We start from the raw sequence: 56279 nt of genomic DNA, 5'->3' as shown, positions 1-56279 counted from the left end.
GATCTTCGCCCTCGCCTATTCGGTGGCCGTGGTGGCGTCATTCTCGAACCTGTACTCGTGGGTAGGTGCCGCCGTCATCTGGCCGTCGGTCGGCATCGCGGTGTGGTGGGCGGGGGCCTGTCGGAACTGGAGCGCATACGCCGTCATGTGCGCCGTCGTCCCCCTTGTGCCAACTCTCCACTGGGCTGCCTTCGAGGACGTCTCGGTTCCCTTCGTGGTCCTCGTCGGGCTCTCCCATCTTCTGGAGGCTCCACTCATCGCGTTGGCCATGGGATTCTTCGAACGGACTCGACTCACGGCGTCCATGCATGGCGGTGCGACCGGAAGGCCCGGGCCTGGGTTCGCGATCCGAACCGCTCGGAACGTCTACCAGCTCCTCATCGCAGGGATTCCTGCAGTGGCACTGTCGAAGGGGATCTTCCTTCTCGCGCTGATCCAGCTCGGTGAGTCCGTGACGCTGTCCTTCTACGTAAGCCTGATGCTGCGGGACCTCGCGAGCGTCATCACCATTGGCGGCTGTGCCCTGACGATCTCTGCCGCCGTCGTGCGGACCATGGAGAATAGGGCTCTGCGTGAATTCGCCGGAGTGCTCGCACTCACTGCGGTGGTGTTGGCAGTGGTGTTCGGCGTGGGACCGCCTCTTCCGATCGTCTATCTGATCATGCTCCCGTTGTATTGGAGTGCCACGAAGCTCCCCGTCATACTCGCGACGGTGCATGTGCTGGTGTCGCTCGCGGCAACTGTCGTGCTCACCTTCGTCGTCGGTGCAGCACCGTTCGCCGTGAGCGCTGATGATTCGGTGGCGCTGGCCACAGCAGTCCAGCTGCTCATCATCCTCTGCGTCCTGTTGACACTGGTCGTCTCCACCGCAGTTCAGCAGCAGACGGGTTTGGTCGCGAAGTTGCAGGTCCTGGCTCGCACGATCCCGGACGCGCTCCTGATCGTCGATCAGCGCGGCTCTGCCAACCCGGTGACCGACGCTGCGTGGGATTTCGTTGTCCCTTCTGGTGATGATGAGGGTTACGTCCAGCGAGAGCTCCTCGATCTCGACGGCGAACCCTTCGACGAGGAGATCGGCCCCAGCGCCCGGGCTCTGCGAGGGGAGAGCGTCGAGGCGACGATCGTCCGACTCGGTGATTCTGCAGACGGCAAGGCCGCGCGGCCTAGTCGAGTCTTCACGCTGAGTGCGGCCCCGTTGCATCTGGACAGCTCGGCGTCCCCGGGGCAGGCGCTGCTGCTCTTCCGTGACACCACTGACGAGTACCGCATGGTCCAGGAGCTGACCCGCGCGCATGACGAGGCGCAGCTGCTCTTCGAGAGTAGTCCGCAGGGAGTGGCGGCACTCGACCAATCGGGAGTGATCATCGCAGCGAACCATGCCTTCGGAGAGCTCGTCGGTACGCCAGCCGAGCTGCTGCCCGGCCGTCGTCTGGACGACTTCGGCGCTGAGCCGGGTCTGTTGGACGAGGTGAGGCGGGACCTGTCTGATTCTGACATGATCGTGCACACTGACCGGACATTCACGACGGAGGGAGGGCGCCAAATAGATGTGGCGCTGTCGTTCCGTGAGGTCAGAACTGGAGTTGCCGGGCAGTGGTCACTGCTCGTCACTGCCGGTGATATCACAGAGCGACAGAGGCTCCAGGACCTAGTGACGCACTTGGCTGAACACGATTCGCTCACGGGAGTGGCGAACCGCCGCCGGCTCGAGGCGGAGGTCGAGCGGGTCATGGCGTCGGGCGATGGTGCGCTTGTGATGATCGACCTCGACAACTTCAAACAGGTCAACGATGTGTTGGGCCACCATGCCGGCGATCAGCTGCTGGTCGAATTCGCACGTCTCCTGACCGAGCAGGTGCGGGCGGAGGATCTGGTGGCACGGCTGGGCGGCGACGAGTTCGTCATCGTGCTGCCAGCTGCGAGCAGACGAGATGCGGAGTCGGTCAGTCGGAGGATCGTCGAAGCCGTCGAAGAACGGTTCGGGGGACGCTCAGATGAAACGAGCAGCATCAGTGCGAGCATCGGCTTCAGCATGTTCGCTGATGCACGCGAGCAGGATATCGACCCAGTCCAGCTTGCCGATCGCATGATGTATCACGCCAAGACGGATGGGAGGAGTCGCTCATCGGAATCGACGACAGCCGACGGGCATGTTCGTACTGATGAGTCGAGGGTCTCGGTGGCGGACGTGCGGGCAGTGTTGGAATCCGACGACATGAGGATCGACCTCCAGCCGATACTCGATCTCAGGACCGGCAGAATCAATCTGGCCGAAGTGCTGCTACGGCCCGGACACGGCGCATCGCCGCTATCGACAGGCGACTTCGTCGGTACTGCAGAGCAAGCTGGACTGTGCCCGGACCTCGACGTCAGAGTGCTGCGCATGGGACTCGATGTGCTCCACCGACTGCAGGATCATCGGCCGGATTTCCGGCTGTCGCTGAACGTCTCGGCGCAATCGCTGGGGTCGGCGGAGACGCGTGCACGCTTCGCAGAGGAGCTGGAGAACCAGTCATTCCCGCGGGGCTCGCTGATTCTTGAGGTCACGGAGACCGCACCGCTGGTCGAATTGGACGCTGCGCGGAAGTTCCAGCAGGTGATGAGCGAGCTTGGCGTGGTGTTTGCGATCGATGACTTCGGTGTGGGGAACGCTCCCTTCCGGTATCTCAGTCGCCTCGATTTCCAGTATCTGAAGATCGCGGGCGAATTCGTGAAGAGCATGGTCGGCAATGAGACCGACACCCGGATCGTCCGAGCGGTGAGCCGCCTCGCACAGGACCAGGGAATACTGACGATCGCCGAGCATGTGTCGAGCGCTGCCATACTCGAGCGGGTCCGCGATTGCGGGATCACCTACGCACAGGGGTTCCACATCGGTGCGGCCGTGCCGCTGAATGCGTTCATCAGCACGCATCTCGGCTCAGAGGAGTCCCCGCCAGATCAAGTGATGGAGAAACGTGTCTAAGAAGAGGCCCGCAGTCGCACGCGTGATCGGAATCGGTGTCGTGGGCATCGCCGCAATGGCTGGTTTGCTGATGTGGCTGGCGGTCGTGTTCTCCGGCCCTGTGCCCCCAAGCGCGCAGGAGGTGCGGCTGTTCGACAGGTGGACGGTGCTGTACGACGACTACATACCACCGGTTCGCGTGCTGGTGACGGCGATCCTTGTGGCCGTAGTCTTCGTCGTCATCGCCGTGGCGGTGGAGCAGATCGTCACGACTCGGTCCCGACGGACCGATGACACGGAGAGGTTTCCGCTGGCGCCGAAGAACGTGATGGCCGCGACGCGAGGTGTGTTCCATGGTCCCGTCACCGTGACGGTCCTGGTGCCGGCGCACAATGAGGCGGAGCGGATCTCTTCGACGCTGGCAGGGTTGAAAGCGCAGCAGGATGCGCCGGACCGCATCATCGTAGTGGCGGACAACTGCACGGACGAGACACCGGCGCTCGCCCGAAGTGCGGGAGTTGAGGTGTTCGAGACCCGGAACAACTCGGACAAGAAAGCCGGTGGTCTCAATCAGGCCCTTCGCGGTCTGCTGCCACAGCTGGGAGAGAACGACGTCGTCATGATCGTCGACGCGGACACCGTCCTCGACCAGGGCTTTCTGACTGAGGCCCGGCGACGCTTCACCGATGACCGCGCGCTCATGGCGGTGGGAGGACTCTTCTACGGAGAGGACGGCGCTGGCCTGATCGGACAGTGCCAGCGCAACGAGTACACCAGGTACGGTCGTGACATCCGGCGCAGACGCGGCCGGGTGTTCGTCCTGACCGGCACTGCATCCGCGTTCCGTGCCCGAGGGCTCCGCACCGTTGCAGAATTACGCGGTTCCCTGATCCCGGGTCGCAGAGGAGACGTCTACGACACCGCGGCGCTCACCGAAGACAATGAACTCACGCTGGCTCTGAAGTCCCTGGGTGGCCTGATGGTCTCTCCGGACGAATGTACGGTGGTCACCGAGGTCATGCCGACGTGGAAGCAGCTCTGGCATCAGCGTCTGCGCTGGCAGCGAGGCGCACTCGAGAACCTCGGAGCTTACGGTGTGACCCCGCACACGCTGCGCTACTGGTTCCAGCAGCTGGGCATTGGCTACGGCGCGGTCGCGCTGGGATCCTATTTGCTCGTCATCATCCTGACCATCCTGGCGCGAGACGAATGGATCTGGTATCCGTTCTGGGTGCTGCTGGGCGGCCTCTTCATGATCGAACGCGTCGTCACCGTGTGGACGTCGACGTGGGGCGCTCGGATTCTCGCGGCACTCCTCATCCCAGAGCTGATCTTCGCGGCGTTCCTCAACGTCGTGTTCCTCACGGGTGCACTTGAGATCCTACTGGGCCGGCAGGCGACGTGGGGACGCAGGGACGCCGCCCTGGTTTATTCGAGCGAGAAGGAAGAGTGAGGTCGCACCATGATCCTGCCGGAGACAATACTGACATCCGAGTGGTTCGCCGCTTTGGCGGCGTTCGTCGCGATCAACACAGCGATCTACGTCGTGCTCGCCGTGGTCAAGACCCTGCCGCGGATCTATGTGAGCGACTACATCCAGCGCAGCTATGAGCGCTCGGAGACTCGCAGCATCTACCCCGATGCAGAGGAGCGGGGCCGGCCGAGCGATCCGGAGTAGTCCCCGCCCTCCGCGACGCGTGTGCGGAACAGGAGGCTGCGATTCAGCGAGGGAGCAGCGCGCTGTGGAGCCCGGATTCGACGTGCTTCGCACGGGACTGATGCGCGGGTAGGGGGACTGATGCGCGATCGGGTGTCACATGATCTGTGGCGCTGGAGAGCGTTGCAGGGAAGGATGTGCACCATGCCTGCCCCGTACCCCCAGGAGTTTCGTGACGACGTCGTGCGCGTCGCGAGGAACCGTGAACCTGGCCAGAAGCTCTCGGTGATCGCGAAGGACTTCGGGATCTCTGAGTCGTGCCTGACGAACTGGATGCGTCAGGCTGATGTCGAAGACGGTGCCCGTCCCGGAAAGACCCGGGAAGAATCGACTGAGCTGCGCGATCTGCGTCGCCGGAACCGGCTGCTTGAGCAGGAGAACGAGGTCCTGCGCCGCGCTGCCGCCTACCTGTCCCAGGCGAACCTGCCGGGAAAAGGTTCTACCCGCTCGTGAGCGAGCTCGCCGCGGGCGCGATCCCTGTCGCGGTGTCCCTGCGGGTCTTGAAGCTCTCCCGCCAGCCCTACTACCGCTGGCGGAAACAGCAGGTCACCGAGTCCGAGCTGATCGAGGCCTATCGGGCGAACGCGCTGTTCGACGCTTACCGTGACGACCCCGAGTTCGGGTATCGCTTCCTGGCCAGCGAAGCCGCGGAAGGCGGCGAGGAGATGTGCGAGCGGACCGCGTGGCGGATCTGCCGAGACAACCAGTGGTGGTCCGTGTTCGGGAAGAAGCGCGGGAAGAACGGGAAACGCCCCGGTCCTCCGGTCCACGAAGACCTCGTGGAGCGGGACTTCTCCGCCGACGACGTGAACGAGCTCTGGCTGACCGACATCACCGAGCATCCCACCGACGAGGGCAAGCTCTACCTCTGCGCGATCAAGGACGTGTTCTCCGGCCGGATCGTGGGCTACTCCATCAGCGACCGGATGAAGGCCCACCTCTCAGTGAACGCCCTGAACAACGCGATTTCTCGTCGTCCAGGCGCTGCCGGATGCATCGTGCACTCCGACCGCGGGAGCCAGTTCCGGTCACGGAGCTTTGTGCACGCTCTGAACCGGCATCACCTCATCGGATCGATAGGGAAAGTGGGTGCTGCCGGGGACAACGCCGCGATGGAGTCCTTCTTTGCGCTGCTGCAGAAGAACGTACTGAACCGCAAGAGGTGGCGGACCCGAGAAGAGCTCCGCATCGCGATCATTACCTGGATCGAGCGGACCTACCACCGCCGTCGCCGGCAGGCCCGCCTGGGCCGATTGACCCCCATCGAGTACGAGACCATCATGAACCAGACCGTCGCCCTGGCGGCCTAACCCCAGCTGACACCTGATCGCGCATCAGTCCCACCTCGAGGGCGAGCAGATCGCGTCGACCACGCCACTGCAAGCGGCATGACGTTCGGAGGCATGGACGCCGACGAGGTCGTCCGCGTCATCGACTGGCTTGACGAGTGGGATGTCGTCTACCAGGTGAACGGCGGCTGGGCTGTCGATGCTCTCCTCGGATTCCAGTCCAGAGCGCACGGTGATCTGGACATCTTCGCCGACTCGACGAAGGTCGATCCCCTCATCGAGTGGCTGTCCGGTCGTGGGTACGAGATCGTCGAGGACTGGCGGCCGATCCGTGTGCAGTTGCGATCGGATGAACGCGCCGTCGACATCCATCCGATGGAGCTGGATGCAGCCGGTGACGGTGTCCAGAGAGGCTTCGGGGGTGAGACCTTCGCTCATCGCGCGTGCGATCGTGCCGTGGGGATGATTCGAGGTCGTCCCGTGGTCGTCGCGTCTGCAGCGAGGCTCATGGAGCTGAGGTCGGGATACGAGCTCCGACCTGAGGACCATCACGATCTCAACCTGCTCCGGGACCTGGGCGACGGCGGAGGATGAGCGACCGTCGACGCGCCTGGACCGCAGATGGCTCTCCGTGCCGGAACTCTGTGGAATTCAGGTTCAACGTGTGAACCCGAACTGACCGTGTCAGGCCTCGTTGATCTCTCCGATCGGCGGGGCTGTGTCGCCCCTTCAGGGCACCTTCGTGCGTCGACGTGCGACAGCTACCACCTGCGGTGACAGGGGAGGTGATGCGCTGTGCCATCCAATATCGTTCGCGGACGGGATGAATCCGTGAAGCAGCAGCGTGCCACGCGGGCCGAGGAACATGGTCGTTACATGGAGGCCGAGGTTTGTGACGTTCTTGCGAGGGCCACTTGGCGGCCGCATATCGGGCTGGCGTTGATGGCAGCGGCGCAGGACGTCGGCGGAGTCGACGAATTGGCGATCCCGGAGCGTGGTGACTTCTTCCCCACGACGCCTCCACGTGCACGAGCCTAGGACAGGCTACGGACGAACGCTTGCGCGGCCGGCGACGGGTTGAAGCCACTCCAGGCCAGGTACTCCACGCGCGTCGGACCCTGGGTGACGGGAATGGCGCGAAGGTCGTCGCTGTCGGGGGTCACGGCCGGTGAGAGCAGTGCGACCACGAGGTCGTGACGGACGAGCCCGAGGATGAGGTCGATGCTCGTGGCCTCGAACGCGACGTCGCGGCGCAATCCTGCAGCCCGGAACGCGAGATCGGAGGGCACCCGTCCCGGGGTGTCCGCGGGGAAATCGACGAAGGTCTCGTCGGCCAGGTCCTCGAGTCGCAGCCGACGGCGTGACGCGAGTGGATGGTCGGCCGAGACGACGGCCGCGAGTCGTTCACGGGCCAGGACCTTCGACTCGACTCCCTGCGGCGGCATCGAGTCGGGGAGCCCGAGCACCGCCGCGTCCATGCTCCCGTCCTTGAGGGCCGCGATGAACTCATCGCTCCCGCCGTCGCGCAGACTGATCCGCACCGCCGGATGCGCGCGGTGGAAGGCGCCGAGGGCGGCGGGTACGTCGATCGCGGTCACGGTGGGGATCACACCGATCGTGAGGGTACCGATGATCTGTCCTGCCGCCGCGGCGACGTCGGAGACCGCGCGTTCGGCTGCGCCGAGGCTCTCCCGCGCCCGGGCGACGAACGCCTCGCCGGCGGCGGTGACCTCGACCCGGCGGCTCGTACGCGCGAACAGATTCGCGCCGAGCTCGCGCTCCAGTGCCTTGATCTGGTGGCTGAGCGCGGACTGTACGACGTGGCAGCGCTCGGCGGCTCGGGTGAAACTGCGTTCCTCGGCGACCGCGACCGCGTACCGCATCTGCTGAAGCTCCATCCGGTCATGATCACAACTCATCGTTCAGATGACAACAATGTGTTGGACTCATGATCTTGTCGCGGTCGAAGATTGATGCATGAGGACGGCAACGATCCAGACTCCTTCCCTTCCGAGCAGGACGTCCACGCGCGTCGGGTGGACGGCGCTGACTGCGGTCGCCCCGGCCGTGTGGGGCACGACCTACATCGTCACCACGCATGTGCTGCCCGAGGGGCATGCGTTCTTCGCGGCCATGATGCGCTCGCTGCCGGCCGGTCTGATCGCTCTCGTCATCGCCCGGCAGGTGCCGCGGGGGTCGTGGTGGTGGAAGAGCCTGGTGCTCGGCACGCTGAACATGGGTGCGTTCTTCCCGTTGTTGTTCCTCGCCGCACAGACCCTGCCCGGCGGGGTGGCGGCCACGCTCGGAGCGGCACAGCCGATCGTGATCGCGTTCCTCGCCGTGGCCGTCCTGCGCGAGCAGTTGTCCGTCTGGCGGATCAGCTGGGGCGTCTTCGGGATGACCGGCGTCGCACTCGTCGTCCTCGGTCCCGAGGCGGCCCTGTCACCCATCGGGATCCTCGCCGGTCTCGGCGGCGCGGCCTCGATGGGAACCGGCGTGGTGCTCACCAAGAAGTGGGGCCGCCCCGAAGGCGTGTCCGGGATCGGGCTCGCCGGGTGGCAGCTCACCGCCGCTGGTCTCGTCCTCCTCCTGCCGGCGCTGCTGATCGACGGCATTCCTGCAGGGATCGACGCCACGGCGTGGGTCGGGTACGCGTGGCTCGGCCTCGTCGGGGCGCTGTTGACCTACACGATCTGGTTCTCCGGGATCCGTCGTCTGCCCGTCACGGCCACCGCCCTGCTCGGGTTGCTCTCACCGCTGGTCGCCGCCTTCCTCGGCGCGGTCATCGCCGGTGAAGCGCTCACCCACCTCCAGCTGCTCGGCTTCGCGATGGCGCTCGGCGCGATGGTCGCCGGACAGCTCCCGTCTCCGAGGACGCGCGCACGGATCACCTGATGAGAATCACCATCCGTGGCGCGACCGGTAGGGTTCCATTCACCATGGACCAGTCCGAGCACCGAACCGGGGAACGGCGGACGTGTTCGCGCATTCCACGGAGTTCTTCGGTCGACTCGCAGGAGCGTTTCTCGTCCTGTCGTGGATCTGCGGGGTGTTCACCGTGGTCCATGGCTTCTTCGTGGCCTTCGAGATCCGACGGCAAAAAAGTGGACGCCCCGGTACGCGGTGACCAGGCGCTGACGACCGCTACTCCCGTAGACTCCACACATGTCCGACGAACCCGGTACCCCGGGCGGTACAGCAGATCGTCCGGCGATCTTCTTCCGGGACGCCACCGAGTTCCGCGCCTGGCTCGAACTCCACCACGACACCGCCACGGACCTGTGGATGGGCCTCAACCGTGCGCACGTCGAAGTCCGCGGTCTCACCTGGGCCGACGCGGTCCCCGAAGCCCTGTGTTTCGGATGGATCGACTCCGTCTCCCAGCCGATCGACGACGACTCCCGCCGACAGCGCTGGTCCCCGCGCACACCCCGGAGCACCTGGTCGACGGTGAACATCGCCCACGTCGAGCGGCTCATGGCCGAAGGACGGATGCATCCGGCCGGAATCGCGGCCTTCGAACGACGGAGCGCCGAACGGTCGGGCACCTACTCCTACGAGAACACCCCGGCGGAGGTTCCCGCCGACCTGCAGGCGATCATCGACGCCTCCGCCGGGACCCGGGCCTTCCTCGCCGCGGCGACTCCGGGGTACCGCAAGGCGGTCCGGCACTGGCTCACGACCGCGAAACGGCAGGACACGCGGGAGCGTCGGGCGCACCAGCTCGTCAGCTTCTGCGAGGCCGGTGAACTCATCCCGACCCAGCGCCCCGGCCGGACTCCTGCCTGGCTCGCCCGCGCCTCGGCTGCGGCCGCGGCGGCCACAGAGGCGGGGTCCGTCACACCGGTCGACTAACCTCGACCTCATGCGGCTCGGTATCGACCTCGGCACCACCCGGACGATCGTGGCCCACGTGGACCGCGGCAACTATCCCCTCCACACCTTCGACGACCTCGACGGCGATCCCCACGGTCACCTCCCCTCGGTGACGGCACTGAGTGCAGGGCGCCTCGTGCACGGGTTCGAGGCGGTGCAGGCCGCCCGCGCGGGGGCACCCGTCCTGCGGTCGGTCAAACGCCTGCTCGGCGACCCCGGCACCCACCCGGGCACGACGGTGACCCTGGGCGACGCCGAGGTGCCCCTCCTCGACGTCCTCGTCGGGTACCTGGGTGCCGTGCGGGCGCAGTTGCCGGCCGGTGACCACCAGGTGGCCGTCGCCGTTCCCGCGCATGCGCACAGTGTGCAGCGGTTCATGACCCTGGAGGCGTTCCGGCGGGCCGGTTTCGAGGTCCTCGCGATGGTCAACGAGCCCTCGGCCGCCGGCTTCGAGTACTCGCACCGGCAGGGCCGGACGCTCAATTCGCGACGGACCCGCATCGTCGTCTACGACCTCGGCGGCGGGACCTTCGACGTGTCCCTCGTCGAGTCCGACGGCACGCGGCACACCGTGCTCGACTCCGTGGGTGTCAACCGGCTGGGTGGCGACGACCTCGACCAGCTGCTCACGGACCTCGCCCTGGAGGCGGCCGGCCGGACGAGTGACGACCTCGGCCCGCAGCACCTCGACGCGGTCCGGGAACAGTGTCGGGAGGCGAAGGAGGCGCTGACCCCGCAGACCCGGAAGATCGTCGTCGACGTCCCGACCGGCGGCCCCGGGACCGACGGTGCCGAGAGTGACGACTCCACGACCGTCGTCCTTCCCGTCGCCGACTTCTACGCGGCCGCCCGGCCCCTGCTCGAGCGCACGATCGAGACGATGGCCCCGCTCGTCGGGGACCTCGACGAGGACTCGCGGATCGCCGGGATCTACCTGGTCGGCGGCGGCTGTGGCCTCCCGGCGGTGCCCCGGATGGTGCGCGAGAGGTTCGGCCGGCGCGTCCATCGTTCGCCCTATCCGGCGGGGTCGACGGCGATCGGCTTGGCGATCGCGGCAGACCCGGACTCCTCCTACACGCTCACCGACCGGCTCTCCCGCGGATTCGGGGTGTTCCGCGAACGGGACCACGGGCGCGGCGTCGCCCTCGACCCCGTCTTCACGCCCGAGGTGCGCCTGCCCGGCCACGGCACCGTCACCGCGACCCGCCGGTACCGCGCGGCCCACGACCTCGGGTGGTTCCGGTTCGTCGAGTACACGGCGACCGACGACGACGGCGCACCACACGGCGACCTCGCACCGTCCGGTCAGGTGCTCTTCCCGTTCGATCCGGCACTCCAGGCCGCGGGAGCCCTCGACGGGGTCGATCCGGCGACGGTCACCGTCCGCCGGACCGAGGACGGCCCACTGGTCGAGGAGACCTACACCCTCGACGCCGAGGGCATCGTCTCCGTGCGCATCACCGACCTCGACACCGGGCACTCCCGGCAGTACGGTCCTCGTGCCCGAGGATGAACGCGAGGTTCCGAGGATGAACGCGAGGGCGACGAGATGACACGGTGGGTCGCGCTGTTGCGCGGGGTGAACGTCGGCGGTGTGACGGTGAAGAGCGCCGATCTGGCCGCGCTCTTCCGGGAGACAGGATTCGCGCAGGTGAAGACCGTCCTCGCGACGGGCAATGTCGTGTTCGACTCCGATCGTCCGGCCACGGACCTGAAGCCGCGGATCGAACAGGCACTGGCGGACCGGTTCGGCTACGAGGCGTGGATCGTGCTACTCACCCAGGAGGACCTCACGCGGCGGGCGGCGGCCTATCCCTTCCCTCTCGACGACGCGACACAGCCCTACGTCCTGTTCGGGTCGGACGCGGATGTCCTCGACGAGCTGTTCACGGCCGCGACCGCACTCGAATCCGAGGTCGACTTGATCGCCCGTGGTGGCGGCGTCGTCTACTGGCGGGTACCGAAGGGTCGGAGCACCGACACCCCTGTGGCCAAACTCGTCGCCCGCGCGCGGTACCGTTCCACGACGACCAACCGGAACCTGCGGACGGTCGAGAAGATCGCCCATGTCTGAGCAGGCGCACGACGCCGACGACCGTGGTGCACGGCTCCCCGGCGAGGAACACCTGCTGGGCGAGGCGACCCGACTCTGGCACCGGATGATCCCGGCGGACGAGCCCCTGGCCCACCGGGTGGTGCCCCGGATAGGAGGGGTGGCCGTGTCCCACATGGTCCGCGGCGGCGGCACCATCTACGTGGGCCCCGACCTGGGTGCGCTGTTCGCAGCGTCCGGTACCCCGGAGGAGCGAGCGGCCGAGGTGTACCTCTCCGGTCGCCGTACCCCGATCGAACACTTCCGGTCGGCACGGACCGCCTCGGTCGCCTCCGACGACGAGGCGTGGCAGATGGAGTACGACCTCCGCCTCGGATCGATGGAGGAGGCGCTGCGGCGCCTCGACGCCGAGGGCGTGTTCGGCACTGGAGAGGCCCGTCAGGAGGTCCTCCTCCTCGTCGCGACGATGCCTCCGGACGAGACCGAGGCGGAGCGGGGTCGCCGGATGAATCCGCCCGGTCCACTGCTCGACGCCTGGCTGGCAGAAGCCGCCGAGGGCGCCTGAGGGCCCCTCACGCCCCCGGCGCGAGCCGGTAGAGCACCTCGGGTCGGCCCCGCTTTCCATAGCGGTGCGAGAGATCCAGTCGCCCCGTCTCCACCAGGTGATCGAGGTACCGCCGCGCCGTCGCCCGGGAGATCCCGCTCCGGCGGGCCAGCTCGACGGCGGTCACCGGCTCGACGGGATCGAGCTCGTCGAGCACCTTCCCCAGGGTCACCGCGGAGATCCCGCGGGGGAGGGGAGACCGGGCGGGCGCCTCGTCGGTGGTCCTCCCACCGGAATCCCGCTCCCGAGGCGCCCTGCCCGAACCCGCGCCACCCTCCGGGGCACCCGTCTCCTCGGCACCACGACGGGCGGTCGCCGGCGCGGTTCCGCTGCCATCGTTCGACCCGGGCGCGAACAACCGGTCGATCTCGCCCTGCCCGAGCGTCCGGTCACGCTCCTGCGCGGCCTCGCGGGCGAGCCGGGACTCCCGGTACGCGGCCAGTCGGTCCCGCAGCTTCTCCTGGGTGAACGGCTTGACCAGGTACCCGAGCACCCTCCCGGCGAGCGCCTGGCGCACGGTCACCTGGTCCTGCGAGGAACTGATGACGAGCACGTCGACGTGGGTCAGCCTGTGCGTCCGCAGACGGTGGAGCACCTCGATGCCGCTGATGTCCGGCAGCCGCATGTCGAGCAGTACGAGGTCGACGGCGTGGTGGGCGGCGAACTCGACGGCGGCCAGGCCCGTACCGACGGTGCCGGCGAGACCGAAGCCGGGCGCCTCGGCGACGTACCGTCCGTGCAGAAGGCGGGCACCCCGCTCGTCGTCGACGACGAGGACCTGCAGGTCGCGGTGGGTCATCGGACACCACCGCCGACCCGACGATGCGCGCCCAGCGTGAAGTCGAAGCGGGCCCCGCCCAGGTCCGAGCGTCCGACCTCCAGCGTGCCCCCGCGGGTGGCGACCGTCCGGCGGACCATGTCGAGGCCGATCCCACGCACCGTGTCGTCCCGGTCGGTCTTCGTCGAGAACCCACGCCGGAAGATCCGATCGAGGTCCGCGGGTCGGATCCCCGGGCCGTCGTCCTCGACCGAGCCGGTCAGGACGTGCCCGTCCGCGGACACCTCGCCGCCGAGGCGCCCCGCACCGGCCTCCAACCGCACCCGGACCCGCCCGGCCCCCGCCTCGGCGGCGTTCCGGCACAGGTTGGCGAGCACGAGGGTGACGTCCTGGTCGATCTCCGGCACCTCGCCGATCCCGACGTCGAGTGTCGTGCCCGCGGCTGCGAGTTCGGCCCGCAGGGCGTCGAGGGTCGCCCGGAGCAGGGGTGGCCGCGTGTCGCCCGCCCAGTCGTCGGCGTCGGTGTCCGCGGACCCGGAGATCTCCTCGACGTATTCGAGGGCGTCCCGGGTGTCGCCGTGGGCCAGCAGCCCACGGATCACGTGGATGCGGGTGTCGAACTCGTGGGACTGTTCGCGCAGGGCCGCGGTGATCCGGCGGGTCGTGTCGAGTTCGCGGGCGTCCTCGTCGGTGCGGCGGAACCGACGCAGGAGGGAGAAGGAGATCGCGGAACTGGCCGCGAGCCCGACCACGAGTGCGCCGATCTCCCAGGGCAGGAGTTCCCGGAGCGCCTCCTCGTAGCGGTCGGCCAGGCGGGACTCGAGGATGCCGACGGCGACCATGCCGATCACCTCGCCCTCGGCGGCGAACACGGGGACCTTGATGCGCAGGGTCCGTCCGACGGGTCCGGTGTCGATGCCCACGTACTCCTCGCCGGTGTACAGCGGTGAGGTGTCCGTGAGGACCTTCTCCCCGACCTCCTCCGGGTCGGGATGGGTGAGCCGGCGTTCGTCCATGTCGACGACCACCACGTAGGTGACGCCGGAGGCCCGCTCCACGAGGGAGGCCAGGTCCTGCAGGTCACGGTGGTCCTCGGGAGCGACGGAAAGCGCCTCGTTCGCGGTCTCCAGGTCGGTCCGGACCTGGTCGAGGCGGGCGAAGCTGGTGGCCACGTCGCGGACCCTCAGGGTCGTCGACTCGCGGATGTTGTCGACCTGGAAGGCACCGGCGGCGACGGTCGTCGCGACGACGCACAGGAGGACTACGAACCCCGGCATGAGCAACAGGAGGGTGCGGCGCCGCTCGGGGCGGGACCAGGTGCGCACGTCGGCCTCCTCTTCACCGGGGTCGGGGGCTGTTCTCCACGACCCCGGGGACCCTGCGATCGAGTGAGCATCATAGAGCACAATTCCGCTGCGGGAGGTGTCGGGGCCCACTCCGGTCCTAGCGTGAACGCGCTGCACCGACGACGACGTCGCTGAAGGAGAGGAGTCCACGTGACGGATGCGAAGACGCACCGGGACACACCGCACGAAGAAGACACACCCGTGACCGCCGGGGGACCGGGGTCCGGAGCACCGGCCTCGCCCCGCCGGAGGATGATCACCCGCGTGATCGGGGGAGCCGTCGCGCTCGCCCTCGTCGCCACCGCCACGGTGGGGTCGATCCGCTCGGCCTCGCAGGGCGCCGATCTGCGCTCGTCCCTGACGATCGTGGCCCCGGCCGCCGCCGGCGGTGGCTGGGACACGTTCGCCCGCGAGCTGCAACAGGCCCAGAAGGCCAACGGCCTGGTCAACACGGTCCAGGTCGTCAACATGCCCGGCGCCGGCGGCACCATCGCGCTCGGCAACCTCTCCGTCCTCGACGGGGAACCGAACACCATGCTCGTCGGCGGCACCGGCCAGCTCGCGGCGACGATCCAGTACGGGACCGAGGCGACCCTCGACGACGTCACACCGATCGCCGTGACCTTCGAGGAACTGGACGTCATCGTCGTCCCGGCGGACTCCCCCTACGAGACGCTCGACGACCTCGTGGCGGCGTGGAAGGAGGACCCGGCGGCGGTCCCGTGGACCGGCGGCGGGTCGTTCGACCAGCTCGTCGGCACGGAGATGGCCCTGGCGTCCGGGATCGACCCGGTCGACATGACCTACATCTCCTCCGACGGCGGCGGCGAGGCGATCCAGGCGCTCATCAACGGGACCGCCGCGGCCGCGGCCGGTGGCTTCGCGGACAACATCGACCAGATCGAAGCCGGCCGTCTGCGTCCCCTCGCCCTCGTCGCGGACGAGCCCCTCGAGGGCGTCGACATCCCGACGACCGTCGAACAGGGCTACGACGTCACCCTCACCAACTGGCGCATGCTCTCCGCGCCGTCCGGACTCACCGACGAGGAGGTCCAGGGCCTCACCGACATCGTCGTCGAGACGACGGAGACCCCCGAGTGGGCGGCGGCCGTCGACCGCTACAACTGGGCGGAGAACCTGATCGTCGGGGACGAACTGACCACCTTCCTCGACGACGAGGAAGAGCGCATCACCCGGCTCTACGAGGAGATGGGACTGTGAACACACCCTCCACCACCCCGTCGGCACCGACGCCGGACCCGGCGACGCGGCCGTCCACACCGACGCCCACTACGGGCACGCCCCTGACGCACGAACACGGCCGTCGCCGCGACCTCGTCGTCGCCCTGCTCATGCCGGGCCTCGTCATCGCCTTCGCGACCTACCTGGTCGTCGGCATGGTCGTCATGGAGGTCCCGGAGGGCACGGCCTTCCCCGGACCGAAGTTCTTCCCCGGCCTCATCGCCACGGCCCTCTACGCGCTGGCCGCGATCCTCGTTGTGAAGGCCCTGCGCGCCTGGCGCGTGGCCGGCGACGTCGACCCCGCCACCGCCGAGGCGCCCGAACCCGCCCACATGGACTGGCGGTCCTTCGCCTGGATCGTCGGCGGGATCCTCGGGTTCATCGTCGCCCTGCCGTACCTCGGGTGGATCATCGCCGCCGCGCTCCTGTTCTGGTGCGTGGCCCGCGGCTTCGGCGCCGCACACCCCCTGAACTCCCTGCTCGTCGGGTTCTGCATGAGCTCGGCGACCTACATCGCGTTCGACATGGCCCTCGGCCTGTCCCTGCCCTCGGGCATCCTCGGAGGTGGCTTCTGACATGGAATCGCTCCAGCTCCTCGCCGACGGGTTCGCCGGTGCCATCACCTGGCAGAACCTCCTGTGGGTGACCTTCGGCTGCATCCTCGGCACCGCCGTCGGTGTCATGCCGGGCCTCGGCTCCTCGATGGCCGTCGCCCTGCTCCTGCCGGTCACCTTCTCCCTCGACCCGACCGCCGCCTTCATCATGTTCGCCGGTGTCTACTTCGGTGGCCTCTTCGGTGACTCGACGATGGGCATCCTCATGAACACGCCGGGGCAGGCCTCGGCGATCGCCTCGACGTTCGAGGGCCACAGGATGGCCAAGGACGGCCGGGCCTCCCAGGCTCTGGCCACCGCCGCGATCGGCGCGTTCATCGGCGGCATCGTCGCCTCGGTGTGCGTGGTCTTCCTCGCCCCGGCGCTCGCGGACCTCTCCGCGTACTTCGGTCCCGCCGAGTTCTTCGCGCTCGCAGTCTTCGCCTTCGTCGCGACCTCCTCGGTCGTCACCGACAGCCCGGCCAAGGGTCTGTCCTCCCTGTTCGTCGGTCTCGGGGTCGCCGTCGTCGGCATCGACGGGGTCTCGGGTGCCCAGCGGTTCACCGCCGGGTCGCCCTACCTGTTCGACGGCATCTCGCTCGTCACCGTCACCGTCGCGATGCTCGCGCTCGGTGAGGTCATCCACGTCGCCTGCCTGGAGCGCCACCGCGCCCCGAACGCCATGATCCGCCCGACGGGTCGGACACTGCTCGGGTGGAAGGACGTCAAGGAGGCGGCCCCGGCCTGGGGTCGTGGCACCGTCATCGGTCTGCCCTTCGGCATCGTCCCGGCCGGCGGCTCCGAGATCCCGACCTTCCTCGCCTACGGCCTGGAGAAGCGCCTGGACGCCCGCCGGAAGACGCCGATGTTCGGCAAGGGTGCCCCGCGCGGTCTCGCCGCCCCCGAGGCGGCCGGCAACGCGACGACGGGCATGGCCATGGGTGCCCTGTTGGCGCTCGGCCTGCCGATCTCTGCGACCGCGGCGATCATGCTCGCGGCCTTCCGCCAGTACGGTCTGCAGCCCGGCCCGCTCCTGTTCGACCGCTCGCCGGACCTCGTGTGGGCGCTGCTCGCCAGCTTCTTCATCGCGATGGTCGTCCTGTTGGCCATCAACCTGCCCTTCGCGATGGTGTGGGCCAAGCTGCTCCTGCTGCCCAAGCCCTACCTGTACGCCGGCATCACCGTGCTCTGCGTGCTCGGCATCTACGCGACGAGCGGTTCGTCGGTCGACCTGCTCATGCTCCTGGCCCTGGGCATCGTCGGGTTCGGCATGCGCGCCGCGGACTTCCCCGTCGCCCCGCTCATCATCGGCATGGTCCTCGGGCCGGTCGCCGAGACGGGTCTGCGCGACGCCGCGATGAGCTCCGACGGGGACTTCTCGATCCTCGTGAGCAGCCCGATCTCGATCGGCCTCTACGTGGTCCTCGCGATCGTCCTGTCCTTCACCGTCCGCGCCCGCCTGCTGGGTCGGAAGCGGGCGAGGGCCGAGGCCGCCGCCGCGGGTGCGGATGAGGCCGGGCAAGGTACGGGCAGTGCCGGGCCGGGTGCGGACGGTGCCGGGTCCACCCCGGACACCGACGCCGAGGCGCCCTCCACCCGCGCCTGACACCGGTCGTTCACGGGGCGGGAACCGACACGGTTCCCGCCCCGTTCCGGTGTCCGATCATGGTGAAATGGAAAGTAGAAAACTGGTGAGATGTAAAGTTGCCACGCTGCCGCCTACTTCTCTCCCGGAGGATCGTGGTGTTCCTCTTCTCCCTGTTCCTCCTCGCCGGAGGGAGCGCCTTCGTGGTCGCCGGAGTGCTCTCGTACACCGGGCAATGGCGCGCCCGGCCCCTGCGGCAGCCGTACAACAACGCCGGCATGCTCTACATGGGCCTCGGGGCTCTCGTCTGGGGAGTGCTCGCACTCGTGATGGCGATCACCCGGCTGTGGACGGAGAGTCGACCTCCTGAAGCGTGGCAGTGGATTCTGTCGGGCTTCATGTTCGCCGGGGCCCTCGTCTTCTGGTTCGGCGTCTTCTTCGGCCGTTACGGACGGCCCCGATTCCTCCGCCCACCCTGGATGCGCGCGGAGGACGAGGACGGGCACGACCACCAGTTCCACTGATCGAGTGCGAAATGGATGGCGGAATCTCGGTCTTGACATGCCACTGACCTCGCACTCACCGGGCGGATCGTCTCCGTCGCCGACGAGTCGGATCAGGTGGTCCTGCGCGACCTGGAGTTGTGAGCTCACAAGAAACCTTGTTGAGGGCCTCCGCCCGGCGTAGCGTGACGCACATGCCCATCAAACTGGAGAACGTCGGCATCGCCGTCGACGACCTGGACGCGACCATCGACTTCTTCACCGACCTCGGTCTTACAGTGCTCGGTCGTGACGAGGTGAGCGGCGAGTGGGCGGAGACCGCCGTGGGCCTCGACGGCAACCACGCACGGATCGCCGTCCTGCAGACCCCGGACGGGCGCGGGCAACTGGAGTTCTTCGAGTACATCCATCCGCAGGCGATCCCGACCGCGCCGACGCAACCCCACGAGATCGGCATGCACCGGGTGGCGTTCTCCGTCGACGACATCGACGCCTCCCTCGAGATCGCCGCCCGCCATGGGTACCACCCGCTGCGCGGCGTCGCGAACTACCAGGACGTCTACAAGCTCACCTACCTGAGAGGTCCCAGCGGGATCCTCCTCATGTTCGCCCAGGACCTCACCAAGGGCTGATCACTACCGGTGATCATGACCGCACGGCGGGCTACGATTCCGGGGTGGAGAACGACAAGGAGGCCCCGTCGTCCCTGTTCAGGCGGACCACGAGCCCGGTGACCTGGGCCGTCGCTCCGGTCGACGTTACCCTCGACCCGGCCGCCGTGCTCGCCGACCTCCCGGTGGCACCGGCCGTCCGCTCCCGAGGCGCCCGTCTCTCCCGACATCACGACCGGGTGGCCTTCGCCCAAGCCCGTGCGCTCGTGCTCGACCTGGTCCGCGAACACACCGTGGACGCACGTGGAAACGCCGGCGTCCCCGGATCCGGCACCTCGCCCGCAACCGGAACCGACCCGGGTCGATGGATTCCGCGCGAGTGGGAACTCCACCAGGCCTGCGCGGAGTGCGAGGGAGAGGACCACGGAAATCCGATTCTCACCGCCGCAGGCCACCGCCTGCCGTGGTACGTGTCGTGGGCGCACACGGACGCATATGTGGCGGCCGCCGTCTCGCGGTACCCCTGTGGCATCGACGTCGAGACGGCCGGCGGCCCGACCCTTGACTTCGTCCTCACCCGGGAGGAACAGCGTGCGGTCCGGTTGCTCGACGATCCGGTCGAAGCCGCCCGGACGTTCCGCGGGTTCTTCACCGTGAAAGAGGCCGCCGTGAAGTGCGGTCTGATCACCCTCGACGAGTTCGGCACCACTCCGGCGGCCGCATTCACCGACCGCGGCGACCTGTTCGTGGAACAGCACGAGGTGCCGGGGGAGGACGGCGGTGCACGTGTCGGTGGAGGCGGACAGGGCGCCTCGGTCGCGGTCCTCGTCGATCATGGAGTGGACCACGGAAGGAAACTCTCATGAATGACGACCTCGTCCCCACTGCGGTCCTCAGTGTGATGAGCCTCGTGCTCGTCGTGTCCGGGGTGATGGCCTACCGCGAGAAGTACGTCTCCTGGCTGATCCTCAAATCGTTCTTCCCCGGATGGCCGGGGCTTGCCGGGTTGTACCTCGGGATCGCGTTCGGTTCATTGCTCGTGCTGAACACCCTGATGGATTCGGAGGTCGCTCGCGGCAACATCCCGCTGTCGCTCCTGGTCCTGTTCGGGGTCATGGTGCTCGGCCTGGTGATCGGGATCGTGGGGATGTTCTGGTTGCCCCGGTTCCTCCTGCCCCGCTGGGTGAAGGAGACGAGCGACGAGATCCGCCGGGGCGACGACCCCTTGAGTCGGGATCTCCGCCCGGGCGGCAAGTTGTACGGACGACTCGGACGGCCCGTCCCACGGCCGCCGGGTGCTGGCCGTGCCGGTCGGCCGCGGTTCCGCCGGCGACGTTGACACGTCGGCGACAGTGATCCGGGATTCCGACCGCGTCGGACCGGAGAAGTCGGGCGGGCGCGCCCTGTCGACCACCAGACTGGAGTGCGAAGGGAGCCACCGTGATCGAGATCCTCAATCGTCTCATCGACGAGATCGAGGCCCATCTGGCGACGACGGCCGCCACCGACGGCACGACCGCCACCGACCTCGACATCGACGCACTCGTCGAGTCGATGGGCACGACCGGCTACCATGCGCGGCGCATGTTCTCCTCGCTGGCCGGGATGCCGGTCTCCGAGTACGTACGCCGGCGCCGGATGACCGTCGCCGCGGCCGACGTGATCGGCGACGAGGATCTCCTCACCATCGCACTGAGGTACGGCTACGGATCGACCGAGGCCTTCGGGCGCGCGTTCCGCGCCGTCCACGGTGTGAGCCACGGCGAGGTCCGCCGCGGCGGTGGCCCCCTCCGCAGCCAGCCACAACTCAGGTTCCGCCTGACAGTCGAAGGGAACACACCCATGGACGCCCGAATCGTCGACCGCCCCGCCTTCCGCCTCATCGGACACGCCGCGCGGGTCCCGCTCATCCACGAAGGGGTGAATCCACACATCCAGGCGCACATCGCCTCGCTCCCCGTCGAGGAGCACGCCCGCCTCAAGGCACTCAGTGCGACGGAACCCGCGGGTCTCCTCCAGGTGAGCGACGACGTCGACCCCGACTACCGCGAGGGCACCGAACTCACCTACCTCCACGGTGTCGCGGTCCCTGCCGCGAACGCTCCGGCGTCCGAATTTCCCACCGCGCCCGAGGTGCCCGCCGATCTCGACACCATCGCCGCCCCGGCGGGGACCTGGGCGGTGTTCCGCAGCTCCGGTGAGCACCCGAAGGTACTCCAGGACACGATGGCCGCGACCGCGACCGACTGGTTCCCCTCGAATCCGTGGAACCTGCGGCGGGGCCCCTCGATCGTCGCCGTCCTCGATCGGGCGGAGGACTTCAGCACCGCGACGTGCGAGCTCTGGCTGCCCATCGAGCGCGGCTGACAGTATCCCGGACCGCGCCCAGCCCACTTCTCGATGACTAGGCTGGAGGAATGGTCGAAGCAACCGTCTCCTCCGTCCGGGCCGCGCTCGCCGCGCTCGAGGATCCCAAGGTCCGTGCCGTCAACGAGAAACACGGCGACGACCACGGGGTGAAACTCAGTGGTCTGCGGTCCGTGGCCAAGGAACTGAAGAAGAACGAGGACCTGGCCCGTGAACTGTGGGCGACAGGGGAGACCCCGTGTCGTCTGGTCGCGCTCCTCGTCTGCCGGCCCAAGCAGTTCACGGCCGACGACCTCGACGCGATGCTCCGGGACGCCCGAGTCCCGAAGGTCACCGACTGGTTGCTCAACTACGTCGTGAAGAAGTCGAAGCATGCGGACGAGCTCCGGGCCCGCTGGCACACCGATTCCGATCCTGCCGTCGCCGCCGGTGCCTGGGCACTCGCGTCGGACAGGGTGTGGAAGAAACCCGAGGTCCTCGACCTCGACGGTCTGCTCGACGAGATCGAGGCGGACATGCAGGGCGCCCACCCGCGCAAACAGTGGGAGATGAACAACGTACTCGCGGCGATCGGGATCACCGACGCCGACCGACGCCCGCGGGCCCGGGACATCGGCGAGCGCCTGGAGGTCCTCAAGGACTACCCGACCCCTGCCGGGTGCACCTCGCCCTACGCCCCGGCCTGGATCGACGAGATGGTCGCCCGCGCAGAAGCAGCGAAAGCCTGATCTGGCCACACGCCTGAATACGCCCCACCTGGGAAAGCCACTCACACCACCAGGTCCCGGAACCACTCCCGGAACCGTGCGACGAATGCCTCGGTGGCTTCCAGGGGAACCAGGTGGCCGGCACCGGGGAAGGTCACGACCTGCGGATCGCCCGGCAGGCGCCTCGCGAGCGCGGAGGCCTGGTCGACGGGGATCCAGGGATCGTCCTCTCCCCAGAAGACTCGCACGGGGCAGCGGACAGCGCCCAGACGTTCGACGATCGGCACCGTGTGCGCCGGATCGAGTGCCGCGATCTGTCGGTAGAACGCCGGGCCTCCCGCCTCCGAGAGCCAGGGAGTTGCGAGCGCCTCGACATGCGCGGGATCCAATCCGGTGCCCCCGGCCCCGCGGATGTACTCCCGGACGAGGGCGGCGTGCAGTGCCGGTGGGATCGCGGAGAAGACGCTCTCGTTCTGCGCGACGACGCGGAAGAACGACGAGCCCCACGGGTCGAGGGTGACGACGTCGAGCAGGAGGAGCGAGGCGAACTCCCGGTCCTCCAACAGATGGGCGCCGAGCGCCACCGCCCCGCCGATGTCGTGGGCGAGCACGTGCGGACGGTCGAGCCCCCAGTGATCGAGGAGGGCGGCGAACCGACGGCGCTGGGCCACGAGGTCCACGGCGGGAGGCACCGCGCCGGGTTCCGCCTCGCCGGTCCCTGACTCCGCGATCGACCTCCCGTACCCGGGCATGTCCCACAGGTACAGGCGGTACTGCGAGGCGAGCCGCTGTGCCACGGGCATCCACACCGCCGCCGACCACGGCGTCCCGTGGCACAGGACGAGCGGCGGCGCAGCCTCGTCCGTGCGGCCGAGGCGCCACGTCGCGATCCGTTCGCCGTCGATGTCGAGAAGGTCCGGTTCCGGGGTGGCGAGGCTCTCGCTCATGTCGGCCAGCCTATGCGGCCGGTCCGGAGTTGTGTCGCGAAACACATGAGTGATTGGATGATTCTTCGATATCCAGAACTGATCACAGGGGAATGCGTGTCCGAGAAATCCGTGGACAAGGGCGGCGGAAAGCTTCCCGGGAGCTTCGTCGTCTGGGTGGTCTTCACGGCGCTCTCGATGTTCGGAGTCCAGATCGTCTCGTTCTCCATGGGTTGGGCGGCCTCTGCACACGGCCCTGCGGTCGCCGGTATCGTCCTCACGGCCACTGTTCTCCCACGGGCGCTTCTCCTACTCGTCGGCGGCGCCGTCGCAGACAGGGTCGGAGCATGGAAGATGCTCGTCATCGGCGACTCCGTCATGCTCGCTGCCGTCCTCGCACTGTTCGGAGCGACTCTCCACTGGGGAACTCCGGCCGTACTCCTCGTCCTGATGTCGTTGGTCATCGGGACGGTCGACGCCTTCTACATCCCGGCTTCCGGATCGCTTCCTCGGAGGATGTTGACTCGGGAGCAGCTTCCACGCGGCATGTCGATGCGGCAGATCGGCTATCAGCTCGCCGGTGTCCTCGGCGCGCCGGTGGCCGGTGTCGTCTTCGGCTCCTTCGGCCTCGCGGGTTCGGCGCTCATCAACGTCATCACGTTCGGCGTCATGTTGGTGGTCCTGCTCCTCCTCCGAAATGCCGTCGGTTCGGTGCCGGAACGCCGCCCTGAGAACTCGCAAACCTCGATCCTCACGGAGGTCGGCGACGGGCTGCGCGTCGTCTGGACGGATCGACTGCTCCGGGACGCGGTCCTCCTCGTCACGGCGACGACAGCTCTGCTCTTGCCGATCGTGCCCCTTCTCATCCCGGTCCTCGGCCGGGAGTCCGGGTGGACGTCGCAGACGACGGGTATTGCAGTCGGCGCATTCGGTGTCGGCACCGCAATCGTCGCAGTTCTCGTCCTGACCCGAGGGGCCCTCCCGCGACCGGGTGTCGTCGCCGGTCTCGGCCCGGCTCTTGCAGCACTCGGCGCGGTGGCACTGGCACTTCCGACCGATTCCTTGATGGTGCCGGTCGTCGGAGCGTTTGTCATCGGACTCGGTACCGGCTTGTTCAGTACCCACGTGGGGCCACTGTTGCTCGGTGGTGCTCCGCGGGAATTCATCTCCCGTGTACAGTCGATCGTCGCCCTCGCGCAGAGCCTTCCGCTGGTTCTCGCCAATGCCGGCCTCGGCTTCCTGGCCGAGGCAGTGGGAGTCCGCACCGTTCTCGTGGGAGTCGCCATCGGACTGGCGATAGTCACGTGTGGGGCGGTGTCCTCGGCATCTCTTCGCGCAGTGGGACGCACCGAGAACTGACCGTCCGTTCCTTCTCGGAGCCTCGACGGACGCCACACCGACACGACTCCGGCGGCCGCCGGACCCTGCCGGTCACCGCCACGTCGCTCTATACTGCAGGTGTGCCCACGACACGTGCGGCACACTGCGCTTCCGGGTGGGACGGACCACCCGAATCATCGCGGAGGGGACGCCGGTGCCCGGTAGGGCCGACCCGCGGACATGTCCGGATGGGGTGCAGCGCGTAAGCGCGCCCATCCACCCGCCGGTGCCCGACACCGGCCGACGAGAGGACATGCATCATGGCCACCAAGGACGAGAAGAACCTCCAGCAGGTACTGCAGAAGATCGCCTCGATGGACGAGTCCGTCCGCCCGATCATGCAGCGGATGCACGAGGTGATCGTCGCCGCAGCCCCGGACCTCAAGCCGCGCATCTGGTACGGCATGCCCGGCTACGCCCGGTCCGCGAGCAGCCCCGTGCTCGTCTTCTTCCGCAAGGACGAGTGCATGACGCTCGGCATCAGCGAGAAGGTCGCCTTCCGGCCGGCCGGGGGAGACGACGGGCTGCTCATGCCCGCCGCCTGGTACTTCGAGGGCCTCGACGCCGCGACCGAGGCGCGCGTGACCGAGATCGTCCGCGCAGCCGCTGCCTGACCCGGGTGCCACGGCCGTACCGTGAGGCGGCTACGTCAGTTCTTCGCGTCGTTGTCCGGACCCTCGGGATCCGCCGCCGAGGTGCCCTCACCCTCGGCTGATTCCGCGCGGTCCCCGTCCGCGCTGCTCTCGGCCTTCTCCCCACCCGGCACCACCGGCTGGAGCGTCGGCGCCTTCCGGGAGAGCCAGAACAGGCCGAGCCCCAGGAGGATGAGCGGCAGACTGAGCACCTGTCCCATCGTGAGCCAGCCGAAGGCCAGGTAACCCAGTTGCTCGTCGGGCAGGCGGACGAATTCGACGAGGAACCGGAACACGCCGTAGAGCAGGGCGAACATGCCGGCGACGGCGTAGCGCGGCCGCGGCCTGCGGGAGAAGAAGAACAGTGCGAGGAACAGGACGAGTCCTTCGAGCGCCGCCTGGTACAGCTGGGACGGGTGCCGGGCCAGAGCGTCGAGCGCACCGGTCTCGAACTCGGCCCGGACCGCATCCGCGCTCTGCGTGGCCAACTGTGGTTCGGCCGTCGGGAAGATGACGCCCCAGCCCGCCTCGGTGTACTTGCCCCAGAGCTCGCCGCCGATGAAGTTCCCGACTCGACCGAACCCGAGTCCGGCCGGCACGAGCGGGGCGATGAAGTCGATGAGATCCGCCAGGTGGAGCTTCTGCCGCCGGGCCCACAACCAGGACACGAGCACGACGCCGAGCAGACCGCCGTGGAAGCTCATCCCGCCGTCCCACACCATGAAGAGGTAGAGCGGGTTCTCCAGGAACGACCCGAAGGCGTAGAAGAGCACGTAGCCGATCCGCCCACCGAGGATCACGCCGAGGATCCCGAAGAGCAGGAAGTCGGCGAACTTCTCCTCGGTCACGCCCGGCAGACGGCCCGCGCGAATGCGGCGGGTGCCCATCCACCAGGCGACGATGAAGCCGAGGACGTACATGATCCCGTACCAGTGCACCTGGAGAGGACCGAGCGTGAGGAGGACCGGGTCGATCTGGTTGAGATAGATCACGACACCATTGTGGTGCACGCCGAACACCACTCGTGACACGGGAGGTGAACAACGCACACCCTCACGGCCACCACACCTTCACCAGCGCCGCACCGTCACAACCGCCCTGCCGTCACAAACGCAGTGCGAGCGCGTTCACCGTGAGTCCGGCGGCCGTCCCGCACAGCACCACGGTGTCACCCGGGCCCACCCGACCCTCGTCGAGCACGGTCGCGAGCGTGTACGGCACCGAGGACGACACCATGTTCCCGTACTCGGCCACCCGGTCGACGTACTTCTCCTCCGGGATCCCGATCCTGTGCATGGCCAGCCGCAGTGCCGCACTCGCCTGGTGCGGGACGAACAGGTCGACGTCCTCGATCCCGAGTCCGGACTCCGTGAAGAACTCCCCGAAGAACCCCGGCAGCACCTTCAGCATGCCGATCATCGCTTCCCGCCCCTTCATGTCGAAGAGGTGGTCGCGCGGGTCCGTGTCCGCGTAGTCCCGCGCGGGGAACCGACTGAGCCCGCCGCGCAGTTCGGTGTCGTGCGCGTGCCGCGGCCAGGTCCGCTGCCGGCTGCAGAGTACCCCCGCCGCCGGGGAGGGCGCCTCGGCCGTTTCGAGGACGACGGCGGCGCCCGCGTCGGAGAACAGCTCGAAGCTCTCTGGCTGCTCGGGGTTCAGGAATCGGGAACCGACGTCCCCGGAGACGATGAGTATGCGGCGGTACGTACCGTCGGCCAGGTACCGGGAGGCCACCTCGAGGGCGGTGATGAAACTCGTGCACGTCGAGTTCACGTCGAAGGCCGCGGCCGGGGCGTCGGGGGCGACCTGCTCCATGACGAGCGCGGCCGTGCACGGGATGGGCTGGATGCCGGCGGCGACGGCAGCGATGACACAGTCCAGGTCGTCGGGGCCCAACCCGGCCCGTCCGATCGCCGCCCGTGCGGCGTGGACGAGCATGTCGAGGTGGGAGACCTCGGGCGCGATCCGGTAGCGGGTCCCGCCGCGGAACGTCACGGAGTCCTCCGGCAGCCACGTGCCCCAGCCGGTGATCCGACAGGGCCTCCGCACGGTTCCCCTCCGTACGGTTCCACGGGTGCTCATGCGGTCTCCTCGGTCAGCAGATCGACACCCTCCGGGTGGGGGTCGTGGCTCAGCAGGACGCGGACGCCGGTCGCCTCGACTTCCCGCAGGCGCCGGGCGGTGGCCGTGAGCGCCGCGTGGTCGTGGGTGATCGCACGCGGCACCGCGCGGATCCGGTCCTCGCATCCGAGCAGGTCGTTGCCCCAGGACGCGTCCCCGGCGAGCAGCACGCGCCCCTCGACGAGGGCGCCCGTGTGTCCGCGCGTGTGGCCGGGCAGGTCGAGAAGCAGGTACGACCCGTCGCCCAGGAGGTCGTGGACGTCGAAACCGGGCGGTCCCGGTTCCCAGGTCGTGACGACGCGGGGTACGAGACCGGCCGGCCACAACTTCCGGAACACCCCCTCCCGCAGCCGAGGCGCCCGCAGACTCCCGTACGTCCCCGCGCTCATCAGGACCTCCGCCTGCGCCACGTACCGGAGACCACCGATGTGATCGGGGTGCAGGTGGGAGAGGACGACATGGGTGATCGAGTCGGGCTCGACCCCGATGGTGCGCAGGCGCACGTCGAGGGTGTCGGTGGGGCCGACGACCGGCGGCAGGAGCCTGCGGTAGGCGGCCGCGGCGGGTCCGGCCCGCCAGGGTGCCGGGGCGTAACCGGTGTCGAAGAGGATCCGTCGCGTGCCCGTCTCGTACAGGAAGACCCCGGCGGGGAACCGACGGCGCTCGTGTGGTCGGTCCGTCAGGAGTGCGGCCATGTCGTGGTGGGTGGCCCCGCAGGCCAGCGCCCGGAGCGTGCTCATGCGTGCTCGCACTGTGCGTCGGAGTCCCCGTACTGCGTATCTCCATACTCTGCGAGCGCGGCGTCGATCGAGTGCGCGGGTTCGTAGCCGAGGACCTCGCGGGCGGCGCTGATGTCGAGGGTCTGCGAGTGGGCGACGGTGCTGATCGTGTATCGCATGACCGGCGGTTCCGGGCGGTGGGGGAGGAGGGTGCAGACCGCCTCGGCGGCGGTGGCGGCGGCATAGGCGACCCGACGGTCGAGGTGCCGGAACCGTGGTGTCCGCCCGGTCAGGTGCAACAGGCGCTCGACGAGGTCGCGGAAGGGCCGGGGGTCACCCCCGGTGATGTTGAAGGCCCGGCCGGCGGCCTCCGGTCCCGCCTCGGCGGCGAGGCGCAACGCCCGGGCTCCGTCGCGGACCGGCGTGACATCGACGAGGTTCCGCCCACCGTCGAACAGGGGGACGCCCAGCCGGTCGTGGACGTCGAGGATCCGCGGGACCATGCTCGGATCCCCGCGGCCGATGAGCCCGCGCGGGCGGAGCACGACGACCTCCGGTGCCCCGGACAGGTGGGCACGGGCGGCCAGGAGCGCCTCGGCGGCGATCTTCGAGCGGATGTAATGGGTGAGGCGGTTGGACGGGTCCACCTCGTCCTCGCGGATGCCGTGGAAGTCGCGGGTGGCGGCGTAGATGCTCGGGGATGACACGTGGACGAGGCGGCGGGCGCCGACCCGACGGGCCAGCCGCCAGGCGCGCTCGGTGCCGTGGATGTTGGCGTTCACGAAGTCGGACCAGCGACCCCAGGGTGTCGAGAGCGCGGCGCAGTGGACGACGACGTCCGCACGCAGGTGGGGGTGGGCGGCGAGATCGGCGTCGGCGAGTGCGTCGAGGTCACCGACGAACCGGTCGAGAACGTGCTGCTCGTACCTGCGGGGGAGTGCGGCCGCATTACGTCCGGCGACGGTGACCGCGTACCCGTGGGCGGCGAACTCCTGCGCGGCGTGCGAGCCGAGGAAACCGCTCGCTCCTGTGATGACCACCCGTTCCATGCGTTCGATCCTAGGCCTGCACCGTGGTGGCACCCGGCACGCTGATGCGACGGATCGGGAACAGAGGGTGAGAGGGGGCGCCGTCGGCCGGCCGATAGTCTCGGCACATGCGCGTGGCTCTCGTGACCGACTACTACCTGCCGACCCTCGGGGGCGTGCAGACCGCCGTGAAGTCCCTCGCCGAGTCGCTCGCCGCGGCCTCGCACACCGTGACCGTGTTCTGTCCTCTCCATCCCGAGGACCGGGAGGCCGTGATCGCGCAGGCCGCACGGTCCGGTGTCGAGGTCGTGGCACTCCCGGTCTCCCCGGTCTTCCGCCCCGACGGGTTCCCTTTCACGTGGCCGCCGCGTCGGGCGCACCGGATGCTCGTCGCCGCCTTCGCCCGCCGTCGGATCGAGGTCGTCCACACACACTCGGAGATGTTCGCCGCGCTCGCCGGCATCACCGCGGCCCGGACCCGCGGCATCCCCGTCGTCCACACGATGCACGGGCGGATCGACGTCTACACCGCCCACGTCCTGCCGGTGCCGGCAGTGACGACCCACCTCCTCGCCGCGCTCCACGCCCGCCACGTCGACCGCTCCGGCCTGCGGGTCCCCGCCGACGAGCCCTACACCCGCACCCCGCACGCCCGTGCGATGTGGCGCCTCATGGCCGCCCAGTCCCGGGCGGCCGCTCACGTCGTCGTGCCCTCGGCGCACTTCGCCCGGAAGCTTGAGGGCCTGGGCGTCGACACCCCGCTGTCCGTCGTGTCGAACGGGCTGGAGGCCTCGGTGCTCGCGGAGATCGGGACGCCCCCGGTGCGTCGGCCGGACCAGGGTTCGTTCGAGAGTTCGTTCGAGGGTGGCAGCGCGTTCGAAGGCGGCCGGACCCTGCGTGCACTGTGGGTCGGGCGACTCTCCCCGGAGAAGCGGCCCGAGGTGTTCGCCACCGCTCTCCGCGCGGTGTCGGGTTCGCGTGTGGGGGAGTCGTCCGCCGCCGAGGCGCCCTGGACCGGCGACATGTACGGCGCGGGGATGTCCCGGGGCCGGGTCGAGTCGATCGACTCCCCGGTCCGGCTGCACGGCGCGGTCCCGCAGTCGGAGGTGCTCGCCGCCATGCGGGAGGCCGACGTCCTCGTCTCTACCTCCCTCGACTTCGACAACCAGCCGATGGTGTTCCTCGAGTCGATCGCCTCGGGCCTGCCGGTCGTCCACACGGATCCCGACCTCGCCGAGGTGCTGCCCGACGGTGGCGCCTTCCTCACGCGTACCCCCGATTGGCACGGGGTCTCGCAGATGCTCACGGCGCTCGCCTCCGACCCGCGGCACCTCGCCCGCGCGAGCGAGGTCATGACGGCCCACCGCGACACCGTCGCCCAGACGATCGACCCGATCGTCGACATCTATCGTGCGGTGGTGGGGAACGATTCGGTGGGAGAAGGCGCCCGCCCCCAGACGATTCCGGGGGCCACGTGGCGAACTCCGGACGCCTCGATTTGGTGAGCCCGGGACAGGAGGTCAGGCGGACAGGAGCTCGATGGCGTCCAACTCCGTCCGGTGCTTCTCCTTCTCAGTCAAGGTGACCTCCTCGGTAGTGGTTCTTGGTCAGGGATCTCATGCCCCATCCGACCTGCTTTGAAGGAATGCGGCGGCCAGGCGTTTCGGGGCGCGGGCGATCCATGCCCCGGTGATCACCTCGTGCAGGTCCTCGGCGTCGATTGCGTCGACCTGGACGAGGAGGACCGGGCTGCCGTCGAAGTGCGGGATCGTGAAGTAGACGTCCGGGTCCGTCCCGAGCAGTGCCTCCTTCGCCTCCTGGGATTCCGTCCGCACACCGATCGTCGAGCCGGTGTCGGTTTCCGCCGGGACGCCCAGGTGTGCCCGATCCGTGCGGTTCAAGGGCCGGGCCCACACGAACCCCTTGTCGCGGACCCTCCACATGTCATTGCCCCAGGCCGGGCGCATGGTCACCTCGGGCAGGGACTGCGCGATCCGGACCACGTCGTCCATCGTCGCCATGCTGTTCACCTCCTGCCGGGGCCGCCAGCCTACCGACCCGTCGTATCCTCGGACAGTGGGAGTACGAAGAGCACCGATGACCCCGACACCCGGAATTCCGCGTCGACCCTCGCCGATGGGCGGACGACGACCGCGGCGGGACGAACTCGCGCGATTCGCCACGGACGATCCCGCGGCGATCGACGACATCCTCCCGGCGTACCCGGAAGCCCCGGGTATGCCCGCGCGCGGAGTCATGCGGCTGCTCATCGTCGGGATCAACCCGGGCCTGTGGACCGCCGCCGTGAACGCCCCCTTCGCCCGGCCGGGTAATCGGTTCTGGCCCTCGCTCCACCGGGCCGGACTCACCGATCACCTCGTCGACGCCGCGGCCGGACTCTCCGAGGAGGACGAGGCCCAATTGTTGCGTCGCAGCATCGGGCTCACCAATCTCGTCGGTCGGGCCACGGCCCGTGCCGACGAGCTCACCCGCGACGAACTCCGGGCGGCCGGCACCCGCCTCACCGCACGTGTCGCGCACCTGCGGCCACGGGTCGTCGCGATCGCCGGGATCACGGCCTTCCGGGCGGCCTATGCCCGACCGAAAGCGGTCCTCGGTGTCCAGGACACCACCGGTATCGCGGGCTGGCCGGCGGAGGTCGCCCTCCACGTCGTCCCGCAACCCAGTGGACTCAACGCCCACGAGAACATCGACTCCCTCGCCGCCAAGTGGCGCACCGTCTGGGCCTCCGCAGTCGAGGAGTGACGCGACGTCCACTGTGGAATGTTCGGCGGAATCCCATGGCCTGGACGCCGAACATTCCACACTGGACGTTCAGACCGACTTCGCGAGTTTCGCGACGAGCCTCGGTGCCGCGCGGAGGGCCTCCTCGGCGCGTCGGTCGGTGGCCTCGGCGAGCGCGGACAGTGCTGCCGCCTCCTCTCCGCAACACCCTGTTGCCAGGTCACGGGCGTGCGCGGCGAGGATGACGGCATCCCGGTGGTCCCCGAGTGCCGTCTGCAGACGGGAACCCCGCGTGGCGAGTTTCCGCGCCCGCGAGCCGAGGACCTCGGCGGGCGGACGACGGAACGCCTCGGCGACGTGCCGCAGACGCCGGCCCGCCTTCCGTGCCTCGTGGGCCCGGGCGATCGCGGCCCCGTCCCCGGCGGCGACCGCCTCGACGTCCAGGCGGCGGGCCTTGCGCAGCGCGCGACGGGCCTCCCGTGCGGCGAGTCCCTTCGGCGTCCGTGCCGGTAGCGTGGGCGGCGCGATCACCCAGTCGTCCAGGTGCGCGAACACCGCCTCCAGGTGTGCCCGGCACCACCGCACGAGGTCGGCGTGCGCTTCGGCGTGCTCCTCCTGCGCGGGCGCGAGGAGTCGGTTCCGGAGAGCCGCGACGTCCTCCGCGTCCGAGGCGCCCTGTCCCTCCGCGGCGCCGCCCTTCTCCCCAGTGCCGCCCTCCTCCGGGTCGGGTGGTCCTCCCCAGGCCTCGGCGAGGATCTGTTCGGTGAGCTGGATGCGGACCTCGAGGTCGCGCACGGTGCCCAGACGGTCGCCCATCTCCTTGAGCACGGCGCGGGTCTCGGAGGTGTCGCCGAGGGCGGCGAGCAGGTTCCGCAGGCGGCGGACGCCGGTGCGCATGCGGTGGACGGCGTCGTCCTCGTCGGCCAGCGCCGGCCCCACCGCACTGCGGAGGTGTGCGGTGAGACCGGCGAAGGCGGCCACGACGACCGGGTCGACCGGGGTCCCAGGGGTACTGCTGCTCATGACGTCACGCTCCTCGAACTCCTGCCCCGACGGTAGACCGCATCCAGGGCCGGTGCCAGGGGTGAGCCATCACCTCACCACTGGTGGGGGAGGAGCGCATAGCGGGTGAGGGCGCGGGCCCGTTCCCGCTCGATCCGTTCCTCGGCCCGCAACCGGCGCACGGCACGGTCCTGCGACCTTTCCCGCCGGCGGATGCGTTCCTGTACCCGGGTCCGGGCGCGGACGGCGGCGAGATCCGGGTGGTGGGAACTGCGAACCCAGTGGACGAGTGCGAGGCCGGTCGACAGGACTATTCGATGGATGAATGGATAAGGGTGGTGCAGAGACATGTGGTGTCCTCGAAATTGTTTTCGGGCACGACGAAGTACCCGAATGGGAAATCGGTGAAATAGACCGTCCGCGGTGCACGTTCAATGGCAATGCGCATTCAAGGAACGTGAGGTGCGGATCGATCGGGAGATACGCGAACGCGAGGACACGTTTTCAATGCAAAGGAGAACGTGCGCCTGTGAAGGCGTCATCGTCCTTCGTCACGACAGTGGTGACAGTCACGAGTGACGACGTGTGCGGAAAAGTGTTGATCGCGTGCGGAACGCGCAGAGAATCGCCCCGAGCGGGCGAAGGGACGTCGGGCGATCAGCGCCGGACGCAGCCCCTCGGCTCAGCAGTACGGGAGGCGAAGTCGGACCGGGCCGTGGACGCCACCTGTGCCGAGGGACGGACGGGCGCCGCCGATGGCTCCTGGATTCATCACTGTGATCATCATCGTTCTCGCCCCTTCCCGGCAAATCGTGGTCGTCGGACGGACGTCCGAGGTGAAATAGGATTCCTGCGTCGAATCCAGGTCTGTTCCGGAGCGATTCCGGAGGGATGTGGTTCGGCAGGAAAGTTCCTGTGCATGAATTTAGCAGTGAATTCACATGGCGGGCAAGGGATCGACGAGAAATCAGTCGAAATCCCTTGCCCGCCGTGTGTGAAGCGGGGGAGGGGCGGAATTGAACTCAGTGGTCGCGCAGCGCCGCGATGAGTTCGTCCTTCCGCATGTCCGAGTAGCCGGTGATGTCGAGTTCCTGCGCGCGTTCACGCAGTTCCTCGACCGTCCGGTCCTCGTAGTTCTCGGATTCGCCCCCGCGTCGGCCCACGGAGTCCCGTCCTTCCGCCGCTGCCGCGTTCGCGATCCGTGCGGCCTTCTCCTTCGAGGCGCCGTCCTCACGGAGCTCTTCGTAGAGTTCCTCGTCCTTGATGCTGGGATCCGGCATGTCAGAACATCCTTCCTCCGATGACGTGGGTGGTGTGTCCCGGATGCTACGACCGGCTCCCGGACACGCGGAAGGGAGCGGAAGAGGCCCTTGCGGGACTCGTCACGGAACTCTCACCTGGGATTCAGCCCGGGTTCTCCGAGCGGGTGGGACCGACCGGTGCGGCCGTTCCCGTGAGGTCCACCACCCCGCCGGGGCCCGCCGCCTCGCGGAGGCGCCGGAGGAGGGAAGCGGAGACCTCGACCTCGGTCCGCGGCGTGTGGCGGCGGCCGAAATCCGCGCCGTGCTCCGCGGCCACGGACGCCAGGTGCGCCTCGACGCGTGTCACGTAGCCCGGGTCGAAGGCCGCCGGGTCGAGCGCGAGGGCGAAGAGGCCGACCCGTGGGGACTTCGAGCCGGTGTCGAAGGGTGCCGCGTCGAGGGAGAAGTCGGCGCCGGAGAGCACCGCGAGCATCTCGACCATGAAGCCGATGTTCGCGCCCTTCACCCCGCCGAAGGGCAGGATCGCCCCGTCGAGGGCCGAGCGCGGGTCGGTGGTCGGGCGGCCCGCGCCGTCCACCACGACACCCGGAGGGAGCTCCTCCTCGCGGCGGGCCGCCGCCGTCACGTCCGCCCAGGCCGTCACGCTGCTCGCCTGGTCGAAAGTCCGCGGCGTCCCACCGGCGGGATCCGGCAAGGAGAACGCCATCGGGTTCGTCCCCGTCACCCGGCCGCGCGACCCGTGGGCGCTCATGAGGGCCGGTGAGTGCGCGCACACGAGGGCGACGAGCCCACGCCCGGCCAGTGTCCGTGAGAAGTACCCGAGTTCCCCGGAGGTGAAGGAGTTCGCCACCGACAGCACCGCGGAACCCTGCTCCCGAGCGGCGTCGACGAGCGTGTCGAGTGCCCGGTCGAAGGCGAGGTGGGCCGCACCGTCCCGTGCATCGACGCGGACGACGCCGGGCCGGGGACGGGAGACGACCGGATCCGCGTGCCCGTCCAGTCGTCCGTCCCGGATCGCGCTCGCGTACCCCGGGATCCCCGCGAGACCGCCCATCCGGCGGTCCGCCCTCTCCGCGCTCGCCGCGGCGCGCGCCAGGGACTCCGCGGTGCACGCCGAGGCGCCCGCCGCCCGGAGCACGGACGCGGCGAGGGCGTGGACGCCGGGGATGTCGAGAGTGCGGGGCGCCTCGGCAGCGGAGCCGGTGGCGCCGGGGTCGGGGGCCATCCTGCTCACCGCTCGACGAGGACGCCGTCGGGGTCGGCCCACACGTGCTTACCGGGCGCGAAGGTGACGCCGTCGACGTCGAGGACCTCGTCGAGGTCGCCGACGCCGTCCTTCGCGGACTTCCGTGGGTTGCTGCCGAGTGCTTTGACCCCGAGGCCCAGCCCCGAGATCGCCACGCGGTCGCGGACCGCGCCGAAGATGATGACACCGGCCCAGCCGTTGGCCACGGCCGCCTCGGCGATCATGTCGCCCATGAGGGCCGACTCCAGGGACTTCCCGCCGTCGACGACGAGGACCGCGCCCTCACCGGGGGAGTTGAGGGTGGTCTTCACCAGCCCGTTGTCGCGGTGGCAGCGGATGGTGCGGATCGGCCCGTCGAATGCGGCGACCCCGCCGAGGTCGAGCATCTGCGTCGACAGGGACTGGAGGTCCTCGCCGTGGACGTCGTAGAGGTCAGCGGTCGCGGTGGTCATGGGGCTCCTCGGTGTCGGCGGTGACGGTCGGCCGGGGCTGCAGGGCGCCTCGGCGTCGGTGCATGTCGGATCAGTACATGTCGGATCAGTGCAGGATATCGACGAGCGTGCGGTCGAGGTCGGCGAGTGTCCGGATGTCGGTCGTCGAGGTCGAGACCATCACCTCGTCGGCGCCGGTGCGGGTGAGGATCTCGTCGAGCCGGGAGGACACCTCGGCGTGGGTGCCGAGGACGGTGGTCGCCAGGGAGGACTCGATCCGGTCCCGGGTACGGGCGGAGATCTCCCCGGTGCGCAGGCGGTCGCGGACGGTCCCGATCTCCTCCAGGGGGCCGAAGTCGCCCGTCTCCCGGGTACGGGCCATGGCGTAGGCCTCGGGCAATGCGAGGTCCCGGGCCTCGGCCGTGGTGTCCGCGGGGTACACGTCGAGGGAGACCATGACGCGCGGTGCGTCCCCGTCCGCGGCAGGGGTGAAGTCGCGTCGGTAGGCGGCGAGCACCTCGGCGATCCCGGACTTCTGCAGCACGGGGCCGCCGACGACGAGCGGTAGACCGAGCGAGGCCGCGAGTGCGACCCCGCGTCCGGTGGCGAGCAGGTGGACCGCCGGGAGGTGCGCGGCGGGCACGGCGGGCCGGGCGGTGACCTCCCCGGTCCCGGCGAGGAGGGCGCGGACCTCCGCGACATCCGCGGTGAAGGCGTCCTCCTTCGCCGTCTCCTGGCGCAGTGCACGGCGGACGGGGCGCGTGAAACCGAGGCTCCGCCCGAGTCCCAGGTCGATCCGTCCCGGGTGGAGCGAGGCGAGCATGAGGAACTGTTCGGCGACGACGAGCGGCTGGTGGTGCGGCAGCATGACGCCGCCGGAACCCAGACGGATCGTGTCCGTCCGGGCTCCGGCGGCGGCCAGCAGGACGGCCGGGGACCCCGAGGCGATCCCGGGGACCGCGTGGTGCTCGGCGGCCCAGAACCGGTGGAAGCCCAGGGATTCCGCACGGACCGCCCGATCGATCGAGTGTCGGAGTGCCGCACCGTCGGGTTCACCGACGCGTGTCCGGGACCGGTCGAGGATCGAGATCAACACGCGGGTACCCGTCCTCAGAACGAGAAGAGTGAGTGGACCTCGCCGCAGACGGCACGTCCGTCGAGTGCGGGCAGGTCGAGGATCACGGCGGCCCCGGCGACCGTCCCACCGAGGTCGGTCACGAGTGTCCGGGCCGCGGCAAGGGTGCCGCCGGTGGCGAGCACGTCGTCGAGGAGCAGGACACGGGCACCGGGTTCGAGCACATCGGGTCCCTCGATCGTCGCCGAGCCGTACTCGAGGTCGTAGGAGACACGGGCGCCGGGTGCGGGGAGCTTGCCGGCCTTGCGGATCTGCAGCATGCCGACCCCCGTGAGCGCGGCCGCGTACCCGGCGAGCAGGAAGCCCCGGGCCTCGAGACCGGCGACGAGGTCGAAGGCGCCGGAGAACGGGGCGAGGAGTTCCCGGACGACGGCGCGCAGTGCCGGACCGTCGGCGAGCAGCGGGGAGATGTCCCGGAAGACGATCCCCGGCTCCGGGTGGTCGGGGACCGCGGTGATGAGGTCGGCGGCGCGGGTCAGGTCGGTCGGTGCCGGGGTGGACGGGTCCGCAGCGGTCGGGTCCGGGGTCGGGGCGCTCGTGTTCACGGAGCGATTTTATCGGTCGGGTGGTGTCGGGGCACGGACGTGAATGGTGTCCGAGGCGTGTGGCACAGTGAACCCGCACACGCACGGACCGAGTGTCCGGGTGTCCGAGCGCAGTTCCCGCCCACGGGTCCCGCCCCACACCCGGACCCGCGCCCCACCCGAGGAGACAGCAGTGGCAGCAGTGACACCCGAACCCCACGTCGTCCGTCGCGGCGCCGGAACCCCGATCGTCATGGTCCACGGCAACGGGGTGGACCACCGCCTCCTCCTCGCACTCGACGACGTCCTGGCACCGGCCGGCTCGTGGGAACGGATCTACATCGACCTGCCCGGTTTCGGCCGGACACCGCCGCTGGCCGGGCGCGGTGGTCTGCAGGACCTGGCCGACTGGCTCGACGGCGTGGTCGGAGACCTGATCGGGGACGCTCCCTTCGCCGCCCTCGGCAACTCCATGGGCGGTCTCCTCGTCCGTGACCTCGTCGCGCGTCGGCAGGAACAGTGCCGCGGCTTCGCGACCCTCGCACCCCTCGTCGTCACCGACCACGACCGTCGGACACTCCCGGAGCGGACCGTCCTCGTCGAGGACGAGGACCTCCTCGACTCCCTCGGGATCGCCGATGCCGCCCTGTTCGGTGGGATGACGGTGGTGCAGACACCACGGGCCTGGGAGCGTTTCCGGACCCTCGCACTCCCGGGCATCCGGGCGGCCGACGAGGCGGCGAACGCCCGCCTGGCCGCCGCCTACTCCCTCGACCGTGATCCGGACGCGGACCTGGACGGATTCGACCGTCCCGTCCTCGTCGTCGCAGCGCGGCAGGACTCCGTCGTCGGGCACGAGGACCAGTACGCGATGTCCCTGCGGTACCCACGTGCCACCTTCGCCCTGCTCGACGGGTCCGGACACAACATCAACATCGAGAGGCCCGACGAGGTCGCCGCCCTCGTGACCGCATGGTCGGATCGGGTGTTCGACGCGTCCCCGCTCTGATCGGGGCGGGGACGTCCGGTCAGGGTGTCCCCGATGCGGCCACCGGGGCGGCGGCCACGTCCGCGGCGAGTTCACTCGGCCAGGTCGCGACCTCGGCCGGTGTCGAGGCGATGCGCAACCGGGCGTGCGGCAGGATCTTCGCGAGCGCCTCGGCGGTGGAGACCGGATGGACCGGATCCTCGGTCCATGCGAGGAGGGTCACCGGGACGTCGAGCGCGGCGAGCGCCTCGGGTGCGGGGAGATCGGAGAGAGCGGCCCCGCGGAGGACGGAGGGCAGGAGCGATTCGTGGACGTCGGGGCGGGTGTCCGGGGTGCCGACGGTGGCCGGGGGGCGGGATTTCGAGGCGTCACGGTCGATGAGCGCCTGCACGCCGTGCGCCTCGACGAGATCCGCACTCGCCCGGTAGTCGCCTGCCCGCTCCCGGCGGGTCTCCCAGGCGGTCGGCGGCAGCATGAGGGTGAGGCCGGAGAACCGCCCGGGGTCCATGAGCGCGGCGTGCAGGAGGGTCGCGGATCCCATGGACGGGCCGACCCCGTGGACCGCCTGTCCGGGGAACCGGTCGTCGAGGAGCGCGAGCAGGTCGCGGGCGAGCGAGGGCCACCGGTAGTCGTCGGGCACGGCGCGCCCGGTCGACCGGCCGTGGGCGCGGGCGTCGTAGCGCAGCAGCCGGGTGCCGCTCAGTCCGCGCCCGAGGTCGAGATCGAGGAACCGGTCGCGTTCCCGGCTGGAAGTGAGCCCGTGCAACTGGACGACCGGATGGCCGGACTCGTCGCTGAACTCGGTGTCGAGGACGGCACCGGGGACGGGGAAGGGTGGGGCGGGGAACGACATCGGGGTGAACTCCTGGGGTGCGCGCAGGCGAAGGGGTGTGACACGGATTACAGTACCGGCATGAGACTCACGAACGTCGCGCACATGCGTCTGCCCTTCGGACGGCTGTACGGCTACGACGTGACGGTCTCGCCCCCGCGGGAATCCCTGCCGATGTCCTTCGACCAGCGGCGTCACGTCTCCGGAGGCGACCGGGTGGGGTCCTGGATGGCCCTGTCCTTCCGGCTCCCGGCGCTCGTGGACCGGGAGGCGCTGTCCGCCGCCTGGCTGGAGGTGATCGCCCGGCACGGCACCCTGCGCACCACCTTCGTCCACGGGCACGACGGCGCCCCGGAACTCCACGCCGTCGAGGTGGGCCCCGGCTCCTGGGTCGAGCACCCCATCGGGCCCGGTCAGGCGGTCAACACCGCACTGCGGGACGTCCTCGACCGCGTCTGCGCGCCCTATGCCCGGCCCTCGCACCGCCTGTGCGTCCTCGAGACCGCCTTCGACCGCACCGTCGTGATCGGGGCGGACCACTCCCACACCGACATGTGGTCGATGCTCGTCATCGCCCGTGACCTCCTCGTCGCACTCGACCCGCAGTGCGATCTCGACGTGGCCATGCACCTGGACGGACAGGTGCCCGCGGAACTGCCGGCGGCCCCGGCCTTCGTCGACCACACGCGAGCGCTCGCCGCGCAGCCCGAGGCGCCCCTGCCGGTGGCCGCACGCTGGGCCCAGATCATCGAGGCCGGTGGTGGGGTGATGCCCCGGTTCCCCTTGTCCCTGGGGCCGGAGACACCGCACCCGGAGAGGGTCGAGGTCCGGGACGTCCTCGACGTCGACGAGTCGACGGCCTTCTCCCAGGTGGCACGGGGCGAAGGGGTCTCCACCCTGTCGCTCGCCGTCGCCGCCATGACGGCCGTGACCCTGGAGATGACCGGTCAGCCGCTGCGGGCGGTGTTCCCGGTCCACAGCAGGTTCGAGGACCGTTGGCACGACTCCGTCGGGTGGTTCATCACGAACTCCGTCATCGAGTCCTCCTCACCCTTCGCCAGGGACTGCGCGGCCGCCGTCAAGGAGGCGGTGAACCTCGGGTCCTGGCCGCTGGAGGACCTCATGCAGCCCTGGGGTGGCATGCCCGAGGCCCCCGGGATGTTCGCGATCTCCTGGCTCGACCTCCGCCGTCTGCCCGTCCGGGTCGACGGGGTGGGGCTGGAGGCCCAGTACGTCGGCGCGACCATCCGCACCGACGGTGTCATGTTGTGGTTCATCCTCGACGAGACCGGTCTCCACCTGCGCTGCCGCTACCCGGACTCCCCGGAGGCCCGCACCCACGTCGGCCGCTGGCTCGACGAACTCATGGCCCGCATGCGCCGCACCGCCCGGTCCTGAACGGCCGCCTGGCCACTGACCGTACTCCCGATGACAGCACCGCTGCCGAGGCACCCTCACTCCGGGCGGGGCCGGGCGCGGTTCTTCTTCACCTCCGAGCGGATCTTCTTGCCGTGGAGCCTCCGCCGTCTCGAACCGCGGGTCGGTTTCGTGGGACGGCGCGGCACCGGGGGAGCGAGGGCCTCCCGCAGCAGTGCGGCGAGCCGCTCGCGGGCGGCGACCCGGTTCCGCCGCTGGGCCCGGTTCTCCTCGGCGGTGACCGTGAGGACGGACCCGTCCAGGCGGCCGTCGAGGTGCCTCAGCACCCGGGCCCGCTGCGTGGGATCGAGCGCGGTCGTCGCCCCGAGGTCGAGCGAGAGCTGGACGCGCGAATCCGTCGTGTTCACGCCCTGCCCGCCCGGTCCCGAGGCCCGCGAGAACCGCTCGACGAGTTCACGTCCGGGCACGACGAGCCCACCGGGGGCACCCGGGCCCGGTGGTACGAGCAGATCGTCCATGCCCACCAGTCTGACGGACGCCCCGGTCCGTCCGCTCGCCCGTACCTGCGACCATGGCCCCATGACGTCACTCGACCAGATCCTCGCCTCCGTCGACGGCCGCGGTTACTCCTCGTACAAGCGCCTGCGGGGTACCCACCACGTCGGGCCCTTCCGCCTCGAGGTCGACCACGTCCAGGTCGACCCCTATGCGCCGCCCTCGAAGATGCGCATCGGCCTCGACGCACGCACGGCGGGACTGCCCGGCCACCTGGTCGACGACGCGGCCGGTCGGATCGCCACGAGCGACTTCCTGGTCCGCTGCTTCTCCGAGGCGATCGCCCGCATCGGCACCTCCCCGCGCGGGGACGACGGAGGCCGCGACGGTCGGGGCCATCGCGGCGGAAACCACCGGGGCGGCAACCGAGGCCGCGGCTCCTCCGGTCCCTCCCGACCCGCTGTCACGATCGGCCGTCCCGGCCAGGAGGTCCTCGACCGCACGGGCGTCCTCATCACCCCGCACACCGTCGAGGCCCGCGTCGAGGTCGCCCTGCCCGCGGCCGGCCGCTCGGTGCGTGGACGCGAGGCCGCCCACCTCCTCACCGAGGTCCTCCCGCGCATCGCCGATGCGGCCCTGCGGTACGACAACCTCGACGCCCGGGCGCTCGCCGACCACGTGACCCTCCACCGCGACCAGGTCGACCTGCAGTCCCGCTTCGCCGCCGCCGGGCTCGTCGCCTTCGTCGGCGACGGGTCGATCCTGCCGCGGGCCGCCGGTGACTCCGACCTGCCCCTGACCACCCAGGGCGCGGGCTCTTCGGAACAGGCCGCACCGGAACGGAGCGAGGGCGCCACCCCCTGGGCAGGCCCGGAATCCCTGCGCGTGTCCTTCGACCTGCCGAGTGGGCGCACCGTCACCGGCACCGGGATCCCCGTGGGCGTCACCGTCATCGTCGGTGGCGGGTACCACGGCAAGTCCACCCTGCTGCGCGCGATCGAGCGCGGCGTGTACCCCCACATCGGCGGCGACGGACGCGAATGGGTGCTCACCCGACCCGACGCCGTGTCCGTCCGCGCGGAGGACGGCCGCGCCGTCACCGGCGTCGACATCTCGCCCTTCATCGGCGACCTGCCCTCGGGCACCGACACCCGCCGGTTCTCGACCACCAACGCCTCCGGTTCGACGTCCCAGGCGGCGAACCTCGCCGAGGCGCTCGACGCCGGCGCGTCGGCCCTCCTCATCGACGAGGACACCTCGGCGACGAACTTCATGATCCGCGACGACCGCATGCGCCGTCTCATCCCCGGCGACCGCGAGCCGATCATCCCCTTCGTCGACCGGATCCGGCCGCTGGCCCGCACCCGCGGGGTCTCGACGGTGCTCGTCGCCGGCGGCTCCGGCGCCTTCTTCGACGTCGCCGACCACGTCATCGCCCTCGACGCCTACCGCCCGGCGGACGTCACCGCCGAGGCCCACCGGATCGCCGCCGTCGGCCGGAACGCGCGCGGTCCCGAGAATGCCGGCCCCGCCGCCGAGGCGCCCTTCCCCACCACCCACGGCACCCGGGTGGTCGACCCGCGCAGTCTCCACCCGCGCCACAAGACCAAGTCCGCCCGGGCACGGGGGAGGGGGACGGTCCAGTACGGGCGGGAGGACATCGATCTCGCCCTCGTCGCAGGACTCGTCGATCCCGCACAGACGGAAGCGATCGCCCGGATCCTCGACCGGATCGCGGAGGAGGCCGACGGTGTCCGGACCGTCACCGAACTCGTCGATGCGGTGCTCGCCCGGATCGACGCACACGGCCTCGACGGGATCTCACCCTTCGGGGGCCACCCCGGTCACATGGCCCGCCCCCGCCGTCAGGAGATCCACGCCGCACTCAACCGCTACCGCTCTCTGGAGCTGGTCTGATCCCGTCCCGGGCTCATCGTCCCGTCACTCCACCCGGGCTCGATACCGCCGGAAGGCCTATTGACTTTCGATAGATGACCTCTCGATAATCGATGCATGCTTCCTGACTTCCCGCGCCCGTCTTTGCCCCTCGTCCTCGCCACGTACGTGTTCCTCGGGGTGCTGTTCCTCGTCGGTCTCGGCGTGATCGTTCTTCTGCCCGGGTTCTCCGCGAGTCTCGCCGAGACCCTCCCCGAGTACGCGGACCTGCGGGATCCGCTGCTCGGCATCTCGACGGCCCTCACTCTTCTGGGGCTCCTGGTGCTCGCGATGGTCGGCCTACTCGTGCGCCGGATCCACCGCCGTACGATCCTCGCCCGCGCGTCGCTCCTGTGGGTCGACGTCCTCGTGGCCTCCTTCGTCTGCGCCGTCGTCCTCGTCCTCGCGGGTTCCGTCACGATCGTCCGGGGCCAGGCCGGTAGCCCGTTCCTGTTGCTCCTCCAGGTCCTGGCGTTCGTCGTCCTCGTCGCTCTCGCCTGCGTCACGCTCGTGCTGCGTTCGCTCCTGCGTGGCGCCATCGCGATGCGCACCGAGTTGGACGAGGTGGTCTGATGCCCATCCGCATCACGATCGACGAGCTGTTGAGGAGCCGGGGGATGAGCGTCGGCGAGTTCGCCGAGGCCGTCGGCATCACCCCGGCGAACGTCGCCGTGCTCAAGAACGGGCGGGCGAAGGCCGTCCGTTTCTCCACCCTCGACGCCGTGTGTCGGGTCCTCGACTGCCAACCCGGCGACATCCTCCACCACGAGGACTGACGCCGCGCGGTTCGGATGCCGCGCGGTTCGGATGCCGCCCGCGTCCCGGCACCCGGCCCGGAAGCTCTCACTCCACCGTCGCGAGTCCTTCGACCGGGCTGAGCCGCGTCGCCCGGCGGGCCGGGAGCACGGAGGACAGGAGGCCGGAGACGATCGCGACCGCGAGGATCGCGCCGTACCCCCACCACGGGACGCCGGGCACCAGGTGTTCGGTGAGCCCCGTGGTGACGAGCCGGGCACCGATGGCTCCGAGCACGGAACCGACGGCCATGCCGATGAGGGCGGCGACGAGGGAGATGAGGACCGCCTCGGCGGCGAGCATCGCCCGCAGTTGCCGGTTCTCCAGACCCAGGGCGCGCAACAGGGCGTTCTCCCGGGTCCGTTCGATCACGGACAGACTCATGGTGTTCGACACCCCGATGAGCGCGATGACGACCGCGATCGCCAGGAGCCCGACGGCCACGAGCAACAGGATGTCGATGACCTGCGCATAGGCCGCCCGCTCCATGGCGGAGCCGACCACCTGGGAGGGCGCGAGGTCGAGCACCTCGGCGACGGCGAACCGCAGGTCGGACAATTCCCCGGCCCCGACACCCGGATCGAGACGTAGGACGAGCACCTCGGTGACGGCGTGCGGCACGGTGTCCTGCAGGACCTCGGGGGTCGTGAGGAGCACGTCGGAGGAGTTCCCCTCGTGCGTGACCCCGACACTCGGGGCATCGGTCCCCTCCGTGCCGCCGGAACTCGCCGTGTCCCCGGTTCCGACAGTGTTCCCGGGTCCGAGGCGCACCTCGGACGCGCTCACGAGGTCCGCGGGGATCGCGACGGTGCCGTCCGTCGGGACGGCGGGTGCCTGGGGGAGGAGGAGCGCCTCGGCGTCGTCCGGGGAGATCCCGAGGACCGTGGTGGTCATGGCGTTCTCGGTGACGGGCGTGGCCTCGGTCCGCAGAGCGGTCCCGGCGGCGCGGACACCGTCGACCGCCTCGACCTCGGCGAGGGTGGCGGCGTCGAGGTCGAGGCCGTCCTCGTTCCCGCTGCCCGCGGGCGCCTGGACGAGCAGGTCGACCGGGTACCGCTCGGCCAGCGCCGTCGCGGAGGTCGCCTTGACCGTCTGCCCGCCCATGAGGATCGTCGTCACGAGACCGACGCCGACCACGAGCGCCGTCGCGGTCGCCGCCGTCCGGCGGCGGTTCCGGACCGCATTGAGGCTCGCGAGGTGCCCTGCGATCCCCGTGGGCCGCAGGGTGAGGCGTCCCAGCCCACCGACGAGGCCGGGCACCACGAGGACCGCGGCCATGACGATGCCCACGAACACGAGGCAGCCGCCGAGCATGCCGACGAGGATCATCACGGGTGAGGACGCGACGAGGAGAAGTGCTGCGACGAGGAGGGCGACGCCGAGACCGAGGACCACGAGCCCGGCGATCCCGCGGACCCTGCCACCGCGGGAGGCCAGGGTGACCTCCTCGGTCGGGCGCAGGGCTTCGAGCGGTGCGACACGCGTGGCCGAACGGGCCGGCCCGAGGGAGGCGATCAGGGTGAGGACGAGGCCGGCGGCGAGACCGGAGAGGACGGCCGCCGGGGTCGGGGTGACAGCGCCGATCGCGACGCCCAGGTCGAGGAGGGACCCCGCGGCGGCGACGAGACCTGCCAGCAGTCCCCAGGCGCCGAGGACACCGAGTGCACCTCCGAGGAGACCGATGACCAGACCCTCGACGAGCACGGACCGGAACACCTGGGGTCCGGAGGCCCCGATGCAGCGCAGCAGCGCGAGCTCGCGGCGACGCTGGGCGATGACGACGGCGAACGTGTTCGCCACGACGAGCGCGGCGACGACGACCGACACGAGAGCGAAGCCCATGAGGAGCCAGGTGAGCACGGCGTTGCCGCCGGACAACTGCGCGACCTTCCGTTCGACGGCCGCGTCGTGGTCGAGGACGATGAGATCCTCCCCGGTGTGCACCGTGTCGTCCGCGGCGTCCGGCACCTCGAGATCGGCGATCACCGTGGCGAGCTCCGCCTGGAGGGACGCCGCGTCCGCACCTTCGTCGAGGGCGATCCGGACGGAGTCCGCCGAGGCATTCGGACCGAAGGTGTCGCTGAACAGGTCGCGGTCGATCCAGCCGGAGTCGATCCCGGCGGTCGCCGGGTCGCCACTCGTGGCGATCGTTCCGACGAGTTCGAGGTCGAGGGTGGTGCGGTCCGGTGCGCCCCCTGCCTCGGCGGCCGCGGCGTACTGCTCCTCGGTGACCGGGACGTACACCGTGAGGGTGTCGCCGAGGGCCAGATCGAAGCGTTCGGCGGTGTCGACGCCGAGAGCGATCTCGTCGGCGTCCCGGGGCAGCGCCCCGTCGAGGACTTCTGCGGAGTCGAAGACGGACTCAGGGTCGACGGGCGTGAGCATGATCCCGACGTCGGTGGCCCGGCCGGACGCTCCCTGGGCCCAGGCCTCCAGGGTGGGAGAGGCCTCGGCGACGCCGTCGACCCCGGAGGCGGCTTCGGCAGAACCCGTGAAGACCTCCGTCGGGGGCCAGCCCTCCTCGGCGAGGACCACGAGGTCGGAACCGGCGTAGTCGGCGCCGACGGAGCCTGCGAGGGTGTCGCGCATGGCGGCGTTGACGAGGAGGGTCGCGGAGACGAAACCGGCGGCGAGTGCGACGGCGAGGGCGATGGCCGTGTAGCGGGCCCAGTGCGTCCGGACCTGGTTGAGGGCGAGACGCAGCATCAGGCGGTGGCCCCCGTGTGCGGGTCGGCGGGGGTGGCGGGCGCGGGTGACGATGCCGGTGAGGGCGCCTCGGCGAGGTCGGAGAGCGCGGTGACGACGGAGTCGCGGGTGGGTTCGGTGATCTCCCCGGCCAGTCGGCCGTCACGCAGGAGGACGACGCGATCGGCGTAGGTCGCGGCGACGGGGTCGTGGGTGACCATGATGATCGTCTGTCCGAATTCCTGGGTGGACTCGCGGAGGAGGCCGAGCACCTCGGCGCCGACGCGGGAGTCGAGATTGCCGGTCGGTTCGTCGCCGAAGACGACGTCGGGGCGGGTGAGGAGGGCGCGGGCGACGGCCACGCGCTGCTGCTGGCCGCCCGAGAGCTCGTGCGGGCGGTGACCCAGCCGGTCGTCGAGACCCAGTCGGGCCGTGACCATCTTCTTCCAGCGGACGTCGACGGTGCCTCCGGCCAGCGTGACCGGCAGTTCGAGGTTCTGCTCGGCGGTGAGGGTCGGGACGAGGTTGAAGGACTGGAAGACGAAACCGATCCGGTCCCGCCGCAGCCGGGTGAGCTGCCGGTCGTTCATGTCCGTGATGACCTGGCCGTTCACGGTGATCGTGCCGGAGTCGACCCGGTCGAGGCCCGCGAGCGCGTGCATGAGCGTCGACTTGCCGGAGCCCGAGGGCCCCATGATCGCGGTGAAACGCCCCGCGTGGAAGTCGACGGAGACCCGGTCGAGGGCCGCGACGTGCGCGTCGCCCTTCCCGTAGGTCTTGGACAGGTCGCGGGCGGACACGATGACGTCGCCGGGTTGCATCAGGCTCCTCGCGGTGGGTTCGGGGCGAACCGGTCGGGGTGGTCCATCAGTGGTGATGGACGACGAACGGGTCCGACCCTATGACCCGACCACACACCCCGACCCGGGGGCTGTCCGGAGGTCCTACGGCGGACAACCACCCGGGTCGTGGTGGCATCGGGTCTTCAGCGGCGGCGAAACTTCAGAAGTGGCGGGGTGCCGGGGTTCGGGCGGCGTCGGGCACAGCCGGGGTTCGGGCGGCATTCAGCTCAGTGGTGCTCGACGATGCGGTCCCAGAGGGCGTCGAAGGCGGCGTCGATGTGGGCGACGGTGTCCGCGTCGAAGGCAGAGGTGCGGAACGCCTCGTTGAGGCCGCCGGGGGTCTCGTGATCGGTGACGAGTTGGTCGAAACTGCGCGATTCGTCCCGCAGGGCGGGGGACAGCGCGGCGAAGGAGGAGCGGACGAACGCCTCGGCGGCGGATCGCTCGACCCCGTGGGACACCGCGCGGTCGACGAGGGTCCGCAGGTACTGCAGGTAACCGGTGAAGGTGGCCGTGAGGACGGAGAAGGGCAGGAGTGCACGCTGGTCAGCCACCGCGACGCCGCGGCCCAGCGCGTCGAAGAGCGCCTGCGTGACGGGGTCCGGTGGGGCGAAGACCGTGGTGCCCTCCCGACGGTCGACGGGCGGCAGGGGGATGCAGCGGGTGACCTGGACGAGCTTGCCCGAGGCCTGGGGGCCCGCGGCGTTGATCCGCTCGATCGAGAGTTCGGCGACGGCGCTCACGAGGGTCTGGCCGTCGTGGAAGTCGACCTCGGCGAGTAGTTCCTCGGCCTGGTCGGTGCGCACCGCGAGCACGACGACGTCCGAGGACCGGACGACCGCCTGGTTGTCGGTGGCGACGGTGAGATCGGGGTACTGCGCGGTCAGCGCCGACACGTTGTCGGCGCCGCGCGGCGAGAGGACGATCCGATCGTGCGGGTGGCCGGAGTCGGCGAGCCCGGTGACCATGGCCCGGCCGATCTCGCCGACACCCAGGAACCCGACCGTGCGGCCGGACAGGGGTGAGGACTGCGCCGTGTCAGGGGACTGCGCGGTGTCTGCGGAGGAAGGTGTGTCCTGTGTCATATCGGCACGCTACTGGAGGACCCGGACCGGGAACAGGCCCGGACCACCCTGGTTCGACCCGGGAGGGTCACTCCGGTGGCAGGACCCCTTCCGCTTCGAGTGCCTTGAGGATCAGCGGATTCGTCCGATCGGAGAGCAGCTCGTGGAGGTCCACCCAGTCCGCGTGGTCCGTGGAGCCCTCGACCTCGAGCGTGCCGAGGGTCCCGCCGGTCACGTGCGCCGAGTACACGATCCGCACCGACCGGAAGGGGCGACCCCCGGGCCTGCGCCCGTCCGACTCCGTGCTGAAGACGTCCGTCGTGATGACGGGGCCGAGCGTCGCGTGCAGGCCGGTCTCCTCGTGGATCTCCCGCACGCACCCGTCCTCCAGTGACTCCCCGAACTCGATCCCGCCGCCGGGCAACGTCCACCCGGGTGAGCCTCCGCCGCTGCCGTTGTACCAGGCCAGGAGGATCTCGGACCGGTCGTCGGACAGGACGAGCGCGTACGCCGCGACCCGGGTGTCGTAGTCGGTGAAGTCGAGCATGTTCCCATCCTGGCAGAGCCTGGGCCTGCACCGCGGGGCCCTCGGCCCGCATCCGGGAGCCCACGCCTGCATCGGGGCGTCTGTGCCTGCACTAGAATGCTGCGCCAATGGAACCCGCCCGTCGCCCCCGGCCCGCTGCAGGACAGCCGTCCTCCGGCCCGCATGCGCGTGCCCGCGCAGCAGGACCCGCTCCCGAGGCGCCCCGCACTCCCGGAGGACACGGCACTCCCGGCGACGTCCCCACGCGCAGGGACGTGCTGGCGACCGCGGGCGCCCTCGGCGTACTCACGTGGCTGCTGCCGCCGGTGCCCGACGACCCCGACCCTGCTCCCGTACCGGTCCCGGTCGCGGGTCCCGACGGGGAGGTCGACCCCGCCTTCGCCCACCACCCCCTCTATTCGACGGCCGTCGGGATCGACGGGACCGGGAAGCGGCATCTGCTCCCGGCGGATCCACCTCCGGCCTGGGTGTCGGGCACGCGGGTGTTCGGCGACGACCCGGCCGCCCGGGACCGGGCCGGCGGGCAGGTCTCCTGGCTGGAGGCCGGGCACGTGCCGGGCACCGGGGCGGGGCAGGCGGCCGCCGGCGAGTTCGCGGACATGGTGCGCACCGCCCTGCTCGACATCCACACCCTCACGACCGACGACGGGGGAGTGGTCGCCGGGTGGTCGGTGAAGTGGCGCTACCACTGGCCCCGGGACGCGGCCTTCGCCGCAGTGGCGCTCGCCCGTACCGGGCACGTCGAGGACGCCGTCCGGGTCCTCGAACGGTTCCAGGATCTCCTGCCGCCCGGCGGGCGGTTCCAGGCACGCTACGTCCCGGGCACTGCGACGACCCCCGACGACCGCGGGGTCCAGATCGACGGCACCGGCTGGTTGATGTGGGCCACGGCCCGGGTGCTCGTCGTGGTCCCGGAAGGGGGCGGCTCATCGCTCGACGGGCGGGCCGGCACACCGCTCGACGGGTGGGCCGGAACGGCACCCGGTGTGCTCTCGCGCGCCGAGGTCCTCGACCGCCTCGGCGTCCTCGTCGAGGGGCTCACCTCCGCGCTCGTGCGCCTGGTCGACGGCGGGGCCTCGCTGCCTCCGGTCTCCTCGGATTACTGGGAGGTCCGGGAGATGCGGCGCACCCTCGGGACGGCGGCCCCGGTGCTCGCCGGACTGTACGCCGCCGCGGGCGTGGCGCGGATGGCGGGCAGGACCGCGGACGCGGCCGACCTGCACCGGGTGGCGCTCGCGGCCGAGTCGCGGGTCCACGAGCACTTCGGGTCGGCCGGATACACCCGTTACCGGTGGTTCTCCGAGAGGGACGCCGCGGTCGCGTTCCTCCTCCCGCCCTTCCAGCCGACCGAGGTCGACACCTCCGTCGCGCCCGGAAATGCCACCGCCCGGCGCGAGGTGGCGGAGGCATTCGACCTCGCCGCCGCCGAGATGGCCCGTCCGGCCGGGGGACTGGCCCCGGGCGCCGGGTGGAAGAAGGACGGGATCAGTTGGACACCGCAGACGGCCCTGTTCGCCTGGACGCGCGCGGCGAACGGCGACACCGCCGGAGCCCGTGACCTCCTGCGCTGGTTGCGCGATCACCGCACGCCCGACGGTGCGCTCCCGGAGAAGGTGCTGGCCGACGGGTCCCCGGCCGCCGTCGCACCACTGGCCTGGACGGCCTCCCTCGTCGTCCTCGCCGTCGCCGAACTGGAGTCCCACGAGGCGGACGCGGTGGTGGACGGAGACTTCTGACGGGTCACCGGTCACGCCGCACTGCGTTAGGGTTTTTCCATGAGCATCGCGCCCGAATCGAACGAGAAGTTCAACGCCTACGCCGCCGGCTCGCGGCTGGTGACGACCCAGTGGGTCGCCGACCACCTGGACACCCCCGGGGTCGTCGTCGTCGAGAGCGACGAGGACGTCCTCCTCTACGAGTCCGGCCACGTGCCCGGCGCCGTGAAGATCGACTGGCACACCGAGCTGAACGACCCCGTCACCCGCGACTACGTCGACGGTGAGGGCTTCGCGGCGCTCATGAGCCGCAAGGGTATCCGTCGCGAGGACACCGTCGTCATCTACGGCGACAAGTCCAACTGGTGGGCCGCCTACGCCCTGTGGGTCTTCACCCTGTTCGGTCACGAGGACGTCCGCCTCATGGACGGGGGCCGTGCGCTGTGGCAGGCCGAGGGTCGGGAACTCACGCGCGAGACCCCGCAGCCGGAGTCCACCGAGTACCCCGTCGTCGAGCGTGTCGACGCGGGCATCCGTGCCTTCCTGCCCGACGTCCTCGACCACCTGGGCAGGGGTCCCCTCATCGACGTCCGCAGTCCCGCCGAGTACACCGGCGAGCGCACTCACATGCCCGACTACCCGGAGGAGGGTGCGCTGCGCGGCGGCCACATCCCCTCGGCGGAGTCGGTCCCGTGGGCCCGCGCGGCCAACGAGGACGGCACATTCAAGCCCGTCGAGGAACTGCGTGCCATCTACGAGGGCGAGAAGGGCCTGCAGGCGGGCGACGACATCATCGCCTACTGCCGGATCGGTGAGCGTTCCAGTCACACGTGGTTCGTCCTCACCCACCTGCTCGGCCACGAGAACGTGCGCAACTACGACGGCTCCTGGACCGAATGGGGCAACGCCGTGCGCGTGCCGATCGCCCGCGGCGAGGAGCCGGGGGAGGCGCCCCGGAAGTGAGCGAGACGACCACCCCGCTGCCGGCAGGCCTCCAGGAGATCGCCGACGATTTCGCGGACATGCCGCAGTCCGAGCGTCTCCAGTTGCTGCTGGAGTTCAGTGACGAACTGCCGGACCTTCCGCCGCGCTACGCCGAGCACCCCGACCTGCTGGAGCCGGTCCCGGAGTGCCAGTCGCCCATCTTCCTCGTCACCGAGGTCGCCGACGACGAGTCCCGTACCGTGAGCCTGTTCTTCTCCGCTCCCGCCGAGGCGCCCACCACCCGGGGCTTCGCCGGCATCCTCGCCGAGGGGCTGGACGGTCGTCCCGCCGCCGAGGTGCTCGCCGTCCCCGCCGACTTCCCGTTGCGTCTGTCGCTCACGGAGTCGGTGAGCCCGCTGCGTCTCAACGGGATGAGCGGCATGCTCGCGCGCATCCAACGTCAGGTCCGCGAGAAGACCGCCTGTACGGCGGACCGAACAACTGCCTGAACGACTGTCTGAATGACCGGTCCCGGTGGGAAACCACCGTTCCCACCGGATCGAAGGCCCTGGTGACATCCTCCACTCGCGAGGCCGTCACCAGGGCCTTCTCGCGCCTCGGGACGGAGATGAACGCCACCTGGGTGGTCTATCGATGATTCGTGTCTGTGAACCAGTGTGATGTCGTCATGACGCGCTCCCCGCTGTGCACACGGCTGGCGGGTGGGCACCGTCCACGCACAGTCCGAAAGGTCGTTCGCACACCATGTCCGTGCTGAGTGAACTCCTGGGACCGGAATCCGTCGCGCTCGACGTCCCGGCCGCCGGATGGGCCGCGGCGATCACCGCCGCCGGTTCCCTCCTCGTCTCCGGCGGCATCGCTGGGGAGTCCTACACGCAGAAGATGATCGACAACGTGACCGAGAACGGTCCGTACATCGTCATCGCCCCGGGTTTCGCCTTCGCCCACGCCCGCCCCGACGAGTCCGTCACCCGGACGGGCATGTCGCTCGTCCGACTCGCCGCTCCTGTCGAGTTCGGGCACGCGAAGAACGACCCGGTCACCCTCGCCCTCGCGGCGGTCGACGACACCGCACACCGCAAGGCGCTGGCGGCCCTGGCCAAGGTGCTCGCCGACAAGGAGAAGAAGGCCGCACTCGACGCCGCGGCCACTCCTGAAGACCTCCTCGCGGTCTTCGAGCCCGCGGTCCCGGCTCCGCAGGACACCGCACCGGCGGCTTCGCCGGGCACTGCACCGGCGGACCCCGGAACGGGAGAGTCTGGCGGGCAGGGCGCCTCGGCGGCGGGGTACTCCGGGCCGGTCGTCGCGAGCAAGAACTTCGTCTACACGGTGTGCGGCAACGGGCTGGGCACCAGCCTGTTCCTCAAGAACACCCTCGAGCAGGTCTTCGAGCGCTGGGGCTGGGGAAAGTACGTGACGGTCGAGGCGACCGACACGATCTCGGCCCGCGGCAAGGCCGGCGACGCGGACTTCGTCCTCACCTCCGGGGAGATCGCGAAGACCCTGGGCGACGTGGGTGTCCCCGTCGAGGTCATCGAGGACTTCACCTCGCAGGCCGAGATCGACGCGGCCCTGCGCCGGCTCTACGCACTCTGACGCTCCACGCACTCCCACACAGAACCTTCCGGGACCCGCGGGTCCCATCATCAGACAGGACTGATCCGTCATGAATTGGTTGGTCGCCACGGCGAACTTCCTCGTCAACGAGATCCTCAGCGTCCCGGCCTTCCTGGTCGGCATGATCTGTGCCGTCGGTCTCATCGCTCTCCGCAAGTCCTCGGGGCAGGTGATCGGCGGTGCGCTCAAGGCCGTCCTCGGCTTCCTGCTCGTGAGCGCCGGTGCCGGGCTCGTCACCGCCTCCCTCGCGCCGCTGGGCACGATGATCGAGGGTCGCTCGGTACCCAGGGCGTCGTGCCCACGAACGAGGCGATCGTTGCGATCGCCCAGGACGCCTTCGGTGCGACGGCCGCGTACATCATGATCCTCGGGTTCGTCGTCGCGCTCGTGCTCGCTCGGTTCACGCCGCTGCGTTATGTGTTCCTCACCGGACACCACATCCTCTTCATGGCCACCCTCATCACGATCGTGCTCGCGACGGCGAACGTGGCCGGTCCGCTCGTCGTCGTGGTCGGTGCACTGCTGCTCGGTGTGCTCATGGTGTCCCTGCCGGCCCTCGGACACGCGTGGACCCGCAAGATCACCGGCGACGACTCGATCGCCATCGGCCACTTCGGCACGGCCGGATACGTGGCGGCGGGCTCCGTCGGACGTCTGGTCGGCAAGGGCTCGCGCTCGACCGAGGAACTCAAGCTGCCCGAGGGTCTGCGCTTCCTCCGCGACTCCATGGTCGCGACCGCCCTGTCGATGGTGCTCATGTACCTCGTCCTCGCGGTCACCCTGCTGATCCGTGTCGGTCAGGAGCAGGCCTTCGCGGCCTTCGAAACACCTGCGGCGAACGTCGGCAACTACCTCATGATGTCGGTGACGCAGGGCCTGCAGTTCGGTGTCGCGGTCGCGGTCATCCTCTTCGGTGTCCGCACCATCCTCGGTGAGCTAGTCCCGGCCTTCCAGGGCATCGCCTCGAAGGTCGTGCCCGGTGCGATCCCGGCGCTCGACGCCCCGATCGTCTTCCCCTACGCGCAGAACGCCGTGCTCATCGGCTTCATCTCCAGTTTCGTCGGCGGTGTCCTCGGTATGGCCGTGCTCGTCGTGTTCGGTGGCCCGGCCTGGGGCCTGGCCGTCATCCTGCCCGGCCTCGTGCCCCACTTCTTCACCGGCGGCGCCGCGGGTGTCTACGGCAACGCGACCGGTGGCCGCCGAGGTGCCGTGGCCGGTGGCTTCGTCAACGGCCTCATCGTCACCTTCCTGCCGGCCTTCCTCCTCAAGGTCCTCGGCGAGGAACTCGGCGCCGCCGGCACCACCTTCGGCGACGCGGACTTCGGCTGGTTCGGCATCCTCATCGGCTACGGCGCGCGCATGGGTGCCGTCCTCGGTCTCATCGTCGTCGTCCTCATCGGGCTCGCCCTCCTGCTCCTGGCGATCCTCGTCCAGAGGAAGGTCGTCGACACCGGCTGGGACCCGAGTCCCTCCCGTGGCCCCGGTGGCACCCTGATCACAGCGGGAGTCGGTGGTGGTGTCGGTGGTGCCGGTGCGGCGGCCGGTGCGGGTGTCGGTGGCTCCACCGGTGTGGCCGGGGTCGGCGCTGCCGAGGTGCCCGCCGCCGTGGCGGCCGCCCAACGGTCCTACCCGCGGGTCGCACCTCCTGCCGGAGCACCGGTACCGCCACCTCCGCCGGAGGACTGAGGTCAGTAGCCGGCTGACCTCGGCCCGCGGTCCAGGGGTGGGCACGGTGGACCTGGACCCGCGATCGGTGGGCCGGGACCGGTGGACTTGGTGGAGGGCGTGAAGAACCCGGTCCGAGAAATCGCCTGCTTCTCGACATAGTGTGTAACCGGTAACACGCCAGACCGCGACCGAATATCATGCCAGAAGGCTGATATGACGACCTCACACAACTCGGACAAGAAGACCCGCCTCCTGGCGCGCCGCGCACGGGACGTTCTCCGTGGAGGAGAGGACCTTCTGCGAGGAGGACAGGGCACCTCGGACGCGGGTGACGGCGGCGACGCCGGGGTTGGCGGTCCTGTCGAGGACAGCCGGGACCACCCAGAGTGTAGACGTGTTCCCGCCGGAGCATCCCGGTGAGGTCCGGCATGCGTTTGAGATGCTCAGCCCCGACTTCCTGGGCCTGGACACGGACAACGACGAGAACCCCGGGCAGGGCACGGTTCCCGAGAGCGACACAGACGCTGACCCCACCAGCAGTACGGACCCCACTACCGACACTGACCTCGCCACTGGCACCGCAACTGAGTCGGACCCCGAGTCGGACGCCGATACTGTCGTGTCGCCGGGTGGTGGGACGGGTGCCGGGGTTGAGGGGACGAGTGTGTCCCTCGACGGGGCGAGCGGGTCCGCCCGCGGTCCCGGCGGGGCGAACGAGGCGACGGGTGCGTCCACGGTCGGGTCGGGTTCTGCCACTGGCCGGGGTGGTGACGTGGTCGGTGGCACGAGGGGGCCGGCCGACGGGACGAGTGGGTCCGTAGGCGGGGCGAGTGTGTCCACGGACGGCACCGTCAACCAGGCCCGCACCGCCGATGATGCCGGCACCAGCTCCGGCACCACTTCCAGTGCCGGCGCCGACGCCGATGCCGAGTTCGGGGTCCGAGGGTTGCCGCACTGGTCGTGGGGTCCGCCGCCGGACGACGCGGGCCGCTCCCAGTACTGGGACGACGAATCCCCGCCCTTCTGAGTTCCTCCCGCGTCCGGCCTCTTCCCGCGTCCGACCAATTCTCGCGTTCGACCTCTTTCTGACTCTGAACTCCTCCCGAGTCCGACCGCCTCCTGACTCCGACTTCCTCGTGTCTTTGGGTCCCGTCCGAGTGCTGCCCGGCAGCGCGCTCGTGGGCAGATTCCGGATCTCCTGTGGACTCGATCCCGCCCCGCTGCCAGACCACGGCCCCTGCGACAGCTCTCAGGACGGCACCGCTGCCCACCCGCCGCCGACTCACCGCTCACCCCGTTACCTTTTTCGTGGCCCGTTGATCAGCGATGATCAGGGGTAGGAGCCAGCCGGCTCCGGCATGATGTCTGCCCCCAGTCATTCATGATCCGGGGGGTGTTGTCACCGGAGCCG

Annotated in this window: 56 protein-coding genes and 1 pseudogene (1 of these 57 running past the window's edge); 35 read left to right on the top strand and 22 right to left on the bottom strand. The window is 69.9% G+C overall.

What is annotated here, in order from left to right; genetic code table 11:
- From AAD496_RS10420 to AAD496_RS14885, 6 genes are all read left to right on the top strand, one after another.
- A protein-coding gene (locus tag AAD496_RS10420) for a bifunctional diguanylate cyclase/phosphodiesterase (RefSeq protein ID WP_349828647.1) crosses the window boundary here: on the top strand, positions 1–2965 show its 3' portion. It extends 92 nt beyond the left edge of the window; 2965 of the gene's 3057 nt are visible here — the last part of the coding sequence; its start codon lies beyond the left edge, outside the window; its stop codon occupies positions 2963–2965.
- 40 nt (positions 2966–3005) lie between these two features.
- Positions 3006–4397: a glycosyltransferase family 2 protein gene (locus AAD496_RS10415; protein ID WP_349828646.1), complete on the top strand. Its 1392-nt coding sequence runs from the start codon at positions 3006–3008 to the stop codon at positions 4395–4397.
- 9 nt (positions 4398–4406) lie between these two features.
- A complete protein-coding gene (locus AAD496_RS10410) occupies positions 4407–4622 on the top strand; it encodes a hypothetical protein (protein WP_349828645.1) in 216 nt (71 codons plus the stop codon).
- Between the two features lie 183 nt (positions 4623–4805).
- Positions 4806–5971 (top strand): IS3 family transposase gene (locus AAD496_RS10405; RefSeq protein ID WP_349828644.1). Its coding sequence is split into 2 segments (ribosomal slippage): positions 4806–5090 and positions 5093–5971, totalling 1164 coding nucleotides; the frame shifts between segments, so codons are not numbered across the junction.
- Between the two features lie 93 nt (positions 5972–6064).
- Positions 6065–6544 (top strand): nucleotidyltransferase domain-containing protein, encoded by a 480-nt coding sequence (locus AAD496_RS10400; RefSeq protein WP_349828643.1) that lies wholly within the window; start codon positions 6065–6067, stop codon positions 6542–6544.
- A 201-nt stretch (positions 6545–6745) separates the two neighbouring features.
- A complete protein-coding gene (locus AAD496_RS14885; RefSeq protein ID WP_433913757.1) occupies positions 6746–6988 on the top strand; it encodes a FitA-like ribbon-helix-helix domain-containing protein in 243 nt (80 codons plus the stop codon).
- Here AAD496_RS14885 and AAD496_RS10395 read toward each other — a convergent pair.
- Entirely contained in the window at positions 6985–7848 is an 864-nt protein-coding gene (locus tag AAD496_RS10395; protein WP_349828642.1) for a LysR family transcriptional regulator, read from the bottom strand. The genes AAD496_RS14885 and AAD496_RS10395 overlap by 4 nt on opposite strands.
- A gap of 79 nt (positions 7849–7927) precedes the next feature.
- Between AAD496_RS10395 and AAD496_RS10390 the strand changes: the two genes are divergently transcribed.
- From AAD496_RS10390 to AAD496_RS10370, 5 genes are all read left to right on the top strand, one after another.
- Positions 7928–8845 (top strand): EamA family transporter, encoded by a 918-nt coding sequence (locus AAD496_RS10390; RefSeq protein ID WP_349828641.1) that lies wholly within the window; start codon positions 7928–7930, stop codon positions 8843–8845.
- Positions 8846–9115: 270 nt separating this feature from the next.
- Positions 9116–9805, top strand: coding sequence for a YdeI/OmpD-associated family protein (locus AAD496_RS10385; RefSeq protein ID WP_349828640.1), 690 nt, complete (start codon positions 9116–9118; stop codon positions 9803–9805).
- A 10-nt stretch (positions 9806–9815) separates the two neighbouring features.
- Entirely contained in the window at positions 9816–11339 is a 1524-nt protein-coding gene (locus tag AAD496_RS10380; protein ID WP_349828639.1) for an Hsp70 family protein, read from the top strand.
- Between the two features lie 36 nt (positions 11340–11375).
- Positions 11376–11900, top strand: a complete 525-nt coding sequence (locus AAD496_RS10375; protein ID WP_349828637.1) for a DUF1697 domain-containing protein — start codon at positions 11376–11378, stop codon at positions 11898–11900.
- Entirely contained in the window at positions 11893–12444 is a 552-nt protein-coding gene (locus AAD496_RS10370) for a DUF4303 domain-containing protein (RefSeq protein ID WP_349828636.1), read from the top strand. The genes AAD496_RS10375 and AAD496_RS10370 overlap by 8 nt, the downstream gene beginning before the upstream one ends.
- A 7-nt stretch (positions 12445–12451) precedes the next feature.
- Here AAD496_RS10370 and AAD496_RS10365 read toward each other — a convergent pair whose 3' ends face one another.
- Both AAD496_RS10365 and AAD496_RS10360 read right to left on the bottom strand, forming a co-directional pair.
- A complete protein-coding gene (locus AAD496_RS10365) occupies positions 12452–13282 on the bottom strand; it encodes a response regulator (RefSeq protein WP_349828635.1) in 831 nt (276 codons plus the stop codon).
- A complete protein-coding gene (locus AAD496_RS10360; RefSeq protein ID WP_349828634.1) occupies positions 13279–14586 on the bottom strand; it encodes an ATP-binding protein in 1308 nt (435 codons plus the stop codon). The genes AAD496_RS10365 and AAD496_RS10360 overlap by 4 nt, the downstream gene beginning before the upstream one ends.
- A 273-nt stretch (positions 14587–14859) precedes the next feature.
- Between AAD496_RS10360 and AAD496_RS10355 the strand changes: the two genes are divergently transcribed.
- The 9 genes from AAD496_RS10355 (at position 14860) to AAD496_RS10315 (ending at position 22236) form a co-directional block, all read left to right on the top strand.
- Complete coding sequence (locus AAD496_RS10355) at positions 14860–15828, top strand: tripartite tricarboxylate transporter substrate binding protein (RefSeq protein ID WP_349828633.1); 969 nt, start codon at positions 14860–14862, stop codon at positions 15826–15828.
- Complete coding sequence (locus tag AAD496_RS10350; RefSeq protein WP_349828631.1) at positions 15825–16424, top strand: tripartite tricarboxylate transporter TctB family protein; 600 nt, start codon at positions 15825–15827, stop codon at positions 16422–16424. Before AAD496_RS10355 ends, AAD496_RS10350 begins: the two co-directional genes overlap by 4 nt.
- A 1-nt stretch (position 16425) precedes the next feature.
- Positions 16426–18048 carry a tripartite tricarboxylate transporter permease gene (locus AAD496_RS10345; RefSeq protein ID WP_349828630.1) on the top strand — a complete coding sequence of 541 codons (1623 nt, stop codon included), beginning with the start codon at positions 16426–16428 and terminating at the stop codon, positions 18046–18048.
- Between the two features lie 137 nt (positions 18049–18185).
- Complete coding sequence (locus tag AAD496_RS10340) at positions 18186–18551, top strand: hypothetical protein (protein WP_349828629.1); 366 nt, start codon at positions 18186–18188, stop codon at positions 18549–18551.
- 173 nt (positions 18552–18724) lie between these two features.
- Positions 18725–19162, top strand: coding sequence for a VOC family protein (locus tag AAD496_RS10335; protein ID WP_349828628.1), 438 nt, complete (start codon positions 18725–18727; stop codon positions 19160–19162).
- A 44-nt stretch (positions 19163–19206) separates the two neighbouring features.
- Complete coding sequence (locus AAD496_RS10330) at positions 19207–20007, top strand: 4'-phosphopantetheinyl transferase family protein (RefSeq protein WP_349828626.1); 801 nt, start codon at positions 19207–19209, stop codon at positions 20005–20007.
- Complete coding sequence (locus AAD496_RS10325) at positions 20004–20480, top strand: hypothetical protein (protein ID WP_349828625.1); 477 nt, start codon at positions 20004–20006, stop codon at positions 20478–20480. Before AAD496_RS10330 ends, AAD496_RS10325 begins: the two co-directional genes overlap by 4 nt.
- 101 nt (positions 20481–20581) lie before the next feature.
- The gene (locus AAD496_RS10320; protein WP_349828624.1) at positions 20582–21508 is read left to right on the top strand and encodes an AraC family transcriptional regulator; all 927 of its coding nucleotides are present in this window, start codon (positions 20582–20584) and stop codon (positions 21506–21508) included.
- 50 nt (positions 21509–21558) lie between these two features.
- Positions 21559–22236 carry a DNA alkylation repair protein gene (locus AAD496_RS10315; RefSeq protein ID WP_349828623.1) on the top strand — a complete coding sequence of 226 codons (678 nt, stop codon included), beginning with the start codon at positions 21559–21561 and terminating at the stop codon, positions 22234–22236.
- A 41-nt stretch (positions 22237–22277) separates the two neighbouring features.
- Here AAD496_RS10315 and AAD496_RS10310 read toward each other — a convergent pair whose 3' ends face one another.
- On the bottom strand, positions 22278–23162 hold the full coding sequence (locus AAD496_RS10310) for an alpha/beta fold hydrolase (protein WP_349828622.1): 885 nt from the start codon (positions 23160–23162) through the stop codon (positions 22278–22280).
- Positions 23163–23258: 96 nt separating this feature from the next.
- Between AAD496_RS10310 and AAD496_RS10305 the strand changes: the two genes are divergently transcribed.
- A complete protein-coding gene (locus tag AAD496_RS10305) occupies positions 23259–24500 on the top strand; it encodes an MFS transporter (protein WP_349828620.1) in 1242 nt (413 codons plus the stop codon).
- A gap of 281 nt (positions 24501–24781) precedes the next feature.
- Entirely contained in the window at positions 24782–25135 is a 354-nt protein-coding gene (locus AAD496_RS10300; RefSeq protein WP_349828619.1) for a DUF1801 domain-containing protein, read from the top strand.
- A 35-nt stretch (positions 25136–25170) separates the two neighbouring features.
- Here AAD496_RS10300 and lgt read toward each other — a convergent pair whose 3' ends face one another.
- From lgt to AAD496_RS10280, 4 genes are all read right to left on the bottom strand, one after another.
- Positions 25171–26145, bottom strand: coding sequence for a prolipoprotein diacylglyceryl transferase (gene lgt / locus AAD496_RS10295; RefSeq protein ID WP_349828618.1), 975 nt, complete (start codon positions 26143–26145; stop codon positions 25171–25173).
- Between the two features lie 112 nt (positions 26146–26257).
- The gene (locus tag AAD496_RS10290) at positions 26258–27199 is read right to left on the bottom strand and encodes a 3-oxoacyl-[acyl-carrier-protein] synthase III C-terminal domain-containing protein (RefSeq protein ID WP_349828616.1); all 942 of its coding nucleotides are present in this window, start codon (positions 27197–27199) and stop codon (positions 26258–26260) included.
- A 29-nt stretch (positions 27200–27228) separates the two neighbouring features.
- A complete protein-coding gene (locus tag AAD496_RS10285; protein ID WP_349828615.1) occupies positions 27229–28011 on the bottom strand; it encodes an MBL fold metallo-hydrolase in 783 nt (260 codons plus the stop codon).
- Positions 28008–29039, bottom strand: coding sequence for an NAD-dependent epimerase/dehydratase family protein (locus tag AAD496_RS10280; RefSeq protein ID WP_349828614.1), 1032 nt, complete (start codon positions 29037–29039; stop codon positions 28008–28010). The genes AAD496_RS10285 and AAD496_RS10280 overlap by 4 nt, the downstream gene beginning before the upstream one ends.
- A 107-nt stretch (positions 29040–29146) precedes the next feature.
- Here AAD496_RS10280 and AAD496_RS10275 point away from each other — a divergent pair, with 107 nt between their 5' ends.
- A complete protein-coding gene (locus tag AAD496_RS10275; RefSeq protein ID WP_349828613.1) occupies positions 29147–30523 on the top strand; it encodes a glycosyltransferase in 1377 nt (458 codons plus the stop codon).
- 111 nt (positions 30524–30634) lie between these two features.
- On the opposite strand, the gene AAD496_RS10270 is transcribed toward AAD496_RS10275, so the two are convergent.
- Positions 30635–31039 (bottom strand): MmcQ/YjbR family DNA-binding protein, encoded by a 405-nt coding sequence (locus tag AAD496_RS10270; protein ID WP_349828612.1) that lies wholly within the window; start codon positions 31037–31039, stop codon positions 30635–30637.
- A 76-nt stretch (positions 31040–31115) separates the two neighbouring features.
- On the opposite strand from AAD496_RS10270, the gene AAD496_RS10265 reads away from it, so the two are divergent.
- Positions 31116–31784, top strand: a complete 669-nt coding sequence (locus AAD496_RS10265) for a mismatch-specific DNA-glycosylase (protein WP_349828611.1) — start codon at positions 31116–31118, stop codon at positions 31782–31784.
- Positions 31785–31853: 69 nt separating this feature from the next.
- Here AAD496_RS10265 and AAD496_RS10260 read toward each other — a convergent pair whose 3' ends face one another.
- The 7 genes from AAD496_RS10260 to AAD496_RS10230 all read right to left on the bottom strand — a co-directional run bounded on the left by AAD496_RS10260 (position 31854) and on the right by AAD496_RS10230 (position 37384).
- A complete protein-coding gene (locus AAD496_RS10260; protein WP_349828610.1) occupies positions 31854–32786 on the bottom strand; it encodes a CHAD domain-containing protein in 933 nt (310 codons plus the stop codon).
- A gap of 74 nt (positions 32787–32860) precedes the next feature.
- The gene (locus AAD496_RS10255; protein ID WP_349828609.1) at positions 32861–33115 is read right to left on the bottom strand and encodes a hypothetical protein; all 255 of its coding nucleotides are present in this window, start codon (positions 33113–33115) and stop codon (positions 32861–32863) included.
- Positions 33116–33787: 672 nt separating this feature from the next.
- Positions 33788–34045: a DUF7218 family protein gene (locus AAD496_RS10250; protein WP_349828608.1), complete on the bottom strand. Its 258-nt coding sequence runs from the start codon at positions 34043–34045 to the stop codon at positions 33788–33790.
- Between the two features lie 124 nt (positions 34046–34169).
- A complete protein-coding gene (locus AAD496_RS10245) occupies positions 34170–35252 on the bottom strand; it encodes an Ldh family oxidoreductase (RefSeq protein ID WP_349828607.1) in 1083 nt (360 codons plus the stop codon).
- A 5-nt stretch (positions 35253–35257) separates the two neighbouring features.
- On the bottom strand, positions 35258–35725 hold the full coding sequence (gene rraA / locus AAD496_RS10240; RefSeq protein ID WP_349828606.1) for a ribonuclease E activity regulator RraA: 468 nt from the start codon (positions 35723–35725) through the stop codon (positions 35258–35260).
- Positions 35726–35810: 85 nt separating this feature from the next.
- On the bottom strand, positions 35811–36800 hold the full coding sequence (locus tag AAD496_RS10235; protein ID WP_349828605.1) for an MsnO8 family LLM class oxidoreductase: 990 nt from the start codon (positions 36798–36800) through the stop codon (positions 35811–35813).
- A gap of 14 nt (positions 36801–36814) precedes the next feature.
- Complete coding sequence (locus AAD496_RS10230) at positions 36815–37384, bottom strand: adenine phosphoribosyltransferase (protein WP_433913756.1); 570 nt, start codon at positions 37382–37384, stop codon at positions 36815–36817.
- A gap of 172 nt (positions 37385–37556) precedes the next feature.
- Here AAD496_RS10230 and AAD496_RS10225 point away from each other — a divergent pair, with 172 nt between their 5' ends.
- Positions 37557–38372, top strand: coding sequence for an alpha/beta fold hydrolase (locus AAD496_RS10225; protein ID WP_349828604.1), 816 nt, complete (start codon positions 37557–37559; stop codon positions 38370–38372).
- Positions 38373–38391: 19 nt separating this feature from the next.
- Here AAD496_RS10225 and AAD496_RS10220 read toward each other — a convergent pair whose 3' ends face one another.
- Complete coding sequence (locus tag AAD496_RS10220; protein ID WP_349828603.1) at positions 38392–39204, bottom strand: alpha/beta fold hydrolase; 813 nt, start codon at positions 39202–39204, stop codon at positions 38392–38394.
- Between the two features lie 60 nt (positions 39205–39264).
- Between AAD496_RS10220 and AAD496_RS10215 the strand changes: the two genes are divergently transcribed.
- Positions 39265–40581: a condensation domain-containing protein gene (locus tag AAD496_RS10215; RefSeq protein ID WP_349828602.1), complete on the top strand. Its 1317-nt coding sequence runs from the start codon at positions 39265–39267 to the stop codon at positions 40579–40581.
- 56 nt (positions 40582–40637) lie between these two features.
- Here AAD496_RS10215 and arfB read toward each other — a convergent pair whose 3' ends face one another.
- The gene (gene arfB / locus AAD496_RS10210) at positions 40638–41078 is read right to left on the bottom strand and encodes an alternative ribosome rescue aminoacyl-tRNA hydrolase ArfB (RefSeq protein ID WP_349828601.1); all 441 of its coding nucleotides are present in this window, start codon (positions 41076–41078) and stop codon (positions 40638–40640) included.
- 61 nt (positions 41079–41139) lie between these two features.
- Between arfB and AAD496_RS10205 the strand changes: the two genes are divergently transcribed.
- The 3 genes from AAD496_RS10205 to AAD496_RS10195 all read left to right on the top strand — a co-directional run bounded on the left by AAD496_RS10205 (position 41140) and on the right by AAD496_RS10195 (position 43766).
- The gene (locus tag AAD496_RS10205; RefSeq protein WP_349828600.1) at positions 41140–42972 is read left to right on the top strand and encodes an ABC-ATPase domain-containing protein; all 1833 of its coding nucleotides are present in this window, start codon (positions 41140–41142) and stop codon (positions 42970–42972) included.
- Positions 42973–43068: 96 nt separating this feature from the next.
- Positions 43069–43563 (top strand): DUF2975 domain-containing protein, encoded by a 495-nt coding sequence (locus tag AAD496_RS10200; RefSeq protein WP_349828599.1) that lies wholly within the window; start codon positions 43069–43071, stop codon positions 43561–43563.
- A complete protein-coding gene (locus AAD496_RS10195; protein WP_349828598.1) occupies positions 43563–43766 on the top strand; it encodes a helix-turn-helix domain-containing protein in 204 nt (67 codons plus the stop codon). The genes AAD496_RS10200 and AAD496_RS10195 overlap by 1 nt, the downstream gene beginning before the upstream one ends.
- A gap of 67 nt (positions 43767–43833) precedes the next feature.
- Here the strand turns inward: AAD496_RS10195 and AAD496_RS10190 are convergent, their stop codons facing one another.
- From AAD496_RS10190 to AAD496_RS10175, 4 genes are all read right to left on the bottom strand, one after another.
- Positions 43834–46491 (bottom strand): ABC transporter permease, encoded by a 2658-nt coding sequence (locus AAD496_RS10190; protein WP_349828597.1) that lies wholly within the window; start codon positions 46489–46491, stop codon positions 43834–43836.
- Entirely contained in the window at positions 46491–47291 is an 801-nt protein-coding gene (locus AAD496_RS10185) for an ABC transporter ATP-binding protein (protein ID WP_349828596.1), read from the bottom strand. Before AAD496_RS10185 ends, AAD496_RS10190 begins: the two co-directional genes overlap by 1 nt.
- A gap of 248 nt (positions 47292–47539) precedes the next feature.
- On the bottom strand, positions 47540–48397 hold the full coding sequence (locus AAD496_RS10180) for an NAD(P)-binding domain-containing protein (protein ID WP_349828595.1): 858 nt from the start codon (positions 48395–48397) through the stop codon (positions 47540–47542).
- 67 nt (positions 48398–48464) lie between these two features.
- Positions 48465–48923, bottom strand: coding sequence for an NUDIX hydrolase (locus AAD496_RS10175; RefSeq protein WP_349828594.1), 459 nt, complete (start codon positions 48921–48923; stop codon positions 48465–48467).
- A 107-nt stretch (positions 48924–49030) separates the two neighbouring features.
- Here AAD496_RS10175 and AAD496_RS10170 point away from each other — a divergent pair, with 107 nt between their 5' ends.
- The 6 genes and pseudogenes from AAD496_RS10170 to AAD496_RS10145 all read left to right on the top strand — a co-directional run bounded on the left by AAD496_RS10170 (position 49031) and on the right by AAD496_RS10145 (position 55895).
- Positions 49031–50659: a glycoside hydrolase family 15 gene (locus AAD496_RS10170; RefSeq protein ID WP_349828593.1), complete on the top strand. Its 1629-nt coding sequence runs from the start codon at positions 49031–49033 to the stop codon at positions 50657–50659.
- Positions 50660–50698: 39 nt separating this feature from the next.
- Positions 50699–51601, top strand: a complete 903-nt coding sequence (locus AAD496_RS10165) for a sulfurtransferase (protein ID WP_349828592.1) — start codon at positions 50699–50701, stop codon at positions 51599–51601.
- On the top strand, positions 51598–52071 hold the full coding sequence (locus tag AAD496_RS10160; protein ID WP_349828591.1) for a SufE family protein: 474 nt from the start codon (positions 51598–51600) through the stop codon (positions 52069–52071). Before AAD496_RS10165 ends, AAD496_RS10160 begins: the two co-directional genes overlap by 4 nt.
- 256 nt (positions 52072–52327) lie before the next feature.
- Positions 52328–53179 (top strand): PTS sugar transporter subunit IIA, encoded by an 852-nt coding sequence (locus AAD496_RS10155; RefSeq protein ID WP_349828590.1) that lies wholly within the window; start codon positions 52328–52330, stop codon positions 53177–53179.
- A 70-nt stretch (positions 53180–53249) separates the two neighbouring features.
- Positions 53250–54886, top strand: a pseudogene (ulaA, locus tag AAD496_RS10150) (PTS ascorbate transporter subunit IIC).
- 814 nt (positions 54887–55700) lie between these two features.
- Entirely contained in the window at positions 55701–55895 is a 195-nt protein-coding gene (locus tag AAD496_RS10145) for a hypothetical protein (protein ID WP_349828589.1), read from the top strand.
- The last annotated feature ends 384 nt before the right edge of the window (positions 55896–56279 follow it).

This window comes from Brevibacterium litoralis (assembly GCF_040212315.1).
GTDB lineage: Bacteria > Actinomycetota > Actinomycetes > Actinomycetales > Brevibacteriaceae > Brevibacterium > Brevibacterium litoralis.
This window is presented reverse-complemented; position numbering and strand designations above follow the sequence as displayed.

What these genes read in the sequence shown, in the direction of transcription:
- AAD496_RS10185 (WP_349828596.1), bottom strand. Translation starts at nt 47,291, where the DNA reads ATGCAACCCGGCGACGTCATCGTGTCCGCCCGCGACCTGTCCAAGACC.
- AAD496_RS10345 (WP_349828630.1), top strand. Translation starts at nt 16,426, where the DNA reads ATGGAATCGCTCCAGCTCCTCGCCGACGGGTTCGCCGGTGCCATCACC.
- AAD496_RS10390 (WP_349828641.1), top strand. Translation starts at nt 7,928, where the DNA reads ATGAGGACGGCAACGATCCAGACTCCTTCCCTTCCGAGCAGGACGTCC.
- AAD496_RS10200 (WP_349828599.1), top strand. Translation starts at nt 43,069, where the DNA reads ATGCTTCCTGACTTCCCGCGCCCGTCTTTGCCCCTCGTCCTCGCCACG.
- AAD496_RS10325 (WP_349828625.1), top strand. Translation starts at nt 20,004, where the DNA reads ATGAATGACGACCTCGTCCCCACTGCGGTCCTCAGTGTGATGAGCCTC.
- AAD496_RS10335 (WP_349828628.1), top strand. Translation starts at nt 18,725, where the DNA reads ATGCCCATCAAACTGGAGAACGTCGGCATCGCCGTCGACGACCTGGAC.
- AAD496_RS10220 (WP_349828603.1), bottom strand. Translation starts at nt 39,204, where the DNA reads ATGTCGTTCCCCGCCCCACCCTTCCCCGTCCCCGGTGCCGTCCTCGAC.
- AAD496_RS10165 (WP_349828592.1), top strand. Translation starts at nt 50,699, where the DNA reads ATGAGCATCGCGCCCGAATCGAACGAGAAGTTCAACGCCTACGCCGCC.
- AAD496_RS10215 (WP_349828602.1), top strand. Translation starts at nt 39,265, where the DNA reads ATGAGACTCACGAACGTCGCGCACATGCGTCTGCCCTTCGGACGGCTG.
- AAD496_RS10285 (WP_349828615.1), bottom strand. Translation starts at nt 28,011, where the DNA reads ATGAGCACGCTCCGGGCGCTGGCCTGCGGGGCCACCCACCACGACATG.
- AAD496_RS10270 (WP_349828612.1), bottom strand. Translation starts at nt 31,039, where the DNA reads ATGGCGACGATGGACGACGTGGTCCGGATCGCGCAGTCCCTGCCCGAG.
- AAD496_RS10400 (WP_349828643.1), top strand. Translation starts at nt 6,065, where the DNA reads ATGGACGCCGACGAGGTCGTCCGCGTCATCGACTGGCTTGACGAGTGG.
- AAD496_RS10300 (WP_349828619.1), top strand. Translation starts at nt 24,782, where the DNA reads ATGGCCACCAAGGACGAGAAGAACCTCCAGCAGGTACTGCAGAAGATC.
- arfB (WP_349828601.1), bottom strand. Translation starts at nt 41,078, where the DNA reads ATGGACGATCTGCTCGTACCACCGGGCCCGGGTGCCCCCGGTGGGCTC.
- AAD496_RS10170 (WP_349828593.1), top strand. Translation starts at nt 49,031, where the DNA reads ATGGAACCCGCCCGTCGCCCCCGGCCCGCTGCAGGACAGCCGTCCTCC.
- AAD496_RS10155 (WP_349828590.1), top strand. Translation starts at nt 52,328, where the DNA reads ATGTCCGTGCTGAGTGAACTCCTGGGACCGGAATCCGTCGCGCTCGAC.
- AAD496_RS10190 (WP_349828597.1), bottom strand. Translation starts at nt 46,491, where the DNA reads ATGCTGCGTCTCGCCCTCAACCAGGTCCGGACGCACTGGGCCCGCTAC.
- AAD496_RS10265 (WP_349828611.1), top strand. Translation starts at nt 31,116, where the DNA reads ATGACCCCGACACCCGGAATTCCGCGTCGACCCTCGCCGATGGGCGGA.
- AAD496_RS10370 (WP_349828636.1), top strand. Translation starts at nt 11,893, where the DNA reads ATGTCTGAGCAGGCGCACGACGCCGACGACCGTGGTGCACGGCTCCCC.
- AAD496_RS10375 (WP_349828637.1), top strand. Translation starts at nt 11,376, where the DNA reads ATGACACGGTGGGTCGCGCTGTTGCGCGGGGTGAACGTCGGCGGTGTG.
- AAD496_RS10355 (WP_349828633.1), top strand. Translation starts at nt 14,860, where the DNA reads ATGATCACCCGCGTGATCGGGGGAGCCGTCGCGCTCGCCCTCGTCGCC.
- AAD496_RS10180 (WP_349828595.1), bottom strand. Translation starts at nt 48,397, where the DNA reads ATGACACAGGACACACCTTCCTCCGCAGACACCGCGCAGTCCCCTGAC.
- AAD496_RS10205 (WP_349828600.1), top strand. Translation starts at nt 41,140, where the DNA reads ATGACGTCACTCGACCAGATCCTCGCCTCCGTCGACGGCCGCGGTTAC.
- rraA (WP_349828606.1), bottom strand. Translation starts at nt 35,725, where the DNA reads ATGACCACCGCGACCGCTGACCTCTACGACGTCCACGGCGAGGACCTC.
- AAD496_RS10315 (WP_349828623.1), top strand. Translation starts at nt 21,559, where the DNA reads ATGGTCGAAGCAACCGTCTCCTCCGTCCGGGCCGCGCTCGCCGCGCTC.
- AAD496_RS10260 (WP_349828610.1), bottom strand. Translation starts at nt 32,786, where the DNA reads ATGAGCAGCAGTACCCCTGGGACCCCGGTCGACCCGGTCGTCGTGGCC.
- AAD496_RS10245 (WP_349828607.1), bottom strand. Translation starts at nt 35,252, where the DNA reads ATGGCCCCCGACCCCGGCGCCACCGGCTCCGCTGCCGAGGCGCCCCGC.
- AAD496_RS10175 (WP_349828594.1), bottom strand. Translation starts at nt 48,923, where the DNA reads ATGCTCGACTTCACCGACTACGACACCCGGGTCGCGGCGTACGCGCTC.
- AAD496_RS10365 (WP_349828635.1), bottom strand. Translation starts at nt 13,282, where the DNA reads ATGACCCACCGCGACCTGCAGGTCCTCGTCGTCGACGACGAGCGGGGT.
- AAD496_RS10275 (WP_349828613.1), top strand. Translation starts at nt 29,147, where the DNA reads ATGCGCGTGGCTCTCGTGACCGACTACTACCTGCCGACCCTCGGGGGC.
- AAD496_RS10250 (WP_349828608.1), bottom strand. Translation starts at nt 34,045, where the DNA reads ATGCCGGATCCCAGCATCAAGGACGAGGAACTCTACGAAGAGCTCCGT.
- AAD496_RS10380 (WP_349828639.1), top strand. Translation starts at nt 9,816, where the DNA reads ATGCGGCTCGGTATCGACCTCGGCACCACCCGGACGATCGTGGCCCAC.
- AAD496_RS10410 (WP_349828645.1), top strand. Translation starts at nt 4,407, where the DNA reads ATGATCCTGCCGGAGACAATACTGACATCCGAGTGGTTCGCCGCTTTG.
- AAD496_RS10395 (WP_349828642.1), bottom strand. Translation starts at nt 7,848, where the DNA reads ATGGAGCTTCAGCAGATGCGGTACGCGGTCGCGGTCGCCGAGGAACGC.
- AAD496_RS10385 (WP_349828640.1), top strand. Translation starts at nt 9,116, where the DNA reads ATGTCCGACGAACCCGGTACCCCGGGCGGTACAGCAGATCGTCCGGCG.
- AAD496_RS10195 (WP_349828598.1), top strand. Translation starts at nt 43,563, where the DNA reads ATGCCCATCCGCATCACGATCGACGAGCTGTTGAGGAGCCGGGGGATG.
- AAD496_RS10280 (WP_349828614.1), bottom strand. Translation starts at nt 29,039, where the DNA reads ATGGAACGGGTGGTCATCACAGGAGCGAGCGGTTTCCTCGGCTCGCAC.
- AAD496_RS10310 (WP_349828622.1), bottom strand. Translation starts at nt 23,162, where the DNA reads ATGAGCGAGAGCCTCGCCACCCCGGAACCGGACCTTCTCGACATCGAC.
- AAD496_RS10255 (WP_349828609.1), bottom strand. Translation starts at nt 33,115, where the DNA reads ATGTCTCTGCACCACCCTTATCCATTCATCCATCGAATAGTCCTGTCG.